Origin of the sequence: Streptomyces sp. ASQP_92, from assembly GCF_025399895.1 — a bacterium.
GTDB lineage: Bacteria > Actinomycetota > Actinomycetes > Streptomycetales > Streptomycetaceae > Streptomyces.
Genome location: NZ_JAODUA010000031.1, coordinates 1 through 51811, shown reverse-complemented (window position 1 = coordinate 51811; position 51811 = coordinate 1). Strand labels below are relative to the sequence as shown.

Genomic DNA, 51811 nt, shown 5'->3' with positions numbered 1-51811 from the left:
TCGGCGATTCAGACTCTAGCAAGTCTTTTCCGTCTTCCCGACCACCATCTCTGCGGGCATGCAGAAACAGAAATCCGGGTTAGGGTTGGGACTTGGTAGGTGCCGCCGACCGCCGAATCACAGTGTCGTGATGGGGTCAGGCAGGAGTACGACAGTACATGCCGCCGGGAGTTGAGGCAAATCGTTTCCGGTGTGCACCTAGGTCTGCCAACCGGCACTCGCCGTGCGGAACTGGGACTTCTTATGACTTACCCTTCTGAACAGTACGCCGTCCAGGACAGGTAGTGACGGCGACACTAGAAGCTCCGCCCCTGGGAGGCTCCCCATGACTAGCGTGACGTCCCCACTTGCCGGACAGGCCATCGGGCTCGCTGCAGTGCCCGACCCCGTCTTCTCCGGCGCGATGGTGGGCCCCGGCACCGCTATTGATCCCGTACGTGAGCCGTCGGCGGCCGTGGCGCCCGTGGACGGCGTCGTTGTGTCCCTGCACCCGCACGCCTTCGTCGTCGTCGACGGCGAGGGCCACGGTGTGCTGACCCACCTGGGAATTGACACCGTTCAGCTCAACGGCGAGGGCTTCGAGCTCCTCGTGAACAAGGGTGACACCGTGACGCGCGGCCAGGAGGTCGTGCGCTGGAACCCGGTCGCCGTGGAGGCCGCCGGCAAGTCGCCCATCTGTCCCGTCGTGGCTCTCGAGGCCACTGCTGACTCCCTCTCCGATGTCGTTGACAGCGGCGACGTGAAGGCCGGCGACGCGCTCTTCGGCTGGCAGTGACGCCGGCGCCGTCGTGACGGCGCGCTCTGGACAGATATCAACGGCGGCGGCATCGACCGCCGCGACTATGCGGAGACGGGTGAGATGGAGACAACGCTGCGAGGTGTCGGCGTGAGCCACGGTGTGGCGATCGGCGAGGTACGGCACATGGGCACGGCGGTTCTCGAGCCGCCTGCCAAGCAGATCCCGGCATCGGAGCACGGGCGCGAACAGGGGCGCGCCCGCCAGGCCGTGGAAGCTGTGGCGGCCGATCTGATGGCGCGGGGCAACCTGGCCGGCGGTGAGGCGCAGGCCGTGCTCGAAGCCCAGGCGATGATCGCCCAGGACCCGGAGCTCATGTCCGACGTCGACCGTCGCATCGTCGTGGGCAGCACGGCGGAGCGGGCCGTGTACGACGCGTTCTCGCACTACCGCGAACTGCTCGCGGGTGCCGGCGAGTACATGGCGGGACGCGTCGCCGACCTCGACGACGTGCGGAACCGGATCGTGGCGCGCCTGCTCGGCGTGCCGATGCCGGGTGTGCCGGACAGTGACGAGCCGTATGTGCTCATCGCCCGGGACCTCGCGCCCGCCGACACCGCGCTGCTCGACCCGGCGCTGGTGCTCGGCTTCGTGACCGAGGAGGGCGGGCCCACCAGCCACAGCGCCATCCTGGCGCGCGCCCTCGGTGTGCCCGCGATCGTCGCCCTGCCCGGCGCCGGTGAGCTGGCCGAGGGCACGCTCATCGCCGTGGACGGCAGCACCGGCGAGCTCTTCGTCGACCCGAGCGTGGAGAAGCAGGCCGAGCTCGAGCGGGCCGCCGCCGAGCGCAAGGCCGCGCTGTCCGCCTCGTCCGGCCCGGGTGCCACCTCGGACGGCCACAAGGTGCCGCTCCTCGCCAACGTCGGCGGTCCCGCCGATGTTCCGGCGGCGCTGGAGGCCGGCGCCGAGGGTGTCGGTCTGTTCCGTACCGAGTTCCTCTTCCTCGACGACTCCGCCAAGGCGCCGTCGGAGGAGAAGCAGGTCGAGGCGTACCGCAAGGTGCTCGAGGCGTTCCCCGAGGGGCGCGTCGTGGTGCGGGTCCTGGACGCGGGCGCCGACAAGCCGCTCGACTTCCTGACTCCGGCCGACGAGCCGAACCCGGCGCTGGGCGTGCGTGGTCTGCGCTCGCTGCTCGACCACCCCGAGGTGCTGCGTACGCAGTTGACCGCGCTGGCCAAGGCCGCCGAGGGTCTGCCGGTGTACCTCGAGGTCATGGCGCCGATGGTGGCCGACCGTACCGATGCCAAGGCGTTCGCCGACGCGTGCCGGGAGGCCGGGCTTCGGGCGAAGTTCGGGGCGATGGTGGAGATTCCCTCCGCCGCGCTGCGCGCCCGCTCGATCCTCCAGGAGGTCGAGTTCCTTTCGCTCGGCACCAACGACCTGGCGCAGTACGCCTTCGCGGCCGACCGTCAGGTGGGCGCCGTGTCCCGGCTCCAGGACCCGTGGCAGCCCGCGCTGCTCGACCTGATCTCGCTGTCCGCCGAGGCCGCCAAGGCCGAGGGCAAGAGCTGTGGTGTGTGTGGCGAGGCCGCCTCCGATCCGCTGCTGGCGTGTGTCCTGACCGGGCTGGGTGTCACCAGCCTGTCGATGGGTGCCGCTTCCATTCCTTATGTACGCGCGACGCTGGCCAAGCACACGCTGGCCCAGTGCGAGCGTGCGGCGTCCGCGGCCCGTGCCGCGGACACGGCCGAGGACGCGCGCAAGGCCGCGCAGGCGGTGCTGTCCGGCGAGTGACCGCGTGGTCGTGAGACCGGTGTGAGAGGGGCTTCCCGTCGCGGGTGCGGCGGGGAGCCCCTTTGTCGTTGCCTCAACTCCGTTGCGTCAGTACGTCAGTGGTGGGTGTCGGGCTGGTCGATGGGGAATCCGGGGCGGTATTCGACACCGGGCTCGGGCGCGACGGGGTCGCCCGTCTCCGCGTCGGTGCAGTAGGCGCTGAACACCTCGCCCTCGGTGAGGGGGTCCAGCCGGCCCTGGTGCAGCCGCCAGCCGTGCAGCCGGTCCGGGGCGCCCGGCTCGGTGGTGCGCAGGACGAGCCCGCCGGCGCTGTGGCGGGCGATGCCCGCCGCGAGAACCGTGACGAACTCGGCCGCGTCCCGCTCGTCGAGCCGGGCCGGCTCGAAGCCCTCCCGCTCGGCGTGCAGGACGGCGATGAGCTGCTCTTCCTGGGTCGGGATGCTGCATACCAGGTGCTGGATGCCGGGGCCGGCCGTCTCCAGCAGGGTCAGCAGGAGCTGTGAGGCGCGGTCGAAGGCGTCCCTGCCGATGTCCTGGCCGCATTCCGCGCAGTCCCCCGCTTCGGCGAGGAGCATCGTGGCGTACTCCCAAGTCGCTTTGCGGACCGCCTTGTTGATGAGCTGGGGGACGAGGCTGTCGATGGGCTGGCCCGCGTAGGCGACGCAGGCGCCGCCCGCCGCCAGTTCGGCCGTGAAGCGGGTGCGGCTGTCCGGGGTGTCCGGGTCGAGGCCCTTCGACGCGCAGAAGTCGGTGAACTCCTCCGGGTCGAAGAGGGCGACCGTGGTGTGCGCGCCCTGGGCGGCGAGCGAGCGGAGGAGGCCTTCGACCTGGCGGAGGTAGCGCCGGTGGTCGTCGAAGACGAAGGATCGGTATCTCGTCATGGCCGTGAAGTCGTGCGCGTCGGCGATCAGGCCGACGGTGCTCGGCATTTCACGGCGGAGTGTGCGCCGGATGGTCCGGATGTCGTGGGTGTGCGCCATGTTTCCCCCTGAGCGCGGTGTCGATCAATGCTCACTCACCGTAACCGGAGGCACTGACAGTGAGGTCCCCCGCGGTCGTGGGCGGACCAGCCGGTGCTGGGCGAGGCAGGTTCCGGCGATGACGGTGCCGAAGGTGATCCAGCCCGCGGGTCCGGTGGCGATGGCGGCGGTGACGGCGAGGGGGCCGAGGCTGCGCTGGACGGACTGGGCCAGGCCGTGGACTCCGAGGTAGGCGCCCTGGGCCTCGCCGGGCGCGAGGGCTATCGAGAGTTCCCAGGAGATGGTCGCGTGGACGATCTCGGCGAGTGTGAAGGCGACCGTGGCGGCGACGAGGAAGACGGTGGCGAATCCGGCGCCGTGGGCGGCGGAGGCCGCGATGGCGAGGCCTGCGAGCGCGAAGGTGGCCGAGAGCGGGAGGAGCAGCCGCCGGGCCGCCGGGGTGGTGGCCCCGAAGCGGGCGAGGGGGACTTGGAGGCCCACCACCATCACGTTGTTGATCACCATGAGCAGGGGGACGAGGCCGTGCGGGGCGTCGGTGGCGTGCACGGTCCACAGGGGGAGGCCGATCTTGAACACGGCGTCGTCGAGGAAGAGGACGGTTTCGGTGCCTACGAAGGCGAGGTAGCGGCGGTCGCGCCAGGGGTTGGTGGGGCTCGGTCGTGTCGGCGGTTCCCCGGACTTGGCGACTGTGCGGGGCGGCGCCGAGGGCTCCGCGCAGAGCGTGGTGATGACGGCGGAGCCGAGGAAGGAGAGGGCGTTGCCGGCCAGGAGCCAGGTGTAGGCGGAGACCGAGCCGACGGCGAGGGCGCCGGCCGCGGCGAGGCCGCCGACCGCCCAGCCCGCGTTGGCGACGGTCCGGCTGACGGCTTGGTAGCGCACGCGCTGGGGGCCGGCGATGCGGGCCGCGTACAGCTTGGTGAGCACATTGGCCGAGCGGTCGCCGAAGCTTCCGATGGAGGCGAACAGGAGCAGGAGGGCGAAGTTGTCGGTGGTCAGCAGCGCGAACGCGGCGACGGCACGCAGGGTTTGGAGGCCGACCAGGACGCGGGTCAGGGGCAGGCGGTCGGCGATGCGGCCGCCGATGGGGGCTCCGGCAATGCCGACGGCACCGGAGGCGGCGACCAGGGTGCCGATCTGGGCGAGGGAGAGCCCTGCCACATAGGTGAAGTAGAGGACGGAGACGGCTTCCCAGAGGCCGCTTCCGGTCCGGTCGACGAAGGCGACGGACAGCATGCGGCGGCCGTCGAGGCCTCCTGGAATGCGTTCCCACAGTGCGGCACGTCGGCGACTCCAGCTCACGGCTCCCCCTTGACCCGATTTATGTATTGGTACATACTTCAGTACGTGGCAACACAATATTCGATCGCGGGTACGACAGCCAGGGGAATTGCCTCATCGGTGGAGCGTGCCGTCGCCGACGGAGGCCTCGGGCCCGGCGATGCGCTTCCACCCGTGCGCAAGCTGGCCGATGAACTGGCGGTGAGTCCGGGGACCGTGGCCGCCGCCTACAAGGAGCTGCGCGGGCGCGGTGTGGTGGTGACGCGGGGCCGGGGCGGAACCGTGATCGCCGCGGCGCCCGCCGTCGCCTCGCGGCGGCCGCCGAAAGTGCCCGAAGGCCTGCGCGATCTGGCGGGGGGCCATCCCGACCCGGCGTTCCTGCCGGACCTGCCGGGGCTCGCGGCGCCCTCGACCGGCCCTCGCTCGCACCGCTCCACCCCCCGGCTGCCGTCCCTGGAGGAGCGGGTGCGCGCCTGGTTCGACGGGGACGGGGTGCCGTCGGAGTGCGTGACGTTCGCCCACGGAGCCCTCGACTGCATCACGCGGCTGCTGACCACGGAGCTGCGCCCCGGGGACGCGGTGGCCATGGAGGACCCGGGCTATCACCATTTGCTCGACCTGCTCCAGGCCATGGGACTGCGCACGATCGCGGTGGCCGTGGACGACGAGGGCATGCGCCCGGCCGCACTGCGCGAGGCGCTGCGGGCGGGGGCGCGGGCCGTCGTGTGCAGCCCCCGGGCGCAGAATCCGTACGGAGGCTGCTTCTCGGCCGTCCGGCGCGACGAGCTGGTCGAGGTGGTGCGGCAGGCACCCGAGGTGCTGGTGATCGAGAACGACCACGCCGCCGAGATCGCGGGCGCCGAGCTCAACTCCCTTACCGGCGGCGGCCTTTCGCGCTGGGCGCAGGTGCGGACCGTGACCAAGTACCTCGGGACCGATCTGCGCTGGGCGGCCGCCGCGTGCGACCCGGTGACGCTGGCGCGCCACGACGGGCGGCTGCTGCTCACCTCCGGGTGGGTGAGTCATCTGTTGCAGGCGGCCGTGCTGACCCTGCTCGACGACCCCTCGGCCCAACTCCTGGTGAGGCGCGCGGAGGCCGCCTATGGGGAGCGGCGTGCGGCCTTTGTCAAGGAGCTCGCCCAGCGCGGGATCGGGGCGCACGGGGCCAGCGGGATGAATGTGTGGGTGCCTGTGCGCGACGAGTCCGCCGTCGTCAACGGGCTGCGTACCCGCGGCTGGTGGGTGGCGGCCGGGGCCCGGTTCCGGATGGCCTCGGCGCCCGGCGTACGGATCACCGTGGCCGGACTGGACAGCTCGGGGGCGGCGCGCCTGGCCTCGGACTTCGCCGAGGTGCTGGGCGAGTCCGAGGCCACGTACGGGGGTTGATCAGCGGCGCTTGCGGGCGACGTCCTCGTAGAAGCGCAGCAGATCCAGATTGTCCACCGACCCGGGGTTGACGGCCTTGTCGAGGGCGGCTCCTTGGAGCAGGCGCTTCACGGGGACCTCGATGCGCTTGCCCGTGAGGGTGTGCGGGACGCCCGGCGCCTCGATGATCTCGTCGGGGACATGGCGGGGCGAGAGCTGCTCCCGGATGGCCTGCTTGATCTTCGTACGGAGGGAGTCGTCCAGGACCGCACCCTCGGCGAGGTGGACGAACAGGGGCATCCAGTAGCCGCCGTCGGGCTCTTCGAGGCCGATGACGAGGGATTCGCGGATCTCGGGGAGGCGTTCGACGACCTCGTAGATGTCGGCCGAACCCATGCGCACGCCCTGGCGGTTGAGGGTCGAGTCGGAGCGGCCGTGGATGATCACCGAGCCCCGGTCGGTGAGGGTGATCCAGTCGCCGTGGCGCCACACGCCCGGGAACATGTCGAAGTAGCTGTCGCGGTAGCGGCTGCCGTCGGGGTCGTTCCAGAACCGGATCGGCATCGAGGGCATGGGGTTGGTGACGACGAGTTCGCCGACCTCGCCCACGACGGGCCAGCCCTGCGCGTCCCACGCCTGGAGGTCGGTGCCGAGGCAGGGGGCCTGGAGCTCGCCGATGTGCACCGGCAGCGTGGGAACCGCCCCCGCGAAGCAGGAGCACACGTCGGTGCCACCGCTGACCGAGGCGATCCACAGGTCCTCGCGCACCTCGTCGTGGAGCCAGCGGAACCCGTCCGGCGGCAGGGGCGACCCGGTGGTGGCGACGCCCTTGACCCGGGACAGGTCGACGTCACGCCCGGGACGCACCCCGGCCTTGCGGCAGGCCATGACGTACGCGGCCGACGTGCCGAACAGGGTGGCGCCGGTGCGCTCGGCCACGCCCCACTGGGCGCCCGTGTCGGGGTAGCCCGGGCTGCCGTCGTACAGGACGACGGTGGTGCCGGTGAGCAGCCCGGAGACGAGGAAGTTCCACATCATCCAGCCGGTGGAGGTGTACCAGAAGAAACGGTCCTCGGGGCCGAGGTCGCAGTGCAGGCCGAGCTGCTTGAAGTGTTCGAGCAGAATGCCGCCCTGGGACTGCACGATCGCCTTGGGCAGACCCGTCGTGCCGGAGGAGTAGAGCACCCACAGCGGATGGTTGAAGGGCACCTGCTCGAAGACCGGCTCGGTGTCACCGGCGGTCAGGGCGGCCCAGTCGAGGGTGCCTTCGGGGGCCGGGGTGCCGAGCAGCGGGATGTGCACGACGGCGCGCAGGGTGGGCAGTTCGCGGCGCAGCTCCGCGACGACGTCCGTGCGGTCGTGCTCCTTGCCGCCGTAGCGGTAGCCGTCGACGGTGAACAGGACGACCGGCTCGACCTGCTGGAAGCGGTCGAGGACGCTGCGAGCTCCGAAGTCGGGGGCGCAGGAGGTCCACACGGCGCCGACGGCGGCCGAGGCGAGCAGCGCGGTGACCGCCTGGGGGACGTTGGGCAGATAGCCGCTCACCCGGTCTCCCGGACGCACGCCGAGGGCACGCAGTTCGGCGGCGAGCGAGCCGACCTGGCGGCGCAGCTCCGACCAGCTCGTCGCGACGGGCTCATGGGTCTCGTCGACGTGCAGCAGGGCGGGGGCGTCGGCCCGCCGGGGGTCCTCGGCCGTGCGCAGCGCGTGTTCCGCGTAGTTCAGGGTGGCGCCCGGGAACCACTGGGCGCCCGGCATCGTTCGATCGGCGAGGACAGCTTCGTACGGGGAGGAGAAGCGGATGTCGAACCAGTCGGCGACGGCCTGCCAGAAGGTGTCGAGTTCCTCGACCGACCAGCGGTGGAGAGCCGGGTACCCGCCCTCGGCCGGTGCCCCGTAGCGCTCCGCGGCCCAGGCCTGGAAGCAGGTGATCCGAGCGGCCGCGATGCGTTCGGAGTCCGGCTGCCACAGGGGCGCGGGCTGCGGATCGGGGTTCGCTGCTGAAGTCATGGGTCGGCTCCCGGGCTTTAACGCGTGATGTGCGTGTTTCCCGCGCACACGCGAGGGGTGTGCGCGTGAGGCGGCTCAGAGGGACGATGCCATGTGATCGTCTCCCGCACCAGGGTGCGCCCCCCACAGTCGGATGCCTGGGCATGTGGCGCGACCACAGGTGAACGGCAGTTGAACGAACCGCGCACAGGGCCGTCCGGGTGGCAGGGTGAGCTGCATGAACGGCGATGACCTGATGCGCTCGGTGAAGGCGGCCGGTTCGGTGCGGGGGCTGCGGGCCATACGCGCGGCCCTGCGTCGGCGCCGGGCGGACGCGCGGGACCTGCCGGCGCGCGGGCGGGAGCGGGCCCGGGTGCCGGGGACGGTGACCGAGGCCGAGCCGAGGCCGGGCGGAGGCGTGGTGCGCTTCGCGCGCGCCGAGCTGGAGGTGCGGGTCGCGGCGGGCGGCGCGGTGTTCTGGGGCTGGGGCGGGGCGGGTCCCGAGCCGTCGTACGCCGTGAGCGGCCGGGCTCCCGGGCCGGACCCCCGGGCGGTCCTGGAGCCGGACAAGGACGGCGGCTGGCGCATCGTGTCGGAGCGGCTGACCGTGGTCGTCTCCCGGTACGGCGCGGTGCAGGTGTGCACGCCCGGAGGCGTGGTGCTGCGCCGGGAGCTGCCGCCGCGCTGGTGGGAGCCGGCCGGCGGCGGGCCGGCCCGCTGGCTCCAGCGCTCCGAAGTGCCCGCGGACGCACGGTTCTTCGGCCTGGGCGGGCGGGCGAACGGGCCCCGGTTGCGGGACGGCACCTACCGGCTGTGGAACACCGATCCGGGCGGCGGCTTCGGTCCGGGCGACGACCCGCTGTACATCACGATGCCGGTGCAGCTGGTGGTCGCGGACGCGGGAACCCACCTCGCGTTCTACGACAACACCTGGGACGGCCGGGTGGTGCTGCGCGAGGGCGAGGAGGGCGCCGGGTCCGGGCACGACCGTCCGGGGGCGAGCGAGCTGCGCATGGAGGGCGGTCCGCTGCGCTGCTGGGTGATGGCGGGGACGCCCTCGCGGGTGCTCCAGGGCTGGTCGGCCCTGACCGGCGCGCCCGCCCTGCCCCCGTCGTGGGCGCTCGGCCCCCAGCACGCGCGCTGGGGTTTCGGCACCGAGCGCGAGGTGCGGCGGATCGTCGGCGGGTACACCGGGCGCGGCCTGCCGTTGACCGCGCTGCACCTGGACATCGACCACTACGACGACCACCGGGTCTTCACCGTCGACCCGGCCGCCTTTCCCGATGTGCCCCGGCTGGCCAAGGATCTCGCCGAGGACGGGGTGCGACTGGTCTCGATCGTCGACCCCGGGGTCCGGGCGCAAGCCGGCAGCGCGGTGTACGAGAGCGGGCGCGCCGCCGGGGCCTTCGTCAAGGACGCCCACGGGCGCGAGGTGCGCGCAGAGGTGTGGCCCGGGGAGTGCGCCTTTCCCGACTTCACCGATCCGCGGACCCGCGCCTGGTGGGGCGCGCTGTACCGGGAGCGGCTCGACCAGGGGTTCGCGGGGGTGTGGCACGACATGAACGAACCGGTGACCTTCGCTCCGTTCGGGGACCGGACGCTGCCCCGGTCCGCCCGGCACGACCTGGACGGTCAGGGCGGCGACCACCGCGAGGGCCACAACGTCTACGGGCTCTGCATGGCCCGGGCCGGATACGAGGGACTGCGCCAACTGCGGCCCGGGGAGCGGCCGTTCCTGTTCTCGCGCTCGGGGTGGGCCGGAATGCAGCGCTACGGCGGCACCTGGTCGGGCGATGTGTCGACGGGCTGGCCCGGGCTGCGCGCCTCGCTGTCCCTGGTGCTGGGCCTCGGCCTGTGCGGGGTGCCCTACTCGGGCCCCGACGTGGGCGGCTTCACCGGAAGCCCCTCGCCCGAGCTGTATCTGCGCTGGTTCCAACTCGGCGCCTGGCTGCCCCTGTTCCGTACCCACGCCGCCAAGTGGGCGGGCCGGCGCGAGCCCTGGGAGTTCGGCCCCGAGGTGCTCGAAGCCGCTCGGTCGGCGCTGGCCGAACGGCAGCGGCTGCACCCGTACTTCATGACGCTGGCCCAGCTGGCGCGGCTGACCGGGGCGCCCTATGTGCGGCCGCTGTGGTGGAGCGCGCCGGGCGACCGGGCGCTGCGGGACTGCGAGGACTCCTTCCTGCTCGGGGACGCGCTGCTCGTGGCGCCGGTCCTGGAGCACGCCGCCGACCGGCGGGCGGTGCGGCTGCCACGGGGACGCTGGTACGACACCGCGACCGGGCAGGCGCACGAGGGGCCCGGCCAGGTGCTGCTCGACGCTCCTCTGTCGCATGTCCCCGTCCTCGCGCGGGCGGGGTCGGTGATCCCGGTGCGGGGCGCGGACGGCGGCCTGGAACTGGAGGTGTGGGCGCCGGCCACCGGACGCACCGGGGGCGGGATCGTGGTGCGGGACGCGGGGGACGGCTGGGAACGGGCGCGCGTCGAGCGGTTCTCGACCCGGGTCGAGAACGGCCGGGTGGTGGTGGAGCGGGCCGACGGCGGCCCGGACGCCGAGGTCGGGTATCCGGTGCGGGTGCGGGGCGGGGCACGCTGAGCCGGTACCGCGACCGGGCCGGGGCTCTGCCGGGCGCGGGGCGCGGCGCTGCCCGGCGCACCATGTCAGGTACGCGGCGCGGGCCCTGCGCGGTACTCCCCCGCGAACCATCTGCGGACCGCCTCCGTATGCAGCGGGAAGGTCAACTCGGCCGGTTCGCGCAGCAGTTCCCAGCCCTCTGTCTCGTCGGTCGGCGCCGGGGGCGGGAGTTCGGCGGCGCGGCGCGGGGGCAGCAGGCCGAACAGGAGCAGGTGCGCGGGGGAGCTCAGGGCGTCCGCGAGACGCACCTCGGACGCCGGGACCTCGATGCCGGTCTCCTCGCCCAGTTCGCGGACGACGGCGTCCTGCCAGCTCTCGCCGAGATCGATGAAGCCACCCGGCAGGGCGCGGCCGCCGCACCTCGGTTCGATGGCGCGGGTGATGACGACGAGCCCGGTGCCATGGGCGTCGGTGACGGGCAGCAGCGCGACGGCGACCGGCAGAGGGTTGCGGTAGGCGGTGGTGCCACAGGCGGCGCAGGTGCGGGGCCTGGCGTCGGCCGGGGCGGAGTACGGTGCTCCGCACGCGGCGCAGTGGGAGTCCATGACGGGCTGCTTGAAGGGGGCGCTCACGCGCGGACTCTAACGGACCGGGCCAGCCCTGCCGAGGAGCCGCCCCCCACCCAAGCGCCCTTCCCCGTACGCCGGTTGACCTGATAGAGGGTGTGCACATGACACGACGACGCACCGAGGGACGAACCACCTTCCTGCCACGCCCGGCGGGCGCTCCCTTTCACCGCCCGACGTCACGATCGCGGCGCGCCCTGCGCGCTCTGGCCGCCTCCGCCGCGCTGCTCACCGTCACGGCCCTCTCCCCCGCCGCGCGGGCGGCGCCGGAGCCCAAGGCGCCCGCGGAGTTCGTGGCGCTGCGTTCGGTCGACCCGTCCATCCTTCAGGAGATGCGCTACCTCACCCCGCACGACTTCGTGGGCGAGCCGATCGACGGCTACCGGCAGCCGCTGTGCATCCTGACCCGGCCGGCCGCCGAGGCCCTGCACCGCGCGCAGGTGAGGCTTCTGCGCCAGGGCTATTCGCTGAAGGTCTACGACTGCTACCGGCCGCAGCGGGCGGTCGATCACTTCGTGCGCTGGGCGAAGGACCTCGACGACGAACGGATGAAGGCGGAGTTCTATCCGCGGGTCGACAAATCGAGGCTGTTCGCGGACGGCTACATCGCCGAGAAGTCCGGGCACAGCCGGGGCAGCACGATGGATCTGACGATCGTCCGGCTGCCCGCGCCGCCCACCCGGCCGTACCACCCGGGGCAGCGCCTCGTGCCCTGCTACGCGCCGAAGGGCGAGCGGTTCCCCGACAACTCCGTCGACATGGGCACGGGGTTCGACTGCTTCGACACCCTGGCGCACACCGACGATCCCCGCATTCAGGGCGCACAGCGCGCGAACCGGCAGCTGCTCAAGACCACGCTCGCGGCGGAGGGTTTCGCCAATCTTCCGGAGGAGTGGTGGCACTTCACCTACCGGCCGGAGCCCTTCCCGGACACCTACTTCGACTTCCCGGTGGCCCGGCGCTCGGTGGCCGGGCACTGAGCCGGTGCCGCACTCCGGTTGCGCCGCCCGTCCCTGCGCGGGCAGCACGGACGTCGTGCGCGCCGATTCCGCTCGAGGCCGGGCGGGGATACGAGCGGGCGGCCGGGGCCACCCCCGTCGGTCCCGGGCGCCCGCTCTGTCTTCTCGGACGCCAAGGAGCCGTATCCGGTTCTCCGCAGAGCGAATAGGTTCTGCCGTATGACGAACACGACGAAGCCGACGTTCGACTCGTACGAGGAGTTCTGGCCCTACTACGTGGCGATGCACTCCCGGGCCGCCACCCGGTGGGTCCATCTCACCGGCACCCTCACCGGGCTGGCCCTCACCGCGTACGGACTCGCGCGCGGGCGCGGGCGGTACGCCCTCGCGCTGCCGCTCATCGGGTACGGGACCGCCTGGCCCGCGCACTGGTTCATCGAGAAGAACAACCCGGCCACCTTCGGGCACCCCGCCTGGTCGCTGCGCGGGGACCGGCAGATGATCGCGATGATGCTGGCCGGGCGGGACCGCGAGCTCGGGGAGATCGCCGCGAAGTGGCTCGCCGAGAGCCACTGAGGCGGCACCCGCCCGCGACCGCCCCTCCCCAACTCCGGGCGCCCGTGGCACACTTCTGACGTTCCGTCAGAAATGACTGCCGGGAGGGGCCTTGACAGACGCACGCTCACGCACGCCTGTGGTCGCGGGGTGGTTCACCGATGCCCAGGGGGAGAGCTTCCGGTTGCTCGGCACTCGCTGCGCCGCCTGCTCCACCGTCTTCTTTCCGCGCGAGGACGCCTTCTGCCGCAACCCCGGATGCGGGGGCGGCGAACTGACGGAGGTGCCCCTGTCCCGGCGGGGTCGTGTGTGGTCCTACACCGACGGGCGCTACCGCCCGCCCGCTCCCTATCTGTCCGACCCCCAGGTGGAGTGGGAACCCTATGTGCTTGTCGCCGTCGAGCTGGCGGCCGAGCGGATGGTGGTGCTCGGTCAGGCGGCCCCGGGGGTCACCCTCGCCGATCTGGCGGTCGGCATGGAGGTCGAGGTGGTGGCGGGGGTGCTCGACGAGGACGCCACGACCACCCGGACGACCTGGCACTGGCGGCCCGTGGAGGTGGCGGCATGAGCGGGGACATCGCGGTCCTGGGCGCGGGAATGCACCCGTGGGGCAAGTGGGGACGGAGTTTCGTCGAGTACGGGACCGTGGCGGCCCGAGCCGCACTCGCGGACGCCGGGATCGACTGGCGTGACGTCCAGGCGGTGGTGGGCGCTGACACCGTGCGCGGCGGCTACCCGGGCTACGTGGCGGGCGCCACCTTCGCGCGGGCGCTCGGCTGGCAGGGCGCCCGGGTGACCAGCGTGTACGCGGCCTGCGCCTCCGGGGCGCAGGCGATCGGCGCGGCACGGGCACAGATCCTGGCGGGCCTGGCGGACGTGGTGCTGGTCGTGGGGGCCGATGCCGCGCCGAAGGGTTTCTTCGCGCCGGCCGGGGGCGAGCGGCCCGACGACCCGGACTGGCTCCGGTTCCGGGTGCTCGGCGCCACCAATCCGGCCTACTTCGCCCTGTACGCCCGGCGGCGCATGGCCCTGCACGGCGACACGGTCGACGACTTCGCGCGCGTCAAGGTGAAGAACGCGGCGCTCGGCGCGCTCAATCCGAACGCCCGCTACCGCAAGGCCGTCACCGCCGAGGAGGTCGCCGCCTCCGCGGTGGTCGCCGACCCGCTGCGCCTGCTCGACATCTGCGCCACCTCGGACGGCGCCGCGGCCCTGGTGCTGACCGGCATGGACTTCGCACGCCGGCACGGCGTCCCCGATCCGGTCCGGATCCGCGCGGTCTCCACCATCACCCCCACCTTCCCCCGCACGGTCCTTGACCTGCCCGACATCGCCACCGACTCGGCGGTCGCCGTCGAACCCCCGCCGGAGTCGTTCCGGGCGTCCCTCGCGCGGGCCGCGTACGAGGAGGCGGGCATCGGGCCCGAGGAGGTGTCGCTCGCCGAGGTCTACGACCTGTCCACCGCCCTGGAACTGGAGTGGTACGAGGACCTCGGGCTGTGCGGCCCCGGCGAGGGGGCCAAGCTCGTCAGGGACGGGGTGACCTCGCTCGGGGGCCGGATCCCGGTCAACACCAGTGGCGGCCTGGCGTCGTTCGGCGAGGCCGTGCCCGCCCAGGCCATCGCCCAGGTATGCGAGCTGACCTGGCAGTTGAGGGGCGTCTCGGGTGCCCGGCAGGTCGAGGGGGCGCGGGTGGGGATCACCGCGAACCAGGGCCTGTTCGGGCACGGCTCGGCAGTGGTGGCGGTGCGCTGAGGCGGGCCCATCGGGGTTCGCGCCGCCGGGGCGGCACGGCGGAGTCACCCTCAACCACCGCTTCTGCCGCGCTTCTTGACGGTCCGTCATGGCCGGTGAACACTGCCCGTTGTCTCTCGGTATCGCCGGGTGGGGCGCTGGGTGGCCCCGTCCACCCCCGCGGCCCAGCGCGGCCGCGGCCAGAGCACCAGGGGTAGCCATGACGGACAGGTTCGTCGCCTCCATCGACCAGGGCACCACCTCCAGCCGCTGCATCATCTTCAATCAGGACGGGGCGATCGTCGCCGTCGACCAGCGGGAACACCGGCAGATCTTCCCCAAGCCCGGCTGGGTGGAGCACGACGCGGCCGAGATCTGGTCCAAGGTGCAGGCCGTGGTGGCGGGCGCGCTCGCCCGGGCCGGGCTGCGCGCCGGGCAGCTCAGCGCGCTCGGCATCACCAACCAGCGCGAGACGACCGTTCTGTGGGACCGGGCGACCGGCAAACCCGTTCACAACGCGATCGTCTGGCAGGACACCCGGACCTCCGCGCTCTGCCACGAACTGGGGGGCGAGCACGGGCAGGACCGGTTCCGCGACACCACCGGGCTCCCGCTGGCCAGTTACTTCTCGGGCCCCAAGGCGGCCTGGCTGCTCGACAGCGTGCCCGGCCTGCGCGCCCGGGCCGAACGCGGCGAGATCGCGTTCGGCACCATCGACTCCTGGCTCATCTGGAACCTGACGGGCGGCACGTCCGGCGGCGTACATGTCACCGACGTCACCAACGCCTCCCGCACCCTGCTGATGGACCTGACCACCCTGGAGTGGGACCCCGAAATCCTCGCGGCGATGAACCTGCCTCGCGCGATGCTCCCCGAGATCCGGTCCTCGGCCGAGGTGTACGGGACCGCCGTCGGCCAGGTGGCGGGGGTGCCCGTCGCCTCCGCGCTCGGCGACCAGCAGGCGGCGGTGTTCGGACAGGCCTGCTACGACGCGGGCAGCGCGAAGAACACTTACGGCACGGGGAGTTTCCTGCTCCTCAACACCGGTACCACGCCGGTCCCCTCCAAGAACGGGCTGATCACCACGGTCGGCTACCGGATCGGGGAACAGCCGCCCGTCTACTGCCTGGAGGGCTCCATCGCGATCACCGGCGCGCTGGTCCAGTGGTTCCGCGACCAGCTCGGCATCATCCGCAGCGCCGACGAGATCGAATCCCTGGCGGCGAGCGTCGACGACAACGGCGGGGCGTACATCGTGCCCGCCTTCTCGGGGCTCTTCGCGCCCTACTGGCGCTCCGACGCGCGGGGCGTCATCACCGGTCTCACCCGGTACGTGACGAAGGCGCACCTCGCGCGCGCGGTCCTGGAGGCGACGAGCTGGCAGACCCGCGAGGTCGTCGACGCCATGTTCCAGGACTCGGGCGTACCCATCACGACCCTGAAGGTGGACGGCGGCATGACCGTCAACAACCTCCTGATGCAGCATCAGGCAGATGTGCTCGGGGTCCCCGTCATCCGCCCCGAGGTGTCCGAGACGACCTGCCTGGGAGCGGCGTACGCCGCGGGCCTCGCCACCGGTGTCTGGTCGGGTCTCGATGAACTGGCCGCGCACTGGCGGCGCGACGCGCAGTGGTCCCCGCGCATGACGCCACCGGTCCGCGAGCGCGAGTACGCCAACTGGCGCAAGGCGGTGGAGCGCAGCCTCAACTGGCACGAGGAGGGCGACCGGTAGGCCCCCGCACGCGCGGCCCGTACCCCGGTCGGCGGAGGTACGGGCCGCGTCACGCGCGGGGCATCACGTCGTCGCGGGCTGGCGGGACTTGGCCGACATCGCCATGGCGTGCTCGACCACCCCGACGAGGATCTCCTTGACGGACTCGCGCTCCCGCGCGTCGCACATGAGCAGCGGCACCTCGGGGTCGAGGTCGAGGGCCGCGCGCACCGTGTCGGCGGGGTAACGGGCCGCGTCGTCGAAGCAGTTGACGGCGACGGTGAACGGGATGCCGCGCCGCTCGAAGTAGTCGATGCCGGCGAAGCAGTCCTCAAGACGGCGGGTGTCGGCGAGGACCACGGCTCCGAGCGCGCCCTGGGCGAGTTCGTCCCACAGGAACCAGAAACGGTCCTGGCCCGGGGTGCCGAAGAGATAGAGCACCAGGTCCTCGCGGAGCGTGATGCGCCCGAAGTCCATGGCCACGGTGGTGGTGTTCTTGCCCTCCACACCGGCCAGGTCGTCGATCGGGCGGCCCGCCTCGCTGAGCTGTTCCTCGGTGCGCAGGGGCCGGATCTCGCTCACCGCGCCGACCAGGGTGGTCTTGCCGACGCCGAAGCCGCCGGCGACGAGGATCTTGAGCGTCACCGGATCGACGTGCCGCTTTCTGCGGCTAGAGCGCCCGAAGGCCATTGATCACCTCGCGGAGAAGGGACTCGTCCGGCAGCTCGGCCGGCGGAACGGGTCGGGTTACGTGCACCAGGGCGTCGGCGACCAGGTCGCCGACCAGGACCCGGACCACCCCGACGGGGAGGTCGAGCCCCGCCGCGAGCTCGGCGATCGACTGCGGCGAGTCCCCGCAGCGTTCGACGATCTCCACGTGCTCCGGTGAGAGCGTCTGGTCGCGGCCCGGGTCGTCGGCGGCGGGTTCCGGGACGACTACGGCGATCAGGTCGAGCCGGTGCTGGCCGACGCTGGTGGTACGGCCCCGGGTCATGGCGTACGGACGCACCACCGGGCCGGCGTCGTCGTCGAACCAGTGGTGCGGCCGGCCCGGGGCGGCCACCCCCGAGGCGTCCCTCACCTGGTTCTGGGCCCGCTGGTCCGGGTCACTCATCGTGTCCCCCGCTCATGGCGCGCCCCCTCACCCTCCGGTGCGCAGGCCGGTCCGTGGTGCGGTGGTCAGATGGACGCCGACCCGCTTGACCATCAGGGTCATCTCGTAGGCGACCTGTCCGACGTCGGAGTCGGCGTCGGACAGGACGGCCAGGCAGCTGCCGTCGCCGGCGGCCGTCACGAAGAGGAAGGCGTCGTCGAGTTCGACGACGGTCTGGCGCACCCTGCCCGCGTCGAAGTGCCGGCCGACGCCCTTGGCGAGGCTGTGGAAGCCGGAGGCGACGGCCGCCAGGTGCTCACCGTCCTCGCGGGTCAGATCGCGCGACGTGCCGGTGGCGAGGCCGTCGCTGGAGAGCACCAGGGCCTTGCGGATGGAGCCGACGCGGTCGACCAACTCGTCGAGGAGCCAGTTGAGTTCGCCGGCGCCGCTCCCGGTGGCGTTGCGTGCTGCGGCTGAGTCTTGTGGCGCGGTCATCGACCGTCCCCCTCCGGTGTGGTTCGTCGTGCGGTGTCGCCCCGGCCCGGCGCGGATGGTCCTTCCGCGGTGTCCGAAGCTTCGTTGTGCCTGCGGCCGCGCTGCCAGCCGCGTTGCAGTGAGGCCATCCTGTCGCGCACCTCGTCGGCGTCGCGCTCCGGATCGGGCCCGTCGTCGGGCGGGGCGTGGTGGCCCTCGGGGGCCTTGAGCTGGGGGGCCAGGCTCGCCTGGCGGACCCGGCGCGGAAGCCCGCCCAGCGGCGGCTCGCCCGCGGGCGGCGCGTCGGGCAGGCTGCCCCAGGACGGGGCCGAGCTGGGCGCGCCCGGCAGGTCCGCCGGGTTGGCGGGCCCCGGCGCGGGCGGTTCGGCGAGACCGGCGGGCCGCACCGGTGTCAGCCCCGAGGGGCGCGGCGCGGGGCGCAGGGGCTGCGCCGCCGGGGGCTCGGGCCGGGCGTCGCCGGGGCGCGGCGGCTGGGCGGCTCGGCGTTCGGGCAGCCGGCTCTCGAAGGCGCGGGTTTCCTGGGGGGCGGGGTCGGGTTCGGATGCCGGATGGCCGCGGCCGTGGCCGTCGACGCGCCGCCCGTTGTCGCTGACCAGTGTCGGCACGCGCAGCCGGCGCGGCAGCGGCAGCGGCTCGTGGTCCTCTCCCTCGTCGGCCGCCTGCGCGTGCTGCTGGCGCTCGTCGGGGGACCCGCCGGCCCGGCGGGCCGAGCGGAGCAGCCCGGCGCGCCCGGCCTCGATGCCCTCACGGCCCACCGGCGCCTCGAACACGGAGGGCTCGTCGAAGCCCAACGGGTCGATGGGGGGCTCCAGTTCGACGGGGCCGTCCAGGACCGACTGGCCGGGGATGCCCACGGGCAGCGGTGACAGCGCGCGGCGCGGGGCGTCCGGGACGCTCCGGCCCTCGCTCCGGCCGTCACTTCGGGCGGCCTTGCGGTCGAGCCGGAAGCCGGTGCCCTCGGTCTCGGGCGCGTCGGTGAGCAGGGTGGCCGGGATGAACACGACGGCGGTGGTACCGCCGTAGGGGGACGGCTGGAGCGAGACACGGACGTTCTGACGCTGGGCGAGCCGGCTTACCACGAACAGGCCGAGGCGGTCGGTGTCGGAGAGCTCGAACTCGGGGGTCTCGGCGAGGCGCAGGTTGGCGTCGAGGAGGATCTCCGGGGCCATGCCGAGCCCGCGGTCGTGGATCTCCAGGGTGAAGCCGTTGGCGACGCGTTCGCCGTGCACCTGGACCGCGGTGTGCGGGGGCGAGAACACCGTGGCGTTCTCCAGGAGTTCGGCGATCAGGTGGGTGAGGTCGGCGACGGCGGGGCCGCCGACGCCGAGCCGGGGCAGCCTGCGCACCTCGATGCGCTCGTAGTCCTCGACCTCGGCGACCGCGGCGCGTACGACGTCCATGAGCTGGACGGGCTTGCGCCACTGCCGGGAGGCGGCGGCGCCGGAGAGGATCACCAGGCCCTCGGCGTGGCGGCGCATGCGGGTGGTCAGGTGGTCGAGGCGGAACAGGTCGGCGAGTTCGTCGGTGTCCTCGGTGCGCCGTTCCATGGCGTCCAGGAGCGTCAACTGGCGGTGCAGGAGCACCTGGTTGCGGCGGGCGAGGTTCACGAAGACCTCGGAGACGCCGCGGCGCATGTCGGCCTGTTTGACGGCGGCCTCGACGGCGGCGCGTTGCAGGGTGTTGAGGGCCTGGCCCACCTGGCCGACCTCGTCGCGTTCGTAGTCCAGGCGCGGCGCCTCGGTCTCCACGTCGACCTGTTCGCCGGCGGCCAGGCGCCGCATCACGCTCGGCAGGCGCACCCCGGAGGCCTCGTGGGCCTCCTTGCGGAGCCGGGTGAGGTCGCGGACCAGTTCGCGGCCGATGCGTACGGACATGAACAGGGAGACCAGCAGGGCCAGCAGGCCGAGCACTCCGGTCAGGGCCGCTTTCATCACCACGTTGAAGGCGACCGGCTCGACCCGGTCCTGGTAGCGGTTGCCGGCCTGGGTGCCCATCTGGGCGAGGCGGTCGAGCACCGGTGTGGCGGCCTGCTGCCAGCGGGCGGCGTCGAGGTGCCGGTCCTTGGCGGGCCCGGCGTCGATGAGGGCGGACTCGGCGGTGCGCAGCGCCTCGGTGTCGGGGCCGCTCCAGTACTGCTCGAAGCGGTCGCGTTCGGCCCGGGGCAGGTTCTCCAGGTCGGTTTCGTAGAGCAGCCGGCGGTTGGCCACCAGGTCGGCCATCCGGCGCAGTTCGGGGGCGGTCGTCCTCGGGGTGATCAGGGAGGAGGCGACGAGGGCGTCCTCGCGCGAGAGCATCTCGCGGGCCCGGGTGATGCCGACCAGGGCGCGGCCCTGCTTGTCCATCTCCACGTTCTCCAGGGCGTGGAGATTGGTGAGGAATCCGTAGCAGGGGTCGATGAGGCGGTTGTAGAAGTCCAGCGCCTGGGGCCGGTCGACGGAGCCCTGCTCCACGGACCGGCGCAGCCCGGTCAGCGAGTCGAAGCCGTCGAGCACGGCCTTGAGGCGTTCCTTCGCGGCGGGTTGCAGGTCGCCGCGGACGTCCGGGTTGTGGGCGGCGGCGCGGATCCTGGTCATCGCGATGTCGGTGGCCACCCGGCGGGCGCGGAGCGAGGCGAGCGCGTCGGACGGTCGCTGGTCGGCGAGATAGACGAGGGTCTGGCGGCGCTCCTGCTGGAGGACGCGGACGGTGTCCTCGATGGGGTAGCCGACCTTCTTGACGATGTGCGCCACGTCCATCAGGCCGCCGGCCTGTCGGCCGGTGAGGTAGGTGGAGAACCCCCACAGCGCGGTGAGGGAGACGAGCGGCACCAGCAGCAACGCCACGATCTTCCTGCGGATGGACTTCCCGCGAAAGCGCATGGCCTCCCCCAGATCAACCGTCAACAAACGGCGTGAGCCTACTACCGACCCACAGACAACTCGAAGGCACGTCCGGACGATTTTCGGCCGCTGTCAGAAGCGGTGATCATGCGTTGTCCCGGTATTCCGGGAGATGGCACCCCCGCCCGAAGCCGAGGACACCCGTCATGGCGGCTTTTCGCCCCTTCCGGCAGATGGCTGGAAGTGCTCCTCCCGGCCAATTCCCGGGAATCTCACGGGAGTTCCGTTCGTCTGTCCGTACGGGTGGTGCGGGACGAGCGGGGTACGCGTGACGGGGAGCGGGTCCGGTCCAACGGGCCCGGACGGCGCGCGGCCGCGGCGGGCGCGAGGCATCGAGCCTTCGCCGGTGGGGAGGAATGCAGGCATGAGCGTTGAGCAACGGCCCCTGTGGGTGGAAGAACCGGCCGTACGGCCCCGGCTGCCCGACCCGGTCCGTACGGCGGCCGTCCGCGCCGTCATCATCGTCGCGGCCACCCTGATGCAGGCGATGATCGCCTTCCTGTCCACGCTCGCCGGTTCCTGGCTGGCCTTCCCGATGGTGCTGAGCAGCGTCGGCAGCACGGTCCTCGCCACCTGGGGCGTGCTCGACGTCTGGGTCACCCGGCAGGTGTGGAACCAGCGCAACGGCGTGGTGTCGATGCCCAGCAGTTCGGCGCGCAAGTTGCGCCGGGAGCGGCGCCGGGCCCGCCGGGCGGCGCGTACCACCGAGGGGGCGGCTCGAATACGTTCCGCGGACGGCTCGGGGCAGCGGCTGTCCCGGGCGTGAGCCGCCCGGGCGCCACCGCCCCGTTCCTCGGCGGGCCGCTCAGGCGGGCTTCTTGAACATGCGCGTCGCGGTGATCTCGCCGTGCACGGTCTCGCCCGCGGTGTCCTGCTGGGGAAGGCCGGGGCGCAGGTGCTCCTCGACGCTGATGTACTTCAGGCCCGCCCTCAGGTCCGCGTCGTTGCGCAACCGGATCACCAGGGGGAACTCGGCGAGCGCCGTGGTGTCGAACAGGCCGGTCGTGTACAGGAGTTGGACGCCCAGGGCGTCGGAGACGGCCCGCTGGAGCTCCAGGAGGTAGGTCGCGTTCGCGCGGCCGATGGGGTTGTCGAGGAAGAGCGTGCCGGCGTGACGGTGCTTGTCGCGGCCCCGGTCGTTGCTGCGCAGCGCCGCCATCGTGCAGTACAGGGCGATAGCGGCGGTGAGCAGCTGGCCGCCGGAGAACACGTCCCCCATCTGTCCGACCGGGACACGCTCGGCGCGCAGCACCGCGTCCGGCTTGAGGATCTCCACGGAGATGCCGCGCGGTTCGAGGGCCGCCTGGACTCCGCGCAGCAGCAGGGACATGCCGTCGCGGCGCAGATCGGAGTTCTTCTTGACGGCGGCGCGGGTGGCCTCGTCGATGACCCCGCCGAGGCGTTCGGTGAGGGTGGCCTGGTCGGGTTCCTCGAAGCGGACCCGCAGGAACTCCTGGCCGGACCACTCGCCGAGCCCTTCGGGAAGCTGCGACAGGCGCTGGGCGGAGCGCAGCGTGGTGAGCGCCGAGTCCACCAGCCCGCGCAGCCGGTCGACGATCGAGTCGCGGTTGCGCTCCAGTTGCTCCAGCTCGTCGGTCAGGACGCGCAGCCGGGGCTCGAAGGCGGCGGCCCAGGCGGCGGCGTGCTCGGGCAGGGCGACGGCGGGCAGTTCGCGGATCTGCTGGCGCGCCGGGGTGCGGACCTGCTCGTAGCGGGCGGCGTTGGCGTGACGCACCAGGATGTCGCTCGCCTCGCGCACCGCGGCGTCGGCGGCCGACAGGTCACCGGTGCAGCCGCGCAGGGCGCGCCGGGTCTCGGTGGCGGCCTGGCGGGCCTCCTCCAGGGTGCCCGGGTACGGCTCGGGCGCGCTCTCCTCCTCCGGGCCCTGGCCGTTGTCCCGCAGCAGGTCGCGCAGGAGCGCCGCGGTCTCCTCGAAGCCGCCCGCCCCGTCCTCGGCGGCCCGGTGGGCGGCGAGCAGTTGGGCGTGGGCGGCCCGCGAGGCGTCCAACTCGTCGGTGCGCGCGGCGAGTTCGGCCGTCGCGCCCCGCAGCAGGGCCTGGGCCTGTTCGGCGTCGGCCGGCACCTGGTCGTCGGGGAGCTCGGTGTGCGCGGCGCCGTCGGCGGGGGCCAGGCGCTCGGCCTCGCCGCGCAGCCGGCCGAGCTGCTCGCTGGCCGTGGACGCGCGCGTCTCCAGCATCTGCACGAGCGACTCGGCGCGGGCGGCGGCCGCCTGGCGGGACGGGCCGTCCGCGCCGTCGGTGCCTTCCAGGAGCGTGGCCGCGCGGGTGCGCACCTTGTTGGTGAGCCGGTCGAGTTCGGCGAGCGCCGCGCTCTCGTCGCTCTCCGCGCGGGCCTGCTCGGCGCGCAGATCGGCGCCGACGCCGACCTTCTCGTACAGCTGGGACGCGGCGCGGTAGGCCTCGCGCAGGGCGGGCAGAGAGGTGCGCGGAGCGTCGGCTTCCGGCTCGGGGAGGTTCTCGGGTGCGCCCGCGATCTCGGCCCGCTCCGCGCGCAGCGCGCGCGAGGTCCGGTGGGCGTCGTCGGCGGCGCGCTGGGCGGCGCGGCGGTCCTCGTCGGCCGCCTTGGCGCGCTCCAGGAACGTCTGGGCGCGGGCCTCCGACTCGGCCGCCTCGTCGGCGAGTTCACGGAGTTTGACCTGCCAGCCGGCCCGCTCGCGGAGCCGGAAGGCGAGGCCGGCGAGCGCGTCGGCGGCACGCCGGGCGCGCTGGGCGGCCTCTTGGCGCTCCTCGCGCACCCGCGCGGTCTCGGCGGCCGCCTCGTCCGCCTCGGCCCGCGCGCTGCGGGCCTCGGCCAGCACCTGGGCGGCCTCCCCTGCGGCATCGCGGGTGGTGCGGGCGGCAGCGGCGAGTTCGGCGAGCATGCCGGGCGGGCAGTCGGCGCGCCAGGAGCCGATCCGGGCGGCCAGCGAGCGGTCTCCGGTGAGCCTGGCGGCCAGCGAGCGGATCTCCTCGTCCCGGGCGGTGGCGCGGGCGCGCAGTGCCTGGCGTTCCTCGTCGGCGGCGTGCTCGTCGTGCATCGCCGGGTTCGGCGGTACGAGGAAGATGCCGCTGTCGGTGCCCGAGTCGGGGGCCGGAACGGGCGCGAGCAGGGCGGCGGTGGTGCCGACGGCCACGGCGGAGCGCGGCAGCAGGGCGGCGCCGGCGAGCGCCTCGCGGGCCCGGGCGTGCGAGGCGGGGTCGGTGATGACCACGCCGTCGACGAGTTCGGGGCGGGCCGCGAGCACGGCGGCGTGGTCGGCGGGCGCGACGGCCTGGGCGAGATAGCGCCAGCCGGGCAGCGCGGGGATGCCGTGCTCGCCGAGGTATTCGACGGTGGCCAGCACATCGGGGCTGGGCGGCAGGAGTCCACCGTCACCGAGCGCGCCGAGGATGCGCGCGTCGTCGGCGGCCGCCGTACGCAGATCGAAGAGCTGGCGTTCGGCGGAGGCGACCCGCTGGTCGAGGAGCTCGCGCAGTTCCTCCGCCGAACGGTCCAACTCCTCGGCGGTGAGCGGACTTTGGCCACCCTCGCCCTCGTGCTTGCGGGGCTCGGGCACGGCGGCACCGGGGCGGTCCGACAGGGCGGTGGGCAGGCCGAGCAGTTCGGCCAGGCGCTCTTCCCCGGCGAGCGACTCGGCGGCCCGGCGCTCCGCGTCGTAGGCATGACCGGCGGCGCGTGCGGCGTCCTCGGCGCGGGCCGCGGCCAGTTCGGCCCGGGCCTCGACGGAGGCGGCCTCGCGGGCCCGGTCGGCTGCCGTGCGGGCGGCTTCGCGGGCGGCGTCCCAGCCGGCCACCGCGGCCTTCTCGGCATCGCTCGCGGCGAGCGCGGCCCGCGCCGGGTCGGCGTCCGGGGCGCTGTCGTCCAGCCAGCCCGCGCGGACCGCCTCGGCGGTCTCCTGCTCGACCTCGGCCAGGCGCTGGCGCAGATGCCCGGCCTCGCTGCGGGCCCGCTGGGCCTCGGTCGCGGCGGCGGTGGCATCGCGATGTGCCGCCTCGCCGGCCTCCTGGAGGGCGGCGGAGCGCTCCTCCTCCTCGGCCGCGACCCGCTCGCCGTCCTCGGCGGCCGCGTGCAGGGCCCGTACGAGATCGGCGGCGGCCTTGGCGCGGGCGGCGAGGGCGGGGGCCGCGTCGCGCTCGGCCTCCTGGATGGCGACGGCGACACGGGCCGAGCGGTCGGCGGCCGCGCGGTGGCGCAGGACTGCCTCGGCGGCCTGCCAGGCGGAGTGCAGGGTACGGGCGTCGGCCAGCTCGCGGCGCTGTGCCGTGGCGGCCTTCTCGGCGACCGCGAGGGCCAACGAGGCGTGGCGGTAGGCGAGTTCGGAGGCGATCAGGGAGCTGCGGCCGCGGGCCTGCTCGGCGAGGGTGACGTGGTGGGCGGCGGCGGTGACCTGCTGGGCGAGGTCGGCGGCGCGGCCGCGCTCTTCGGTGGCGCGGGCCGAGAGGCGCCGGGCGAGCCTGCGGGTTCGCCGTTCGGCCCCGGCATGGACGTCGCGGGCCCGCGCGCGGGTGTCGGCGGCCTCGACGATGCGGTTCAGGAGGTCGACCGAGCCGGCGGTGAAGTCGCGTTCCGCGGTGAGTTCGGCGCGGCGGCCGAGCTTGTTGCCGAAGCCGCTGACCAGGTCGGCGAGGCCGTCGGTGTCGCGGGTGTCGGTGACGGCGCGCAGGAGCAGGTCGGTGAAGTCGGAGTCCTTCTTGACCGCGAACAGGCCCGCGGCCTCACCCTCGTCGGCGTTCATCTCCCGCTGGTAGCGGAAGAGTTCGGGGTCGAGACCGAGGTCGCCGAGGTGCTCGTTCCAGCGGTCGTGGATCTCCTCCCAGTACACCTCCAGATGGGGGTAGGCCTTGGTCGCCTCGGTGATGGCGTCGCGGAAGCCCTTCATCGTGCGGCGCCGGCCCTGCGCGCCCGAGACGCCCTCGGCGGACGGCCGCATCGCGCTGGACTCGGCGACCGGCAGCGAGTCGAGGCTGAGGCCGGGCCCCGGCCGGAAGGAGTACCAGGCCTCGGCGAACTTCCGCGGGTCGTTGGAGACTTGGCGCCCGCGCCATTCACTGACCTTGCCGACCACGACGAGTTCGCCGGTCAGGGTGTGCTGCCACTCCAGGGCGACGTGCCCGCAGTCGTCGGCGAGCAGGAACTTGCGCAGCACGCCGGAGCTGGCGCCGCCCAGGGTGTTGCGGTGGCCCGGCAGCATCACCGAGAAGATCAGCTTGAGCAGTACGGACTTTCCGCCGCCGTTCTCCAGGAAGAGCACGCCCGCGGGAGCGGGGCGGCGCGGCGGGCCGACCGGCTCGTCCTCGAAGAACTCGGCCTGCGCGGGGGCCGGGTTGGGCACGGGCGCGCCGACTCCCCGCAGGTCAAGCACGGTGTCGGCGTAGCGCGCACCGGCAGGCCCGATGGAGTAGAGGCGGACCCGGGACAGCTCGTACATGTCGGCGGACTCTCGTGGTGGTGGGGGGCGGGGGGGAGGGGGCGGCGTCAGGAGTGGAAGGGCAGTCCGGCGTCGGCCACCAGTTCCAGGTCGTCGGCGTCGGGCGGCGGCAGCAGGGTGGCGCCGCCGTCGGTGACCGCGACCACGCCGAGCTCGATGAGCTCGGTGAGGGCGGCGCTGCCCGCCATGTCGCGGACCTGCAACTGGTAGCGGGCGGTGGTGCGGTAGGCGCCGCCCGCATCGTCCCCGGTCCGCTGGAGGAAGCCGGATTCGGTGAGGAAGGCGACCGCCTTGGCGACGATGCCGGTGGTCGAACCGGCGAGCCGGCGGGCGTCCTTGGTGGCGCCGGTGGAGCTGCGGCGCGCGTAGATCCGCCAGGCGGCCTCCAGGCCGGGGGCGCCGGTCTCGGGGTCGGTGTTCTCGCCGGTCTCCTCGGCCCGCTCCTCCAGGCGGCGGCAGGCCTGCCGGACGAACGCGTCCACGCCGTTGACGGTGATGCGCCCGATGTAGCCGTCGTCGGCGAGGTCCTCGGGGCGGGGGAACGCCAGGGCGGCGACGGCGAGATGGGCCAGGCCGTGCAGGAAGCGGTCGGCGGAGTCGGGGGCGGCGGCGCGGCGGGCGTAGTCGCCCATGCGGACGGCGAACACGGAGTCCTCGGCCGCCGTCACGGCCATGCCCGCGCGGGGCGACACCTCCAGGACGATCAGGCCGAGCCCCGCGGCGACGGCGTCGGCCAGCCGCGCGAAGGCGGGGTCCTCGCGGTGGCGGCGGAGCAGTTCCGCGTACTCCGCGTCGCGGGCGGGCAGCAGCTTGGGCTGGAGCCCGAAGGCGACGAGCCGTGCGGCGTCGGCGGCGTCGGCGGGGGTGATCCGGGCCTCGCCGCCGGTGCCTGTGCCGGTCCCGGTGCCTGTGCCGGTCCCGGTGCGAGTGCCGGTCCCGGTGCCAGTGCCTGTGCCGGTCCCGGTGCCGGTGCCGGTCGCGGCGGGCGCCGGGGCCTCGGCGTCGTCGCCGAACACGGCGTGCTCGGTGGGCTGGTCGGTCACGGGTGCTCCATGGTGCGGTGGGGTGTGCGGGTGCGGGTGCGTGTGTGCTCGGGTGCGGGACGGGGGGCGGCTACGGCGGGGGCTTCCCCGCCCCACCCCTCTCCGCTGGGGTACTCGGCGGCTCCGCCGCGGGACTCCGAGGGTGAGGAGGGAGGGCCCCGGGCTCGCCGGTCGGGTGCGGACCGTGCGTGGTTGCTCGCGCAGCTCCCCGCGCCCCTGACAGCACCGGGCAAGCGGGAGCCCTGCGTGCGGCGCCGATCGCCTGCGGACCATGCATGGCCGCTCGCGCAGCTCCCCGCGCCCCCGGCAGCACCGGGCAAGCGGAAACCCTGCGCGCGGCGACGATCGCCTGCGGACCATGCATGGCCGCTCGCGCAGCTCCCCGCGCCCCCGGCAGCACCGGGCAAGCGGAAACCCTGCGCGCGGCGACGATCGCCTGCGGACCATGCATGGTTGCTCGCGCAGTTCCCCGCGCCCCTGACAGCACCGGGCAAGCGGGAGCCCTGCGTGCGGCGACGATCGACTGCGCACCGGACGTGGCCGCTCGCGCAGTTCCCCGCGCCCCCGGCAGCACCGGGCAGGGGGCGCCCCCAGCGCGGCCGGCCGTTGCGGATGAGCGGCGGCGTCCGGCCATTGCGGGTGAGCGCCGTCCTGGTGTGAACGGGGGCCGGGGCGCGGCCCCGGGGGTGGCTCGGGGGCGGTGTGTCATGCCGCCTCCGTTCGGCCCGCGGCCATGCCGACCGTGTCGAGCAGGGCCGTGCCCACGATCAGGTCCGCCCCGCCGAACTCCAGGTCGTCGAGCGGCGTGCCGTCGTCGACCGCGAACAACAGGCGCTCCTCGCCCTGGCGGTAGGCCGTGCCGACCGGCGGGCTTGCCGCGTGGACCGCCAACAGGGCGACCAGGTACGGCAGTTCGGGGTCGAGCAGACGGGCCTCGGCGAGCAGGCCCGACAGGCGGCGGGGCGCGTCGTGCTCCAGGTCGAGCAGGCGCATCGCGGCGGCGAGCTGCTCCTCGCTGAAGCGGCTGTCGTCGGGGGTCGCGATCAGCTCGGGCTCGGGCATCTCCGCGCCGAGGTGCTCCCGCTCCACGGGGGGCGTGAGCAGTATGTCCACCAGGTCGCCGACCCGCACCGACACCGGGGTGCGCAGGCCGGTGCCGCGGGCGAAGAAGGCGTCGGTGACCCGGATCGCCTGTTCCACCGGGAGCGGCAGCAGCGGGGCGACGAGCTGGCCGTACAGGTCGAGGCCGGAGCGGGCGGCCGGGCGGGCGAAGGCCTGGCGGTCCTGCTCGGCACGGAAGAGCGGGCCCGCTTCCAGGAGGCGGGACTGGAGCTGGGTGTGGCGGCGGATGCAGTCCTTGACGATGTCGACGAGCTCGGCGGCGCGGCGCTTGTGCTCCGGGTCCTCCGCCTCGTCGCGGGCCTTGCGGATGTTGGTGAGGATCGCGTTCTCGTGCCGGTAGCGGTCGGCGACGTGGTCGAGCGCCTCGGCGATCATGTCCGGCACCGCGTTGAGCCAGTCGACCGCGCGCACGTTGCGCCGGGTGGCCTCCAGGGTGCGCCGGAGCGTCTCGGCGTACTGCACCGTGCGGTAGCGGGCCTGTTCGGCGGCGAGCTGGGCGTCGGCGAGGCGGCCGCGGCTGATGAGGACCTCCAGCTTGACCTCGGCCGCGATCTGGGCGCTGGTGACGTCGGTGTCGAGGGCGCCGACCAGGACGTTGACGGCTTCGTCGGTGGTCCGCAGATAGACCGCGCCGCCGTAGCCGGGGACCTCTTCGAGGAGTTTGAAGTCGTAGTCCCTGCGGACGTAGACGCCGTCGGGGTTGAACGTGCCGTACACCGCGCGGAAGCCCCGGTCGACGCTGCCCACGTTGATCAGGTTCTCCAGGACCCAGCGGGCCACCCGCTCGTGCTCGGCGGTGGGCCGGGCCGGCGCCTGGGCGGCCACGCGCGGGATGAGCCGGGCCACGATCTGTTCGTGGTCGGCGCCCGTGTCGAAGTCCATGTTCAGGGTGACGAGGTCGATGGAGGCGAGGGCCACCTCGGCCATCGCGTACACCGAGTACTCCCCCGCGAGGTTGGCCTTGCGCACGTCGAGGTCGTGCAGCGGGGCGGTGCAGGCGAGCGCGCGCAGCCGTCGCGCGAGACCCTCGTCGGCGGCCGGGCCCGGGGCGGGGCGCGCCGCCGCGCTGAGCTGGGGCGGAACGGATTCCGTCGAGGCAGGCGAAGTCACGCTGGACAGATTAGGTCCTCGCACTGACAACGGTCGAAACGGCGCAGATCAGCCCCGGGTCCGCAGCGGCGGCCCGGGTCAGGAAGTCGCCTCCGCGACCAGCTTTCCGTACGCCTGGACGAGCTGGGCGCGCGAGTCGTCGAGGTAGTCGGCGAGCAGCAGCCCGGCCTTCTCCCGCTCCCCCGCGCGCAGCGCCTCCAGGATCCGCCGGTTGCGGACGAGGTAGGGCTGGTGCAGGCGGCGGGGGTCGTCCACCACGTGGAAGGCCAGGCGGAGTTCGGCGAGGACGCCCCGCATCAGCTCGTCGGTGCGGGCGCTGCCCGCGAGGCCGACGAGTTCGCGGTGGAAGTGGATGTTGGCGGTGGACACGCCCCGCCAGTCGCTCTCCCGGGCCGCGCGTTCGCCGGCCGAGACGGCCGCGTCGAGCCCGTCGAGCCAGCCCGGCGGGTGGGGCGGTTCGGCGAGTGTCCGGACGACGGCGCATTCGACCAGGCGCCGGGTGCGGTAGATGTCCGTCACGTCCTCGACGGCGAGCACCCGGACGAAGACCCCGCGGTTGAGTTCGTGGACGAGCAGCCGTTCGTGGGTGAGCAGCCGGAACGCCTCGCGCAACGTGTTGCGCGAGACCCCGAGGGCCTTGCCGATGGCGTCCTCCGCGAGGCGCTCCCCCGGAGGGAAGAAGCCTTCCGCGATCCGGGTGCGCAGGATGTCCGCGACCCGCTCGGCGGTGCTGGTCCGGCCCAGCAGGGCGCGGTCCTCGGCAAGTCCGCCGAGTCCGGAGTCCGTTGTCGCCACAGCGCCCTCTCTCCCCCGCCGACCGCTCCCGCCGGCGTGAGGACCCATCGTAGAAGGACCGTGGGGACGTGAGGAAGCGAGAACGTCCGCGCATGAGTCTTGTCGGATCGTTCAACAATCCCCTACGTTGGGGCGACCGCACGGTCTCGGCAGCCCTCTCATCCCCTCCTGCGAGGTGCACATGAGCACGACCAAGGCACAGCCGCAGCACGGTCAACACCCGCACGACATCGGCCCGTTCGGATGGCTGAGGGCGCTCGGCCCCGGCGGCCGGCGGGCCTTCGGGGGCGCCTTCGGCGGCTACGCCCTCGACTCGTACGACTTCTTCACCCTCCCGCTGACCATGGTCGCGATCTCGGCCTACTTCGGCCTCGACACCGGCCAGACCGGACTGCTCACCACGGTGACCCTGGTGGTCTCGGCCGTGGGCGGCGCGCTCGCCGGGGTGGTCGCCGACCGCGTCGGCCGGGTCAAGGCGCTGATGATCACGGTGGGCACCTATGCGGTGTTCACCGTCCTGTGCGGCTTCGCGCCCAACTACGAGACGCTCCTGGCTTTCCGCGCCCTTCAGGGGCTCGGCTTCGGGGGCGAGTGGGCGGTCGGCGCGATCCTGGTCGCCGAGTACGCCTCGGCCAGGCACCGGGGCCGCACCCTGGGCGCGGTGCAGAGCGCGTGGGCGGCCGGCTGGGCGCTGGCCGTGGTGGTGTCCACCCTGGTCTTCCAGTACGTGGACGAGGACACCGCCTGGCGCGTGGTGTTCTGGACCGGGGCGCTGCCCGCGCTGCTGCTCGTCTATGTGCGCCGCAACGTCGAGGACGCCCCCGAGGCCGCCGAACGCCGGCTCGCCACGGCCCGCACCACGAGCGGCGGCGCCACCTTCGCCGCGATCTTCCGGGGCCCGCTGCTGCGCACCACCCTGTTCGCGGTGCTGCTCTCCACCGGCGTCCAGGGCGGCTACTACACGCTGGCGACCTGGGTGCCGACCTTCCTCAAGAGCGAGCGGCACCTCACGGTCGTGGGCACCGGCGGCTATCTGACGTTCCTGATCTCCGGCGCCTTCCTCGGCTATCTGACCGGCGGCCACCTCACCGACCGGATCGGCCGGAAGAAGAACATCGCCCTGTTCGCGGTGCTCTCGGCCCTGTGCATCGTCCTGTACACGCACCTTCCGTCGGGGGCGAACACCCTGCTCCTGGTGCTCGGCTTCCCGCTCGGCTTCTGCATGTCGGCGATCTTCAGCGGCTTCGGCTCGTTCCTGAGCGAGCTGTACCCGACGGCCGTGCGCGGCACCGGGCAGGGCTTCACGTACAACACCGGCCGGGCCGTGGGCGCCCTCTTCCCCACCCTGGTCGGCTACCTCGCCGACAGTTGGGGCGTGGGCGGCGCGCTGGTCTTCGGCGCGGTCGGCTACGCGATCGCGGTGCTCGCCCTGCTCGGGCTGCCCGAGACGCGCGGTCAGGAGCTGTCGTGACCGGCCTGGAACCGGCGGCCCTGACGCTGCCGCACGAGGCGCGGGCCCTGTTCCGTTCCGGTACGGACGTGCCGACGGCGGGCTGGGCGCCCGGCCACGCCCAGGCCAACCTGATCTCCGTGCCCGCCGACTGGGCCGAGGACGTACGGCAGTTCTGCGCGCGCAATCCCCAGCCCTGCCCCGTCCTCGACGTCACGGAGCCCGGTTCCTTCAGGACGCGGCTGGCCCCCGCGGCCGATCTGCGCACGGATGTTCCCCGCTACCGGATCTGGGAGAACGGCGGCCTCGTCGCCCAGCCGGTCGACGCCACCCGCTGGTGGCGCGAGGACCTGGTGACGTTCCTCATCGGGTGCAGCTTCACCTTCGAGTCCCAACTGGCCGCCGAGAACGTGCCGTTGCGCCACATCGAGCAGGGCCGCAACGTCTCGATGTACGTGACGAACCGGCCGTGCCGGCCGGCGGGGCGGCTCAGCGGCCCGCTGGTGGTGTCGATGCGGCCGATCCCGGCCGCGCTGGTGGCCACGGCCTGCCGGGTGACCCGGGCGATGCCCGCGGTGCACGGCGCGCCCGTCCACTCGGGCGATCCCGCCGCGCTCGGCATCAAGGACCTGTCCCGGCCCGACTTCGGGGACCCGGTGGTGGCCGCGCCGGGGGACGTGCCGGTGTTCTGGGCCTGCGGGGTCACCCCGCAGGCCGCGGTGATGGCGTCCCGGCCGCCGTTCGCGCTCACCCACGCGCCGGGCCGGATGTTCCTGACCGACGTCCGCGACGAGCACTACCGGATCCGCTGAACCGGCCGGAACAACGGCCCTCCCGGGCGGGCGTCCGGCGCCCGCCCGAGGCACACTGCACCAAGGACCACGCACCTCTCGAACAGGAGAAGCCGCACCCATGACCCGGTCCGCGACGATGTCGATCGACCTCAATGCCGACCTCGGCGAGGGCTTCGGCCACTGGCGGTTGACCGACGACGAACAGTTGCTGTCCGTCGTCACCAGCGCCAATGTGGCCTGCGGCTTCCACGCGGGCGATCCGGCCATCATGCGGCGGGTCTGCGACCTGGCGGCCGAGCGCGGTGTGCGCATCGGCGCCCAGGTCTCCTACCGCGACCTCGCGGGCTTCGGCCGGCGCTCCATGGATGTGCCGCCCGCCGAGCTGGCCGCCGAAGTGGCTTACCAGATCGGCGCGTTGGAGGTCTTCGCACGCGCGGCGGGCAGCCGGGTCACCTACGTCAAACCGCACGGCGCGCTCTACAACCGTGTCGTGCACGACGAGGAGCAGGCGGCGGCCGTCGTGGCCGGCGTACTCCTCGCCGGTGCGGGGCGCGCCGTCCTCGGGCTTCCGGGATCGCGGCTCCTCGCGGCGGCCGAGGGGGCCGGGCTGCCCGTGGTCACGGAGGCGTTCGCGGACCGCGCCTACACCGCGCACGCCACCCTGGTGCCGCGCGGCCGCGAGGGCGCGGTCGTCAGCGACCCGGAGGCGGTGGTGGCGCGGGCCGTCTCGATGGCCCTGGACGGCACCGTGGTGGCCGAGTCGGGCGAGCCCGTCGCGGTCGGGGCCGGCTCGCTGTGCGTGCACGGCGACACCCCGGGCGCCGTGGAGCTGGCCCGGCGGGTGCGGGCCGCGCTGGAGGCGGCGGGCGTCCGGGTGGCGGCGTTCTCGTGAGCGGCCCGCGCGTTCTGCCGGTCGGGGACCACGCCCTGCTGGTCGAGCTGGAGAGCGGCGAGGCGGCAGGGGCGCTCCACGCCGAACTGGTGCGCCGCCGCGCCGCCGGAACGCTTCCCCCGGTGCGGGAGATCGTGCCGGCGGCCCGCACGGTCCTGCTCGACGGAGTGGACGATCCCCCCGCGCTGGCCGCGCGGCTCCTCACCTGGGACATCCCTCCCCTCAAGGCGGGCGCCCAGGAGACGGTGGAGATCCCGGTCCGCTACGACGGCCCCGATCTCGCGGAGGTCGCCGCCCGGTGGGGGGTCCCGGAGCAAGAGGCCGTACGCATCCATTCCTCGGCCGGGTTCCGGGTCGCCTTCTGCGGCTTCGCGCCCGGCTTCGCCTACCTCACCGGGCTCGGCGAGCGCTACGCGGTACCGCGCCGGGCCACCCCCCGCACCGCGGTGCCCGCCGGTTCGGTGGCGCTCGCGGGCGCGTACACCGGGGTCTATCCGCGCTCCTCCCCCGGTGGCTGGCAGCTCATCGGCAGCACGGACGTGACGCTGTGGGACCCGCACCGCGAGCCCGCCGCCCTGCTCACCCCGGGCACCCGGGTCCGCTTCGTCCCCCAGGCGCCCCGATGACCGACCGGGCCCTGTCCGTCGTACGGGCCGGGGCGCTCACCTCCGTACAGGACGAGGGGCGCTTCGGTCACGCGCATCTCGGGGTGCCGCGTTCGGGCGCCCTCGACCTGCCGGCGAGCCGGCTCGCCAACCGGCTGGTCGGCAACGCGCCGGGCGCCGCCGTGCTGGAGACGACCCTCAACGGGTGCGCGGTACGGCCCCGTTGCGCGGTCACGGTCGCGGTGACCGGGGCGCCCTGCCCGGTCACGGTGGACGGCCGGGCGGTGGCCTGGGGCGCCGCGGTGCGGGTGCCCTCGGGGGCCGTGGTCGAGGTGGGCGCGGCGACGCGGGGGGTGCGCTCCTATCTGGCGTTCGCGGGTGGCGTCGCCGTCGAGCCGGTGCTCGCCAGTCGCTCCACCGACCTCCTGTCGGGCCTCGGCCCGCCGCCGCTGAGGGACGGCGCCGTGCTGCCCCTGGGCCGACCGGGGCGCGGCCACCCGTATGCGGACGTGGCGCCCGCGCCGGGGGTGGCGCACGAGCTCGTGCTGCGGGTGCGTCCGGGGCCGCGTGCAGACTGGTTCACCCCGGACGCGCAGCGCGTCCTGGCGACCGGGCGCTATCGGGTGTCCTCGGCGAGCAACCGCATCGGCCTGCGCACCGAGGGGCCGGCGCTCCGGCGCGCCGTGCAGGGTGAACTGCCCAGCGAGGGAATGGTGTTGGGGGCGGTGCAGGTGCCTCCGGACGGACTGCCGGTGGTCTTTCTCGCCGACCATCCGACGACCGGGGGCTACCCGGTGATCGGTGTCGTCCCCGAGTCCGATCTGGCGGCCGCGGCCCAGGCCGCGCCGGGCACACCGCTCAGGTTCGTCGTGGGACGCGGACTGTGATCCGCCGCGCGGACGGCGGCGGGGCGTCGGCGCGTGAGGCGGCCGGGGACGGCCGGGCGTCGAAGGCGCCGGGTCCGTGTGCCGCGAGGGCGCCCGCGGAGAACGGGCGCGGCCCGTCAGAGCCCTCCCCCGTGGCCGTAGGCCGGGGCTGTGACGTGCGGTGGGTGACCGCGTCGGCGGGTGCCGTGCGGTCGGCGGGGCGTTCGGAGCCCCGGTGGGCCGTGGATCACACGGCCGTGGTGTCCGGGCCGAGCCGGTCGTGGATGGCGCTCTGCACCTCGGCCTCCTCGGCGGGGTCGGCGGCGAGCCTGCGCAGCCGGTCCGCCACCCGGGCGTCCACGAGTTCGGCGTACTGGGCCGCCACTTCCCGTGTGGTCTCCTCGCAGTCCCACAGGCACTCGACGGCGAAGCCGGTGGCGAAGGAGGGGTCCGTCGCGGCGAGCGCGCGGGCGGCGCGTCCGCGCAGTTGCGAGGAGGCGGTCTCGCGGTACACGTGCCGCAGGACCGGGGCCGCGCAGCAGATGCCGAGCCGTCCCGCCCCGTCGACGAGCGCCCGCAGCAGCGGGGCGTCGGGGCCTTCGGAGCGTACGGTCTCGCGCAGTGCGCCGAGCACCAGCTTCTCGTCGCCGGCCTCGCCCCGTGAGGCGAGCACGCTGGCGGCGGAGGCGCCCAGTTCGTCGGGGCGCTGGACCCAGCCGCGGGCCCGGTCGACGGCCTCGGGGCCGCACATCCGCTCGAAGGCGTGCACGGCGGCCTCGGCCGCGAGGGGCGAGCCGGTCGAGACGGCCGCCTCGATCAGGTCGAGGACGCGGGCGTCGCGTGACTCGGCGAGATAGTGCAGGGCGGCGCCGCGCGCTCCGTCGGTGCCGGAGCGGGCCGCTTCGATGATGGCGTCCCGGTCCTCGGGTCCGGCCACCGCGCCGAGGCACCGGGCGGCGGGCAGGTGCAGGACCGCGCCGCGTTCCAGACCCTCCTCGGCCCAGTCGAAGACCGCCTGGACGCTCCATCCCGGGCGGGGCCCGGCCGGCCGCATCTGGCGCTGCCAGCGGTCGAAGGAGCCCGTCTCCTGGGCGGCCCGCACCCGGGCGCCCACGCCGGGACGCGGATCCTCGGCCCACAGCCGCCAGGGGCGCGGTTCGAAGGCGTCTCGCACGGTGGCGGCGAGCTCGGCGTCGCCGTGCGCGTCGGGGGTGAAGCGGCCGAGCACGGACGTGGCGAGGCCGCGCAGGCCCGCGTCGTCGTCGCGCAGCGCGAGCTCGTCCAGGGCCCAGGCCCAGTTGGAGCCTGTCGCGGCGTAGCGGCGGAGCAGCGCGAGCGCGTCGTTCCTGCCGTACGAGGCGAGGTGGCCCAGGACGGCGAGGGCGAGCCCGGTCCTGGTGTCCTCGGTGTCGAGGATGTCCTCGGCGCCGAAGAGGTGGTGCTCGATCTGGTCGAGCTCGCCGTCGAGATCCAGGAAGAGGCGCGCGTAGTAGAGGGAGCGGTTCTCGACCTGCCAGTCGTGGCGGGGGTCGCTCAGTACGCAGTGGTTGAGGGCCGCCAGGGCCTCGTCGCGCGGGGCGGCCAGCGCGTGCAGGGTGCCGTCGCCGCGGCCCCGCTGCAGCAGACCGAGCAGCGTGCCGCTCGGCGCTATGACTGGATCGAACATGGAAATAGCCTCACATCAAGCTGTCGACGCAACCGGGGGATTCGTGCCTTGCCCTAGGCCGCGCAGCAACATGAGGGGTCGCCCGCCGTCTTCTGCTTGGTGTAGACCATCTTCCTGCCTCTCGTCGTGGTCCCCGCTGTAGGGACCCTGCCCCCGATGTAGGGGTTCGACGTCATGATGACCCAGCCATTTCGCCATCGCGACCACATTTACGGCGCCCCTCTCCGCGGGCTCTTCGGTGGATCCCCCGTAAACGCTTGGTGGACGCTCAGTTGACCCCGAACAGGGCGAGCAGTTCCGTCCTGCCGAACATCCGGGCGGTGTCGACCGCGGAGGGCGTCCCGGCGGAAGGATCGGCTCCGCCGGCCAGGAGGGCCTTGATCACGGCGTCCTCGCCCTTGAAGACGGCGCCGGCGAGCGGCGTCTGGCCCCGGTCGTTGGCGCGGTCGGCCTCGGCGCCGCGGGCCAGCAGGGCGGAGACCGCGTCCGCGTGGCCGTGGTAGGCGGCCAGCATGACGAGCGAGTCGCCGCGGTCGTTGGTGAGGTTCGCGGACACCCCGGCGTCGACGTACGCGGCGAGCGCCTCGGCGTCTCCCTGACGGGCCAGCTCGAAGATCCTGGACGCCAGCTCGACCACCTCGGGATCGAGTTCCTCGCTCATCGACAACTCCTTAGGGGCAACGGAACAAACCCGCACGGCGACAGCGCCGTACGAGTGAATCGACAGGGTACTGCCCGCCGCTCGACCTGCCGCGACCCACCGGCGGCAAAGATCACCACGCGTGACGGTTTGACGGCCCGGCGGCCGCACAGTGTGCCGCTCCGGACCGCTTTTCCTATCCGCCACTCCAGTGAAATAGCGCCACTTTCACCCGTTTGCACCTTTTATCGCATAGATACTTCCTGTGAGCCTGGAAGAACTCATGGTGACCGTCCCCATCAACCAGGAGACCTCAAATGATCCTGTCCATGTCAGGCGTGGTGCTGCTCGGAATCATCACCTTCCTCTTCTTCAAGAAAGACGGACTCAAGGCGTCGCACGCGCTCGTGTGCTCCCTCTTCGGCTTCTATCTCGCGGGCACCGCGATCGCCCCGAGCATCACGGCCGGAGGCGCGAGCCTCGCCGGCCTGCTGGGCGGGATCAAGTTCTGACCTGCCGCTGTCCCGCACATCCCGGCAGTCACAACGGCAGATCCCACTGCGGACACAACTCCAGGAGAACGACGTGGCCCGGCGACCACTCCCCCGCATTCTGAGCAGCAGCAGCGCATCCATCGTTCGCAGCCGCGAGATCGTGCGCACGGCCGCCGACAGCGCCACCGACGTTCTCCATCCGCTCATCACGATCAGCCGCGGCCTGCGGCTGATCACCGCCGCCCTGCGCGGCAAATGGGCCGCCACCCCCAAGGAGCGGCGCAGTCCCGCGCTGTTCCTCACGGCGGCCGTGGTCCTGGTCGTCGCGCTCATCCCGTACGGGCCGCTCCTCGCCCTGATCACGGTGATGGGCGCGGCCGCCTGGAAGGGCCGCGAGAAACCGGTCGTCAAGACCGGCCCCGACGAGGCGGAACTCGCCCGTCTCCAGGCCCTCTACGAGGCGCTCGTGCCGTACTTCTCCGTTCCGGAGGACCCCAACCCGCTCTTCGCCCACGGAGGCGAGTGGGACAAGGCCTTCAGCGAGTACGCCTTCGACGAGAGCGGCCGCCCGACCCGGCTCCGGGTGCGCTACCCGGCGTACTTCACCGACGGCGAGCCCGCCGCGCGCGCCCGGATCGAACAGCTTCTGCACGCCAAGTCGGGGCGCGGTCGCGAGTACCACTTCGTCTGGGACGAGGAGGGCAACCAGCTCGACATGAGCGTCCTGGGCGCGCTGCCGACCACGATCGCCGCCCAGCCCTTCGTGACCTCCCCGGGCGAGACCGTCCTCGGCTTCACCGACGCGGACGCCGTCCAGCGCAGGGTCCCGGTGACCGCCGGCGAGGAGAGCCACGACGCGCCGCCGGTGATCTGGCGGACCGGGCCGCGCTCCACCGAGCCCCACCTCCTGGTCGTCGGCCGGCCCGGCACGGGCACCACCACCCTGCTGCGCTCCATCGCGCTCCAGGCCCTCAAGGACGGCGACCTGCTCATCGTCGAGGGCAGCGGAACCGGGGAGTACGCCTGCCTGACCGGCCGCTCGGGCGTGCTCGCCGTCGAGTGCGGTCTCGCCGGGGCGCTCGCCATCCTGGAGTGGGCCTCGCACGAGACCGAGCGCCGCCTCATCGCCGCCAACCGCGCCCGCCAGGCGGGCCGCCCGGCCCCCGAGGACATCAAACGCCCGCTGTGGATCCTGCTCGACCGGCCCAGCATGCTGGCCGACCTGGCCGCCGCCGACGGGCGCACCGACCCGCAGCACCTGCTCCAGGTTCCGCTGCGCCACGGCCGGGCCGCCGGAGTGACGGTCGTGGTGGCCGAGCAGTTCGACACCCTGGACGACCTGTCCGAACCGGTGCTCTCGCACACCCGGGCCCGGGTGGTGCTCGGCCCGGCTTCGCACGGCCAGGTGGAGTCCGTGCTCGGCGCGCCGCCCCACACGACGCCCACTGCCGACGTCCCGCCGGGCCGTGGCTACGCCCGCCTCGGCACCGGCCCGGTGCTGCGCCTCCAGGTCCCCGCCACCCCGGACCCCTACGACGACGCGACGACCGAGGCCCACCGCCGGGCGGTCCTCGACCTGCTCCCCGGCCGGGAGGCCCCGGTCGAGGCGACACCGGCCCAGGCGTCCTCGGTGGACCCGACGCCGGTGGAGGCGGTTCCGGCGGAGGGGTAGCGCGGGCGTCACCGGCCCGCGATCGCCCCTCAGGCCACGAAGGTTCGCGGCGGCTCCGCGCTTCCCGAGCCGCCTCCCGTCTCGACCAGCCGGGCCGCGGCCGCCAGCCGCACCGCGGCCTCCTCGGCGACCGGGCCGCCCACGGTGAACGGCAGCCGGACATAGCCCTCGAAGGCACCGTCCACGCCGAAGCGGGGTCCCGACGGCACCCGCACCCCGACCCGTTCGCCGACCTCGGCCAGCCGGGACCCCGAAAGCCCTCCGGTACGCACCCACAACGTGAGCCCGCCGCGCGGCACATGGAACTCCCAGTCGGGCAGTTCCCGGCGCACCGCGGTGACCAGGGCGTCGCGGTTCTCGCGGGCCTGGGTGCGGCGCAGCTCGACCGCCTGCTCCCAACCCCCCGTCGCCATCAGCCAGTTGACGGCCAGCTGCTCCAGGACCGGGGTGCCCAGATCCGCGTAGGCGCGGGCCGCGACGAGCGAGCGGATGATGTCGGGTGCGGCGCGCACCCATCCGATGCGCATGCCCGCCCAGAACGCCTTGCTGGCCGAGCCGACCGTGAGCACGGTGGCCCCCGCCGGGTCGAAGGCGCAGACGGGACGCGGCATGGAGAGGTCCTCGTCCAGCCACAGCTCGCTCATCGTCTCGTCGACGACGAGCACGGTGCCGGCCGAGCGGGCCGCGTCCACGAGCTGGCGCCTTTGGTCCTCGTCGGCGAGCGCGCCGGTGGGGTTGTGGAAGTCGGCGACGACATAGGCGAGTCGGGGGGCCGCGTCCCTCAATACCTGGCGCCAGCGCGGCAGATCCCAGCCGGACAGGGCCTCGGCCATGGCGATCGGCACCAGGCGGGCGCCCGCCTCGCGCATGAGCTGAAGGATGTTGGCGTAGGACGGCGACTCGACGGCGATGCGTTCACCGCGCCCGGCGAACAGATGACAGATGGCGTCCATCGCCCCCATCGCGCCGGTCGTGACCATGATCTGCTCGGGCATCGTCGGGATGCCGCGCGCGGTGTAGCGGTCGGCGAGCATCCGCCGCAGCGCGGGCAGGCCCGCCGGGTAGTCGCCATGGGTGTGGGCGTACGGCGGAAGCTCTTCGAGCGCGCCCTGTACGCCACGGGTCAGCCAGGGTTCCGGGGCCGGCAGCGCCGCGCAGCCCAGGTCGATCATGGAGCCGAGCGACTCGGGCGGGAGCGGTTCCAGGCCCCGGCCGGGCAGCGGATGGCCCGCGGGCACGGCGGTCCAGCTCCCGGCGCCGCGCCTCGATTCGAGGAAGCCCTCGCCGCGCAGCGCCTCGTAGGCGGCGGCGACCGTGGTGCGGCTCACCGACAGGGCGACGGCCAGTTCGCGCTCGGCGGGAAGGCGGGCGGCGGCCGGCACGCGGCCCTCCAGGACGAGCAGCCGGATCCCGTCGGCCAGGGCGCGGTAGGCGGGCGGCTTGCGCAGGCCCGTGCCCACCGGGCGAGGCTGTTGTGCCTTGAGCTGACGGGCGAGCTGGGCGGGCCCGATCGCCGAGGTCCACTGAGCCATCGAAGTCAGTCCACCTTCCCGGAATTGGCCATGGCTGGAGTCCATTTCCCCGCCACAGAGTGTCATGAGCCAGTCCACTACCACCACACAGGGGGCCCCGCCTTGTCCACGCATCTCACCCGGAGACTGGTCCAGCTCTATGCCGGCCTCGCGCTGTACGGCGTCAGCTCGGGGCTGCTGGTCCGCGCCGGGCTCGGCCTCGAACCGTGGGGGGTGCTGCACCAGGGCCTCGCGAAGCACACCGGGCTCTCGATCGGCGTCGTGTCGATCGTCGTCGGGGCCGCGGTGCTGCTGCTGTGGATCCCCCTTCGCCAGCGACCGGGGCTCGGTACGGTCTCCAATGTCTTCGCCATCGGCATCTTCATGGACGGCACGCTCGCCGTCGTCCCCGATGTGCGCGGGCTGCTCGCCCAGGTACCCCTGACGGCCGCCGCGATCGTCGGCAACGGCGTGGCGACCGGCCTCTACATCTCGGCGCGCTTCGGCCCCGGCCCGCGCGACGGCCTGATGACGGGCCTGCACCGGGCCACGGGCCGGTCGATCCGACTGGTGCGCACCTCCCTGGAGGTCCTCGTGGTGGCGACGGGCTTCCTGCTCGGTGGCTCGCTCGGCGTCGGCACGGTCCTGTACGCCCTGGCGATCGGACCGCTCGCCCAGTTCTTCCTCCGCGTCTTCGCCATCCCCACGGCAGCCCCCGAGGCCCGGGCCGCCTCCCCGAGCCCGGTGCGGGACACGGCGGGTCCGGGGCCGGCCCCCGAGCGCGCGATACTTCCCCGGTGACTCGCGTACGCCACCCCTATCTGGACCACCCCGCCCCCATCCCGTTCGCCCACCGCGGCGGGGCGGCCGACGGCATCGAGAACACCGCGGCCGCCTTCGAGCGCGCCGCGGCGGCCGGGTACCGGTACTTCGAGACCGACGTACACACCACCGCCGACGGACGGCTGGTCGCCTTCCACGACGCGACCCTGGACCGCGTCACCGACGCCCGGGGAAAGATCGCCGAGCTCCCCTGGGACGCGGTCAAGCGGGCCCGGGTGGCCGGACGCGAGCCGCTGCCCCTGTTCGAGGAGCTGCTGGAGGCCTTCCCCGAGGCCCGCTGGAACGTCGACCTCAAGACCGAGTCGGCGCTCGTCCCGCTGATCGACCTGATCCGCCGCGCCGACGCCTGGGACCGGGTCTGCGTGGGCTCGTTCTCGGAGGACCGCGTGGCCAGGGCGCACCGGCTCGCGGGCCCCCGCCTGGCCACGTCGTACGGAGTGCGGGGCGTGGCCGCGCTGCGGCTGCGCTCGTACAGGATCCCGGCGCCGCTGCGCCCCGGCGCCGTGAGCGCCCAGGTTCCCGAGAGCCAGAACGGCATTCCGGTCGTGGACCGCCGCTTCGTCCGTACCGCGCACGCGCTCGGCCTGCACGTTCATGTGTGGACGATCAACGATCCCGCTCGGATGAGGGCGCTCCTGGACCTTGGCGTGGATGGCATCATGACCGATCATCTGGAGACACTGCGCACGGTACTGACCGACCGGGGAGTCTGGCACTGAGCCCACCCCGGCGGCACCGCTCGCGTACGGGCACGAGCGAGGGGGCGCGGGTTGAGCGCTGAGACCATGGACCGGTCGGACGACCGTCCGGTGAGCACGGCCGACCGCAGACGGGAACAGCGCGGCTGGTACTTCTACGACTTCGCGTGCTCGGTGTATTCGACGAGCGTCCTGACCGTGTTCCTGGGCCCCTATCTCACCTCGATCGCCAAGTCGGCGGCCGACCCCGACGGATTCGTCCACCCCCTGGGCATCCCGGTGCGCGCGGGCTCGCTGTTCGCGTACGCCGTGTCCGCTTCGGTGATCCTCGCGGTGGTCCTGATGCCGATCGTGGGCGCCGCGGCCGACCGCTCCGGCCGCAAGAAGCCGCTGCTCGCGGCGGCCGCCTACACGGGAGCCACGGCGACGGCCGGGATGTTCTTCCTGGACGGGCACCGCTATCTGCTGGGCGCGGTGCTGTTGATCGTCGCGAACGCGTCCCTGTCGGTCTCGATGGTCCTCTACAACGCCTACCTTCCGCAGATCGCGGACTCCGAGGAGCGCGACCAGGTCTCCTCGCGCGGCTGGGCGTTCGGCTACACCTCGGGCGCGGGTGTCCTGGTGCTCAACCTGATCCTGTATTCGGGCCACGACGGTTTCGGTCTCTCCGAGCCGGCGGCGGTACGGATCTGCCTCGCCTCGGCGGGCGTGTGGTGGGGCGCGTTCACGCTGGTGCCCCTGAGGCGGCTGCGCGACCGCAAGGTGGCCGCGTCGGTCGCCGAGGGCAGGGTCGGGGCGGGCTGGCGGCAGCTGGTGTCGACGCTACGGGACATGCGGGCCCGCCCGCTGACCCTCGCGTTCCTGCTCGCGTACCTCATCTACAACGACGGCGTGCAGACGGTCATCTCGCAGGCCTCGATCTACGGCTCCGAGGAACTCGGCCTCGATCAGAACACGCTCATCGTGGCCGTGCTGCTCGTGCAGGTCCTCGCGGTGGTGGGCGCGCTCGGCATGGGCCGGCTCGCCCGGACGTACGGCGCCAAGCGGACGATCCTGGGCTCGCTCGCCGTGTGGGCGGTGATCCTGGGGGTCGGCTACTTCCTCCCGGCCCGCCAACCGGTGCTGTTCTTCGTGCTCGCGGGCGCGATCGGGACGGTGCTCGGCGGCAGCCAGGCCCTGTCGAGGTCGCTGTTCTCACACATGGTGCCGAGCGGCAAGGAGGCCGAGTACTTCTCGGCCTACGAGATGAGCGACCGGGGTCTGAGCTGGCTGGGGCCATTGGTGTTCGGTCTCGCGTATCAGCTGACCGGCAGCTACCGGGATGCCATCATCTCGCTGGTGGTCTTCTTCGCGGTCGGTTTCGTGCTGCTCGCCCGGGTGCCGGTGCGGGCCGCCGTGGCCGCCGCGGGAAACCCTGTTCCGGCGCGGATTTAGACGTTGAAGTGAAAGGCCGGTAGTGTACGCCTTTGGCCTGCCAGGCGGACCGTTACTGCGCGTTCCAGAAGTGAAGACGCTGGGTGACATCTGCTGCCAGATGTGACAAACCGGTCACTGGTGGGTACAACAAGGGGCGGCACGACGGCGACGCATGACCCAGAACGGGAATCTTTACCGCCGACCGGACGTTGACCGGATGACGACGACAGTGACACCTGTCCTGTGGGCGACAAGCCCGGGAGGCACGATTCATGAGTGAGCGAGCTCTTCGCGGCACGCGCCTCGTGGTGACTAGCTACGAGACCGACCGCGGCATCGATCTGGCCCCGCGCCAGGCCGTGGAGTACGCATGCGAGAAGGGACATCGCTTTGAGATGCCCTTCTCGGTGGAGGCGGAGATTCCGCCGGAGTGGGAGTGCAAGGTCTGCGGGGCCCCCGCACTCCTGGTGGACGGCGACGGCCCTGAAGAGAAGAAGGGCAAGCCCGCGCGTACGCACTGGGACATGCTCATGGAGCGGCGCACCCGCGAGGAGTTGGAGGAGGTTCTGGCCGAAAGGCTGGAGGTCCTTCGTTCCGGCACCATGAACATTGCCGTGCATCCGCGCGACAGCCGCAAGTCCGCCTGATCGCAGCGTTTCGGCGATACAGCACGCGTTGAAGCCGAGGGCCGGTCACACCACCTGGTGTGACCGGCCCTCGGCTTTTGTCCGGGACCACGTGGGCGCGGCCGGGCGGGTTCTTCGCTTCAGGGGGTCAGCGGCGGCCGCGGACCCCGGTCGTCCCCCGAAGGGTGCGCGGACGAGGATCCGGCATCGTTGCGGATCACCTCGCCCGGCACGACCTTGCCGTCCGGGTAGCGGATCCGGGCCTGTTGGAAGGCGTCGCCGAACGTGCCGGGGACGGCGGCCCGCATCCGCTTGTCCAGCGAGCGCTCGACGGAGCGGGACACCCATGTCCGTACCGGCGGCAGCAGACAGAGCAGGCCGAGCGCGTCCGAGACGAACCCGGGGATGATCAGGAGCAGGCCGCCCAGCATGGTCAGGGCGTTGCCCTCGCTCCCCGATCGCGTTCCGGAGGCGGAGGCGCCCGGGCCGCCGGACTGCTGCTCCCTGAACGTCTCCGTGAGATTGCGGAAGGCCCGACGGCCGGCCCGCTTGATGACATAGCTGCCGAGGACCAGCCCGCCGATGAGCAGCAGCACCACCGTGAGGCCGCTGGTGGCTCCGGCCACCACGGTGAGCAGCCAGATCTCCAGGACCAGCCAGGCGGCGATCCCCAGGGGGACGAAGGTGCGTGCGCGCGAGCGCTTGGGGGCTGTCGGGGGCGGAGTGCCGGTCGTCATGCCCCCAGTGTGCCTGGGAGCCGATCCGGACGGCGTAAGGAGGGGATCAAGACGCCCAGGTCATGCCGCCGCCCGCCGGGACGCCCGGATCGTCAGGACACCCCGGGTCTTCAGGGCGCCCCGGCTCTTCGGGGCGCCTTCAACCCGACAGAGCCGTCGGCTCAGGAGTGCCACCCGCCCAGGAGAGCCGCCGCCTCAGAGGGGTTGGGGCTCAAGAGAGCCGTCGGCTCAGAGGGGCTGATGGCGCAAGAGAGTCGCCGGCTCACACGGGCCGGCGACTCGGAAAGGCTGACGGCTCAGGAGGGCTTGCGGCCCAGGAGCTTGTTGGCGCGGGCGCCGACGCCCCAGGCGGTGACCCGCCACAACGCCTCGACCAGGATGTCGTTGCTCATCTTGGAGTCGCCGCGTTCGCGCTCGACGAACGTGATGGGCACCTCGACCACGTGGTAGCCGGCGCCGACCGCGCGTCGGGCCAGGTCGACCTGGAAGCAGTAGCCGGCCGAGGCGACCTCTTCGAGGCCGAGCCCTTCGAGGGTCTCGCGGCGGAAGGCCCGGAAGCCTCCGGTGACATCGCGGATCGGAACGCCCAGGAGCAGCCGCGAGTAGGTGGAGCCGCCCCGCGAGATGTACTCGCGGTACTTGGGCCAGTTCACGATCCGGCCGCCGGGCACCCAGCGGGAACCGAGCACCAGGTCGGCGCCCTTGAGGGCGGTGAGCAGCCGGGGCAGTTCCTCGGGCTGGTGGGAGCCGTCGGCGTCCATTTCGACCAGGACGCCGTAGTCGTGCTCGATGCCCCAGCGGAAGCCCGCCAGATAGGCGGCGCCCAGGCCTTCCTTGCCCTGGCGGTGCAGCACGTGCACCTGGTCGTCCTGGGCCGCGATCTCGTCCGCGAACTTGCCCGTGCCATCGGGGCTGTTGTCGTCGGCGACCAGGATGTGGGCCTCCGGGACCGCCGCTCTGACGCGGGCGACGATCGGCTTGATGTTCTCCGCCTCGTTGTAGGTCGGGATGATCACCAAGGCTCTGCCCAGCGGGCCGTACCGCCTCTGACCGCCGTCGTTCACTACTGCCCCTTATTGTCCGTACGCAGAGGACCACCATAGCGAGCGGTCGTGGACGGCCCGCACCGCGAGGGTGGGGTGTCGGGTGCGCCCGGATGGCGGCGGGGGATGTGACGGGCGTCCTGAGCGTGTCGGTACTAGGGCCCGGCGCCCTTCGGGCCGACCTGGGACCCGCTGGCTGCGGGTCTACCGAGAGCCGTTGTCTACTGAGCGTCCGGGCCCCACCCGGGTCGCACCGACCCCCGGCCCGCAGGGAGCAGGGGGGACCTCTTCGCGGCTGAAACCTTCCCTCGCCCCCGAGGCGCGGGCGCTGAACCTGGCTCCCAGTGGTGGTGTGCCGGTGCGGCACACCGCCCCATGACCCAGCGGCGTTCGACGACTTCGTGGAGGTTCAGCCGGTCGGGCGGTCCTGTGGTGGACTCGGCCGAACCTACCGGCCCCTTGCCGCGTCCTGTCAACAGCCGAGTGAGCTGCGACGTTTTTTCAAACGACCAGGTCAGTGCCGAAGATCCGCAGGTCGTGGCGATGCCGTGACGGCCCTCCGCCGAGCCGGGCCCCGATTCCTGGATCACTCGTTCGGCCGCGCGAACACCGTCCGTCCGGACACCACGGTGCGCAGACAGACCGGCAGCGCGGCGCCGGGCGTGAGATCGGGCAGGCCCGGGGTGCCCGAGCGCGGGTCGGTGGACCAACGGGCCACCCGGTCGTCCGGCGCCTGGACCACGAGCTCCTGGGCGCGCCAGATGGCGTAGTCGGCCGGGGCGCCGGGCACCAGGATCCCGGCGTCGTCCCTGCCGAGCGCCCGCCAGCCGCCCCGGGTGTGGGCGGTGAAGGCGGCGCGGACCGAGATGCGGTGTTCGAGGGTGTGGTGGAAGGCGGCCGCGCGGACGGCGCCCCACGGGTCGAGCGGTGTCACCGGGGCGTCGGAGCCGAACGCGAGGGGCACCCCGGCCCGCAGCAGGGCCGCGAACGGGTTGAGGGTGGCCGCCCGCTCCGCGCCGAGCCGCTCGGCGTACATGCCGCTCTCGCCGCCCCACAGCGCGTCGAAGGCGGGCTGCACGGAGGCGGTGAGGCCGAACTCGGCGAAGGCGGCGATCGCCTCGGGGGTGAGCATCTCGGCGTGCTCCACGCGGTGCCGGGCGGCGCGGATCCGCGCGAGGCCGACGCGCTCGGCGGCGGCCCGTACGCCCTCGACGACGGTGCCGAGCGCGGCGTCCCCGATGGCGTGGAAGCCGGCCTGGAGCCCGGCCTCGGTGCAGGCGGCCACGTGGTCGGCCACCTCGGCGGCGTCGAGGTGTCCGGTGCCGGTGCCCGGGGCGTCCGCGTAGGGCGCGTGCAGGCAGGCGGTGTGGGAGCCGAGCGAGCCGTCCACGAAGAGGTCTCCGGCCGCGCCGACCGCGCCGAGTTCGCGGATGCGATCGGCGTCCTTGGCCCCCGCGACGCGCTCGGCCCAGTAACCGAAGACCCGCGGGCCGCTCTCGTCACGGGCCAGCGCCAGGAGGGAGGTGAAGTCGTCCTCGTCGGAGATGTCGGGGCCGCCGCACTCGTGGACGGTGGCGATGCCGAGCGAGGCGGCGTGCCGCAGCGCCGCGTGCTGGGCCTCGGTGCGCTGGCGCGGGGTGATCGCGCCGTGGGCCGCGGCCCGCACGGCGTGGTGGGCGGCGCCGGTGAGGGGCTCGCCCGGGCGGAATCCGGCCAGCTCGCGGACGCCGGGAACCAGGTCGAGCAGGGCCGTGGTGACGACGGCGGAGTGGACGTCGATGCGCGGCAGATAGAGCGGGCGGCCGCCGGTGGCCGCGTCGAGTTCGGCGGCCGAGGGGTGGCGGCGCTCGGGCCAGCGGGCCGCGTCCCAGCCGCCGCCGAGCAGCACCCGGTCGTCGGGGCGGGCCGCGGCGTGGGCGCGTACGGCGTCGAGGGCCTCGGCGAGCGTGCGGGCGCGGGACAGGTCGAGGCCGGTGAGGGCGAGGCCGGTGGCGGTGGTGTGCACATGTGCGTCGGTGAACGCCGGGGTCACCAGGGCGCCTTCGAGGTCGATGACCTCGTCGACGCCGCTCGCGAAGGCGTCCGCGGCGCCTTCCGAGCCGACCCAGGCGACGTGCCCGCGTTCGACGACCATCGCGGTGGCGAAGGGGTCGGCGGGGCTGTGCACGTCGCCGCCGCGCAGCAGGACGGTGCGGTGGGCGGCGGCTTCGGTTGCGGAACTCGCGGAACTCATGGGGACAGCCTAGATATGCGGTGGCCGTGCCTCGTACGGGGTGGACAGGACCACGGTCGTACGCGTCGAGACGCCCGCCAGGGTCCGGATCCGGGTCAGCAGATGCTCCAGCTCCAGGGGGGTCGCGACCCGCACCTTGAGGATGTAGTTCTCGTCCCCGGCCACGCTGTGGCAGGCCTCCAGCTCGGGCACGTCGGCCAGGCGCTCCGCGATGTCGTCGGGGGCGCTGGGGTCGAAGGGCTTGACCGAGATGAACGCGGTCAGCGGCAGGCCCACCGCCTCGGGGTCCACGACGGCGGCGTATCCGCGGATGACGCCGCGCTGTTCGAGACGGCGTACCCGCTGGTGCACCGCCGAGGTGGACAGGCCGGTGGCCTTGCCCAGGTCGGTGTAGCTCATCCGCCCGTCCTTGACGAGCAGATCCACGATCTGACGGTCCAGCTCCTCCATGCGGATCAACCTATGGCCCCGGGTCGCTTCCGGCACAGCCGGGTGCCGCCCGAATGGGCATCTGCGGGTGGCATGTGACGAACACCACAGGTTTGCGGGGGGCTGGCCGGGGTTCGCGCGGTTATCGCCACGGCCTGGCGGGAAGTGCTTGTTTTGGTCGCGGCCGCGGCGCAATGCCGGCCCACCCGAGGGGGAGTGTCCCAATGCAGAATCCCAAGCGCACCGCACGTCCGGAACGTGAACGTGGCGAACAGGAGCCCGTCGATAGCGTCGGCATCGTAGACATCGACGACACCGACGAGGACGACTCGCTCGACGCGTACGACACCTTCGAGATGTACCGGGTGATCTGCCCGGACTGCGCCCAGCCCATCGCGCTGCTCGCCGACGAGGACGAGCTGCCCGAGCACGCGCTGTGCCCGAGCCCGTGGAACCCCTTCGTGCTGACGGTGTGTGCCGGGACCGGGCGCCCCGCCGCCGCGGCGAAGGCGGCGGACGAGTCGCTGGACGTCCAGGAGCAGGACACCGCCCTCCTGTTGACGCTCCCTCAGGGACTCGACTGGCGCACCCAGCCGTTCTCGCACGTCGGCGGCCCTGGCTCGCGTCCGGTGCGGGTGCCCGGGATGCGCCGCGCCGCCTAGAGGCGGAGCCGGTACGGGCCGGACGCTCCGCGGGGCGTCCGGCCGACGACGGCTCAACTCCAGTACGTACCGCACACCATGGCCTCGAGGCTCGCTCGGTGCAGGATGAGCGCGTCCGGGTCCGCGGGCGGTTCCACCTCGCCGAAGTGCAGTTGGCGGTAGGCGATCCGCAGCATGACCACGGCATGGCGCAGCGCCGCGTACAGCGTGTGGAACTCCATGTGGCGCGGGGTGTGGCCGGTGAGTTCGGCGTAGCGCCGCTCGATGTCCTCGCGCCGCAGGAAGCCGGGGAGGCCCGGCTGGCCGAAGCTCACCGTGAGGTCCTGGAAGAAGCGGTGCAGATAGACCGTCCAGCCGAGGTCGAGTTCGCGGGGCCCGCAGGCCGCCATCTCCCAGTCGAGGACGGCCACCGGCTCGAACCCGTCGTAGACGATGTTCCCGATGCGGGCATCGCCCCAGGAGAGGACCGAAGGGCCCTCGTCGTCGGGCCAGTGGCCGTCGAGCCAGTCGAAGGCCGCCTCGATGAGGGGTGAACGCGGGACGCCCTCAACCACCCATGTGTAGTAGGCCCGTTGGGCCGCGACATGGCGCCTCAGCGGTGACCCCGCCCCCTCCGGCAGCAGGAACTCGGCTTCCTGGGGCGGGAATTGGTCGTGCAGCCGGGCGAGGACGGAGACGGTGTTCTCCTGGAGCCGGGCGCGCTCGGCGTCGGTGGCCGCGTGCAGCCAATTGCCCTCGTACGTATAGGGCATGACGTCCGGCGGTACGCGTCCTTCGGCGCGGTCCATCACGAAGAACGGCGCGCCGAGCGGACCGGGGTCCTCTTCCAGCCAGCGGACCCGGGGCACGGGCACGTCGGTGTGCTCGGCGACCAGACGCATGACGCTGTGCTGGCGGGCCATGTCGTACACGGGGAAGACGGTGTACGCGGCCGGGTCGGCGGCGAGTCGCAGGGCGCAGGCGCGCACCGGGGTGTCGGGGTGCTCGATGTTGAAAAGCAGGGTCTCGCTGGACATGCCGTTGGAGGACGGCACCCGGATGTCATCGACGCGGGCGCCGGGGAGCCGGGCGTCGAGCCAGGTGGTGAGCCGGCGGCCGACCTCCTCGGGGTCGCGGGTGGAGGTGCGGGGGCGTGGCGCGGTGGCCATGGGCGGTGCTCCCTTCCCGGGCGGTCCTCAGGGGGCGACGGAGGTGTGGTCGACGAAGCCGCTGGGGTCGTGCCGGCCGAAGCTGCCGTGCTCGAAGATCCCGTATCCGGTCCGGCCTTCGAGGGTGAAGCGGGCCGCGTGGTCGGTGACTCCGTAGGCGGCCATCGGGTGGGCTGAGGGATCGGACAGGTCGTAGACCTGCCGGTCCGTCCAGCCGCGGCCCTGCCAGGTGCCGTGCTGCCAGCCGTCGGCGGGCGGGTATCCGGCGCCGACGGCCAGGGGCGAGGAGGCGAGGATCTCGACGCCGAGTTCGAGGGGTTTGCGGGCCTTGTCGGTGAGGTGGATGACGGCGCGCTCGGGGTGGCGGGTGCCGGGGCGGTAGGCGATGTCGGCCTGGGGCCAGCCGAGTTGGGCGTCGGGGTGGCCCTCGCGCACGAGGGAGGCGTCGTTGAGGGTGCGGTATCCGTAGGCGTCCTCCTGCACGACGACCATGACGAACCGGTCGTCGAACCGGGCCGGCACCCAGAGCCAGTGGAAGCCCTCGGTCCGGTACTCCTCGCCGCGCCCGGCCTCCTCGCCGGGGATCGGCCGCACCCCCCAACTGCGGTCGCGCGTCCCGGTCCACTCCCCCGCCGTCACGGGTATCTCCTCACCGCCGGCCCGGATCACCCCGGCGCAGTGCCCCGCCTGCACGAACCGCCGCCCCTCCAGGGTGAGGCGGTCACCCCGGCGCTGCACGTGATGGGGTTCCCACAGGGCGGGGAAGTCGGCGTTCCAGACGATGTCGTACGAGAGTGAACTCGGGTCGCCCGGATCGGGAGCGCAGTGCAGGCCGAGGCGGCGCAGCGGGACGTCAACGGTGATCCGAAGGGGGCCGACGCTCAGGTTCATACGGTCGTCCGTGAGGGCGTCGGAGGCGCGGACGGCGTGCAGGCGGTCGCCCACGCGCAGCGTCGCGTAGGCGTCGATCACACCGGTGTTGGGGTAGACCCCGAGCCCCGCGATGAGCAGGGCACGGCCCTGGTGGTCGAAGGCGTGGAAGATGCAGCGGTCGTAGGCGTTGCGGTCGCCGGTCGCGACGTGGGCCATGGAGAGGGGGGCCTGGTGGATGGGGTACTCGTC

Annotated in this window: 43 protein-coding genes; 22 read left to right on the top strand and 21 right to left on the bottom strand. The window is 73.2% G+C overall.

The window, feature by feature from the left end; genetic code table 11:
• Nucleotides 1–325: 325 nt before the first annotated feature.
• Complete coding sequence (locus N4G70_RS34790) at nt 326–775, top strand: PTS glucose transporter subunit IIA (RefSeq protein WP_261716781.1); 450 nt, start codon at nt 326–328, stop codon at nt 773–775.
• An 84-nt stretch (nt 776–859) separates the two neighbouring features.
• Nucleotides 860–2530 (top strand): phosphoenolpyruvate--protein phosphotransferase, encoded by a 1671-nt coding sequence (gene ptsP / locus N4G70_RS34785; RefSeq protein ID WP_261716780.1) that lies wholly within the window; start codon nt 860–862, stop codon nt 2528–2530.
• A 95-nt stretch (nt 2531–2625) separates the two neighbouring features.
• On the opposite strand, the gene N4G70_RS34780 is transcribed toward ptsP, so the two are convergent.
• Both N4G70_RS34780 and N4G70_RS34775 read right to left on the bottom strand, forming a co-directional pair.
• A complete protein-coding gene (locus N4G70_RS34780; protein WP_261716779.1) occupies nt 2626–3510 on the bottom strand; it encodes a hypothetical protein in 885 nt (294 codons plus the stop codon).
• Between the two features lie 24 nt (nt 3511–3534).
• On the bottom strand, nt 3535–4809 hold the full coding sequence (locus N4G70_RS34775) for an MFS transporter (RefSeq protein WP_315904334.1): 1275 nt from the start codon (nt 4807–4809) through the stop codon (nt 3535–3537).
• A 45-nt stretch (nt 4810–4854) separates the two neighbouring features.
• Here N4G70_RS34775 and N4G70_RS34770 point away from each other — a divergent pair, with 45 nt between their 5' ends.
• Nucleotides 4855–6174 (top strand): aminotransferase class I/II-fold pyridoxal phosphate-dependent enzyme, encoded by a 1320-nt coding sequence (locus N4G70_RS34770; RefSeq protein ID WP_261716778.1) that lies wholly within the window; start codon nt 4855–4857, stop codon nt 6172–6174.
• Here N4G70_RS34770 and N4G70_RS34765 read toward each other — a convergent pair whose 3' ends face one another.
• Nucleotides 6175–8163: an acetoacetate--CoA ligase gene (locus N4G70_RS34765; protein ID WP_261716777.1), complete on the bottom strand. Its 1989-nt coding sequence runs from the start codon at nt 8161–8163 to the stop codon at nt 6175–6177.
• Between the two features lie 217 nt (nt 8164–8380).
• Here N4G70_RS34765 and N4G70_RS34760 point away from each other — a divergent pair, with 217 nt between their 5' ends.
• Nucleotides 8381–10735, top strand: a complete 2355-nt coding sequence (locus N4G70_RS34760) for a TIM-barrel domain-containing protein (protein WP_261716776.1) — start codon at nt 8381–8383, stop codon at nt 10733–10735.
• 65 nt (nt 10736–10800) lie between these two features.
• On the opposite strand, the gene N4G70_RS34755 is transcribed toward N4G70_RS34760, so the two are convergent.
• Nucleotides 10801–11319 carry an NUDIX domain-containing protein gene (locus N4G70_RS34755; protein ID WP_261716785.1) on the bottom strand — a complete coding sequence of 173 codons (519 nt, stop codon included), beginning with the start codon at nt 11317–11319 and terminating at the stop codon, nt 10801–10803.
• 125 nt (nt 11320–11444) lie between these two features.
• Here N4G70_RS34755 and N4G70_RS34750 point away from each other — a divergent pair, with 125 nt between their 5' ends.
• The 5 genes from N4G70_RS34750 to glpK all read left to right on the top strand — a co-directional run bounded on the left by N4G70_RS34750 (nt 11445) and on the right by glpK (nt 16320).
• Nucleotides 11445–12320 carry a M15 family metallopeptidase gene (locus N4G70_RS34750; RefSeq protein WP_261716775.1) on the top strand — a complete coding sequence of 292 codons (876 nt, stop codon included), beginning with the start codon at nt 11445–11447 and terminating at the stop codon, nt 12318–12320.
• Between the two features lie 198 nt (nt 12321–12518).
• Entirely contained in the window at nt 12519–12875 is a 357-nt protein-coding gene (locus N4G70_RS34745) for a DUF962 domain-containing protein (RefSeq protein ID WP_261716774.1), read from the top strand.
• Between the two features lie 118 nt (nt 12876–12993).
• Nucleotides 12994–13422 carry a Zn-ribbon domain-containing OB-fold protein gene (locus N4G70_RS34740; protein WP_261716784.1) on the top strand — a complete coding sequence of 143 codons (429 nt, stop codon included), beginning with the start codon at nt 12994–12996 and terminating at the stop codon, nt 13420–13422.
• Nucleotides 13419–14609, top strand: a complete 1191-nt coding sequence (locus tag N4G70_RS34735; protein ID WP_261716773.1) for a lipid-transfer protein — start codon at nt 13419–13421, stop codon at nt 14607–14609. The genes N4G70_RS34740 and N4G70_RS34735 overlap by 4 nt, the downstream gene beginning before the upstream one ends.
• A gap of 199 nt (nt 14610–14808) precedes the next feature.
• A complete protein-coding gene (gene glpK, locus N4G70_RS34730; protein WP_261716772.1) occupies nt 14809–16320 on the top strand; it encodes a glycerol kinase GlpK in 1512 nt (503 codons plus the stop codon).
• 63 nt (nt 16321–16383) lie between these two features.
• Here glpK and N4G70_RS34725 read toward each other — a convergent pair whose 3' ends face one another.
• Genes N4G70_RS34725 through N4G70_RS34710 form a run of 4 tightly spaced genes read right to left on the bottom strand, consistent with a single transcriptional unit; the run spans nt 16384 to nt 20745 of the window.
• Complete coding sequence (locus tag N4G70_RS34725) at nt 16384–16989, bottom strand: ATP/GTP-binding protein (RefSeq protein WP_261716771.1); 606 nt, start codon at nt 16987–16989, stop codon at nt 16384–16386.
• Nucleotides 16970–17413, bottom strand: coding sequence for a DUF742 domain-containing protein (locus N4G70_RS34720; protein ID WP_261716770.1), 444 nt, complete (start codon nt 17411–17413; stop codon nt 16970–16972). The genes N4G70_RS34725 and N4G70_RS34720 overlap by 20 nt, the downstream gene beginning before the upstream one ends.
• Nucleotides 17414–17440: 27 nt before the next feature.
• Nucleotides 17441–17887, bottom strand: a complete 447-nt coding sequence (locus N4G70_RS34715; RefSeq protein WP_261716769.1) for a roadblock/LC7 domain-containing protein — start codon at nt 17885–17887, stop codon at nt 17441–17443.
• Nucleotides 17884–20745, bottom strand: a complete 2862-nt coding sequence (locus N4G70_RS34710) for a nitrate- and nitrite sensing domain-containing protein (protein WP_261716768.1) — start codon at nt 20743–20745, stop codon at nt 17884–17886. The genes N4G70_RS34715 and N4G70_RS34710 overlap by 4 nt, the downstream gene beginning before the upstream one ends.
• Nucleotides 20746–21034: 289 nt before the next feature.
• Between N4G70_RS34710 and N4G70_RS34705 the strand changes: the two genes are divergently transcribed.
• Nucleotides 21035–21532: a hypothetical protein gene (locus N4G70_RS34705; RefSeq protein WP_399037906.1), complete on the top strand. Its 498-nt coding sequence runs from the start codon at nt 21035–21037 to the stop codon at nt 21530–21532.
• Between the two features lie 39 nt (nt 21533–21571).
• On the opposite strand, the gene N4G70_RS34700 is transcribed toward N4G70_RS34705, so the two are convergent.
• The 4 genes from N4G70_RS34700 to N4G70_RS34685 form a co-directional block, all read right to left on the bottom strand.
• Nucleotides 21572–26194 (bottom strand): hypothetical protein, encoded by a 4623-nt coding sequence (locus N4G70_RS34700; RefSeq protein ID WP_261716767.1) that lies wholly within the window; start codon nt 26192–26194, stop codon nt 21572–21574.
• 47 nt (nt 26195–26241) lie between these two features.
• A complete protein-coding gene (locus N4G70_RS34695) occupies nt 26242–27237 on the bottom strand; it encodes a hypothetical protein (RefSeq protein ID WP_261716766.1) in 996 nt (331 codons plus the stop codon).
• A 705-nt stretch (nt 27238–27942) separates the two neighbouring features.
• Complete coding sequence (locus N4G70_RS34690) at nt 27943–29469, bottom strand: hypothetical protein (RefSeq protein WP_261716765.1); 1527 nt, start codon at nt 29467–29469, stop codon at nt 27943–27945.
• Between the two features lie 78 nt (nt 29470–29547).
• Entirely contained in the window at nt 29548–30264 is a 717-nt protein-coding gene (locus N4G70_RS34685) for a GntR family transcriptional regulator (protein ID WP_261716764.1), read from the bottom strand.
• A gap of 181 nt (nt 30265–30445) precedes the next feature.
• On the opposite strand from N4G70_RS34685, the gene N4G70_RS34680 reads away from it, so the two are divergent.
• The 5 genes from N4G70_RS34680 to N4G70_RS34660 all read left to right on the top strand — a co-directional run bounded on the left by N4G70_RS34680 (nt 30446) and on the right by N4G70_RS34660 (nt 34892).
• Nucleotides 30446–31735, top strand: coding sequence for an MFS transporter (locus N4G70_RS34680; RefSeq protein ID WP_261716763.1), 1290 nt, complete (start codon nt 30446–30448; stop codon nt 31733–31735).
• Nucleotides 31732–32526 (top strand): putative hydro-lyase, encoded by a 795-nt coding sequence (locus N4G70_RS34675; protein WP_261716762.1) that lies wholly within the window; start codon nt 31732–31734, stop codon nt 32524–32526. The genes N4G70_RS34680 and N4G70_RS34675 overlap by 4 nt, the downstream gene beginning before the upstream one ends.
• Before the next feature lie 100 nt (nt 32527–32626).
• Nucleotides 32627–33400, top strand: coding sequence for a LamB/YcsF family protein (locus N4G70_RS34670; protein ID WP_261716761.1), 774 nt, complete (start codon nt 32627–32629; stop codon nt 33398–33400).
• Nucleotides 33397–34026: a 5-oxoprolinase subunit PxpB gene (gene pxpB, locus N4G70_RS34665; protein ID WP_261716760.1), complete on the top strand. Its 630-nt coding sequence runs from the start codon at nt 33397–33399 to the stop codon at nt 34024–34026. Before N4G70_RS34670 ends, pxpB begins: the two co-directional genes overlap by 4 nt.
• On the top strand, nt 34023–34892 hold the full coding sequence (locus N4G70_RS34660) for a biotin-dependent carboxyltransferase family protein (protein WP_261716759.1): 870 nt from the start codon (nt 34023–34025) through the stop codon (nt 34890–34892). The genes pxpB and N4G70_RS34660 overlap by 4 nt, the downstream gene beginning before the upstream one ends.
• Nucleotides 34893–35118: 226 nt before the next feature.
• Here the strand turns inward: N4G70_RS34660 and N4G70_RS34655 are convergent, their stop codons facing one another.
• Both N4G70_RS34655 and N4G70_RS34650 read right to left on the bottom strand, forming a co-directional pair.
• Nucleotides 35119–36537: a HEAT repeat domain-containing protein gene (locus N4G70_RS34655; protein ID WP_261716758.1), complete on the bottom strand. Its 1419-nt coding sequence runs from the start codon at nt 36535–36537 to the stop codon at nt 35119–35121.
• Nucleotides 36538–36805: 268 nt separating this feature from the next.
• Nucleotides 36806–37198 carry an ankyrin repeat domain-containing protein gene (locus tag N4G70_RS34650; RefSeq protein ID WP_261716757.1) on the bottom strand — a complete coding sequence of 131 codons (393 nt, stop codon included), beginning with the start codon at nt 37196–37198 and terminating at the stop codon, nt 36806–36808.
• 296 nt (nt 37199–37494) lie between these two features.
• Here N4G70_RS34650 and N4G70_RS34645 point away from each other — a divergent pair, with 296 nt between their 5' ends.
• Together N4G70_RS34645 and N4G70_RS34640 are read left to right on the top strand one after the other, a co-directional pair.
• Nucleotides 37495–37689 carry a hypothetical protein gene (locus N4G70_RS34645; RefSeq protein WP_120725336.1) on the top strand — a complete coding sequence of 65 codons (195 nt, stop codon included), beginning with the start codon at nt 37495–37497 and terminating at the stop codon, nt 37687–37689.
• Between the two features lie 73 nt (nt 37690–37762).
• Entirely contained in the window at nt 37763–39343 is a 1581-nt protein-coding gene (locus N4G70_RS34640) for a hypothetical protein (protein WP_261716756.1), read from the top strand.
• A gap of 29 nt (nt 39344–39372) precedes the next feature.
• Here N4G70_RS34640 and N4G70_RS34635 read toward each other — a convergent pair whose 3' ends face one another.
• On the bottom strand, nt 39373–40875 hold the full coding sequence (locus N4G70_RS34635; RefSeq protein ID WP_261716755.1) for a PLP-dependent aminotransferase family protein: 1503 nt from the start codon (nt 40873–40875) through the stop codon (nt 39373–39375).
• 30 nt (nt 40876–40905) lie between these two features.
• Here N4G70_RS34635 and N4G70_RS34630 point away from each other — a divergent pair, with 30 nt between their 5' ends.
• The 4 genes from N4G70_RS34630 (at nt 40906) to N4G70_RS34615 (ending at nt 44458) form a co-directional block, all read left to right on the top strand.
• The gene (locus N4G70_RS34630; RefSeq protein WP_399037894.1) at nt 40906–41655 is read left to right on the top strand and encodes a YitT family protein; all 750 of its coding nucleotides are present in this window, start codon (nt 40906–40908) and stop codon (nt 41653–41655) included.
• A complete protein-coding gene (locus N4G70_RS34625; protein WP_261716753.1) occupies nt 41652–42416 on the top strand; it encodes a glycerophosphodiester phosphodiesterase in 765 nt (254 codons plus the stop codon). Before N4G70_RS34630 ends, N4G70_RS34625 begins: the two co-directional genes overlap by 4 nt.
• Before the next feature lie 66 nt (nt 42417–42482).
• A complete protein-coding gene (locus tag N4G70_RS34620) occupies nt 42483–43829 on the top strand; it encodes an MFS transporter (protein WP_261716782.1) in 1347 nt (448 codons plus the stop codon).
• Nucleotides 43830–44083: 254 nt separating this feature from the next.
• Nucleotides 44084–44458, top strand: coding sequence for an RNA polymerase-binding protein RbpA (locus N4G70_RS34615; protein ID WP_053724453.1), 375 nt, complete (start codon nt 44084–44086; stop codon nt 44456–44458).
• A 119-nt stretch (nt 44459–44577) separates the two neighbouring features.
• On the opposite strand, the gene fxsA is transcribed toward N4G70_RS34615, so the two are convergent.
• The 4 genes from fxsA to N4G70_RS34595 form a co-directional block, all read right to left on the bottom strand.
• Nucleotides 44578–45174, bottom strand: a complete 597-nt coding sequence (gene fxsA, locus N4G70_RS34610; protein WP_261716752.1) for an FxsA family membrane protein — start codon at nt 45172–45174, stop codon at nt 44578–44580.
• A 296-nt stretch (nt 45175–45470) separates the two neighbouring features.
• Nucleotides 45471–46238, bottom strand: coding sequence for a polyprenol monophosphomannose synthase (locus tag N4G70_RS34605; protein ID WP_261716751.1), 768 nt, complete (start codon nt 46236–46238; stop codon nt 45471–45473).
• 565 nt (nt 46239–46803) lie between these two features.
• The gene (locus N4G70_RS34600) at nt 46804–48450 is read right to left on the bottom strand and encodes an amidohydrolase (RefSeq protein ID WP_261716750.1); all 1647 of its coding nucleotides are present in this window, start codon (nt 48448–48450) and stop codon (nt 46804–46806) included.
• 9 nt (nt 48451–48459) lie between these two features.
• Entirely contained in the window at nt 48460–48900 is a 441-nt protein-coding gene (locus N4G70_RS34595) for an Lrp/AsnC family transcriptional regulator (RefSeq protein WP_120725320.1), read from the bottom strand.
• Between the two features lie 203 nt (nt 48901–49103).
• Between N4G70_RS34595 and N4G70_RS34590 the strand changes: the two genes are divergently transcribed.
• Nucleotides 49104–49541: a hypothetical protein gene (locus N4G70_RS34590; RefSeq protein ID WP_261716749.1), complete on the top strand. Its 438-nt coding sequence runs from the start codon at nt 49104–49106 to the stop codon at nt 49539–49541.
• Nucleotides 49542–49594: 53 nt separating this feature from the next.
• On the opposite strand, the gene N4G70_RS34585 is transcribed toward N4G70_RS34590, so the two are convergent.
• Nucleotides 49595–50689: a phosphotransferase family protein gene (locus tag N4G70_RS34585; protein ID WP_261716748.1), complete on the bottom strand. Its 1095-nt coding sequence runs from the start codon at nt 50687–50689 to the stop codon at nt 49595–49597.
• 27 nt (nt 50690–50716) lie between these two features.
• Nucleotides 50717–51811: hypothetical protein (locus tag N4G70_RS34580; RefSeq protein WP_261716747.1), on the bottom strand; the 1095-nt coding region annotated here is incomplete at its 5' end.

Excerpts from the sequence above, each read along its gene's own strand:
- N4G70_RS34790 (WP_261716781.1), top strand. The coding sequence starts at position 326 with ATGACTAGCGTGACGTCCCCACTTGCCGGACAGGCCATCGGGCTCGCT.
- ptsP (WP_261716780.1), top strand. The coding sequence starts at position 860 with ATGGAGACAACGCTGCGAGGTGTCGGCGTGAGCCACGGTGTGGCGATC.
- N4G70_RS34780 (WP_261716779.1), bottom strand. The coding sequence starts at position 3,510 with ATGGCGCACACCCACGACATCCGGACCATCCGGCGCACACTCCGCCGT.
- N4G70_RS34765 (WP_261716777.1), bottom strand. The coding sequence starts at position 8,163 with ATGACTTCAGCAGCGAACCCCGATCCGCAGCCCGCGCCCCTGTGGCAG.
- N4G70_RS34760 (WP_261716776.1), top strand. The coding sequence starts at position 8,381 with ATGAACGGCGATGACCTGATGCGCTCGGTGAAGGCGGCCGGTTCGGTG.
- N4G70_RS34755 (WP_261716785.1), bottom strand. The coding sequence starts at position 11,319 with ATGGACTCCCACTGCGCCGCGTGCGGAGCACCGTACTCCGCCCCGGCC.
- N4G70_RS34750 (WP_261716775.1), top strand. The coding sequence starts at position 11,445 with ATGACACGACGACGCACCGAGGGACGAACCACCTTCCTGCCACGCCCG.
- N4G70_RS34745 (WP_261716774.1), top strand. The coding sequence starts at position 12,519 with ATGACGAACACGACGAAGCCGACGTTCGACTCGTACGAGGAGTTCTGG.
- N4G70_RS34735 (WP_261716773.1), top strand. The coding sequence starts at position 13,419 with ATGAGCGGGGACATCGCGGTCCTGGGCGCGGGAATGCACCCGTGGGGC.
- glpK (WP_261716772.1), top strand. The coding sequence starts at position 14,809 with ATGACGGACAGGTTCGTCGCCTCCATCGACCAGGGCACCACCTCCAGC.
- N4G70_RS34725 (WP_261716771.1), bottom strand. The coding sequence starts at position 16,989 with ATGGCCTTCGGGCGCTCTAGCCGCAGAAAGCGGCACGTCGATCCGGTG.
- N4G70_RS34720 (WP_261716770.1), bottom strand. The coding sequence starts at position 17,413 with ATGAGTGACCCGGACCAGCGGGCCCAGAACCAGGTGAGGGACGCCTCG.
- N4G70_RS34715 (WP_261716769.1), bottom strand. The coding sequence starts at position 17,887 with ATGACCGCGCCACAAGACTCAGCCGCAGCACGCAACGCCACCGGGAGC.
- N4G70_RS34710 (WP_261716768.1), bottom strand. The coding sequence starts at position 20,745 with ATGCGCTTTCGCGGGAAGTCCATCCGCAGGAAGATCGTGGCGTTGCTG.
- N4G70_RS34700 (WP_261716767.1), bottom strand. The coding sequence starts at position 26,194 with ATGTACGAGCTGTCCCGGGTCCGCCTCTACTCCATCGGGCCTGCCGGT.
- N4G70_RS34680 (WP_261716763.1), top strand. The coding sequence starts at position 30,446 with ATGAGCACGACCAAGGCACAGCCGCAGCACGGTCAACACCCGCACGAC.
- N4G70_RS34670 (WP_261716761.1), top strand. The coding sequence starts at position 32,627 with ATGACCCGGTCCGCGACGATGTCGATCGACCTCAATGCCGACCTCGGC.
- N4G70_RS34660 (WP_261716759.1), top strand. The coding sequence starts at position 34,023 with ATGACCGACCGGGCCCTGTCCGTCGTACGGGCCGGGGCGCTCACCTCC.
- N4G70_RS34655 (WP_261716758.1), bottom strand. The coding sequence starts at position 36,537 with ATGTTCGATCCAGTCATAGCGCCGAGCGGCACGCTGCTCGGTCTGCTG.
- N4G70_RS34650 (WP_261716757.1), bottom strand. The coding sequence starts at position 37,198 with ATGAGCGAGGAACTCGATCCCGAGGTGGTCGAGCTGGCGTCCAGGATC.
- N4G70_RS34645 (WP_120725336.1), top strand. The coding sequence starts at position 37,495 with ATGATCCTGTCCATGTCAGGCGTGGTGCTGCTCGGAATCATCACCTTC.
- N4G70_RS34635 (WP_261716755.1), bottom strand. The coding sequence starts at position 40,875 with ATGGCTCAGTGGACCTCGGCGATCGGGCCCGCCCAGCTCGCCCGTCAG.
- N4G70_RS34630 (WP_399037894.1), top strand. The coding sequence starts at position 40,906 with ATGGCTGGAGTCCATTTCCCCGCCACAGAGTGTCATGAGCCAGTCCAC.
- N4G70_RS34620 (WP_261716782.1), top strand. The coding sequence starts at position 42,483 with ATGGACCGGTCGGACGACCGTCCGGTGAGCACGGCCGACCGCAGACGG.
- N4G70_RS34615 (WP_053724453.1), top strand. The coding sequence starts at position 44,084 with ATGAGTGAGCGAGCTCTTCGCGGCACGCGCCTCGTGGTGACTAGCTAC.
- fxsA (WP_261716752.1), bottom strand. The coding sequence starts at position 45,174 with ATGACGACCGGCACTCCGCCCCCGACAGCCCCCAAGCGCTCGCGCGCA.
- N4G70_RS34600 (WP_261716750.1), bottom strand. The coding sequence starts at position 48,450 with ATGAGTTCCGCGAGTTCCGCAACCGAAGCCGCCGCCCACCGCACCGTC.
- N4G70_RS34595 (WP_120725320.1), bottom strand. The coding sequence starts at position 48,900 with ATGGAGGAGCTGGACCGTCAGATCGTGGATCTGCTCGTCAAGGACGGG.
- N4G70_RS34590 (WP_261716749.1), top strand. The coding sequence starts at position 49,104 with ATGCAGAATCCCAAGCGCACCGCACGTCCGGAACGTGAACGTGGCGAA.
- N4G70_RS34585 (WP_261716748.1), bottom strand. The coding sequence starts at position 50,689 with ATGGCCACCGCGCCACGCCCCCGCACCTCCACCCGCGACCCCGAGGAG.